We start from the raw sequence: 57,671 nt of genomic DNA, 5'->3' as shown, positions 1-57,671 counted from the left end.
ATTTTACTGAGCGGCCGCTTGAGGGATTTTTTTCATTTGAATCAAGACCAATAATAAACCCAATCCGGACAGCACTGCACCGGCAAAGGAAACTGCTACATAACTCCAGCCCAGACTTAATACGGCTGCTCCGGCTGCGGCACCAATGGCATTGCCAGATTAAATGCACCAATGTTGACGGAAGAGGCCAATCCTGGCGCTTCATGGGCAACCGACATCACTCGCATCTGTAATGGTGGTACCACTGCAAAGGCGGCTGCACCCCAAATCACCAATGCAATGCCTGCACCGATTGCTGTTTTGGCCAGCAATGGGAAAAGCACCATCATCAATATCAGTAAGACTAAAAAGCCGATCAGGGTTTTATCAATTGAGTGGTCGGCAAATTTACCACCTAAATGATTACCGATGGAAAAGCCAATACCAATTAAAATCAGCATGACCGTGACCAGTTGTGGCGTGGCATTGCTGAAATACTTCAAACTTGGTGCAATATAGGTATATAGGGTAAACATTGCACCGGCACTCATTACGGTAGTGAGTAATGCCAAAATAACAGGTCCACGTGTCAAAGCTTTAAGTTCTTGTTTAACATTGGGCGGATGTCCAGCCTGACCTTGTGGTAAAGCTTTCCATAGGGACAAAATGGTCAGCATACCCAGAATGGCAATGGTTGCAAATGCCTCGCGCCAGCCAATATTTTGTCCAAACCACGTTGCCAGTGGTACGCCGCCAATATTGGCAATGGTTAAACCCATAAACATGGCAGCAACGGCGCTGGCTTGTTTGTCTTTGGGAACAAGACTGGCAGCCACGACCGAACCAATACCAAAAAAAGCACCGTGATTTAAACTGGTGATCACTCGTGCAGCCATCAAACTCAGGTAATTGGGTGCAATAGCAGCCAATAAATTGCCAACCGTAAACAGTACCATCAATAACATTAAGGCTTTACGTTGTGGAAAACGACTAAACCATAAAGTCATGAGTGGCGCACCAATCATCACGCCTAACGCATAGGCGGTAATGAGCATACCGGCTTGTGGAATCGAAATCTGCATACCTTGTGTAATTTGTGGGAGGAAACCCATTGGTGAAAACTCTGTGGTGCCGATGGCAAATGCACCAATTGCCAGTGTAAGTAAGGGGAAATTAAGTTTCATCTTGGCTGATTCTGTTGTGGGAAGACGTGTATTTTGTGTCGATTTTTGTTGCAAAAAAACAGTATGTTTAGCAAAATATTATTGACTATAAATCAATAATAAAATGTGGTGATCAAATGAAATCCTCAATCGAAGAATTACTCGCCTTTGTCACGATTGTTGATGCAGGTTCTATTGTCTGTGCAGCACAACAATTAAATCAGACCACATCTGGATTAAGTCGGGCATTGCAGCGTCTTGAATCAAAACTCAATGTAACTCTGCTGGAACGCACTACACGTAAATTAAAATTGACGCAGGAAGGGCAGTTGTTTCTGGATAAGGCACGAAAAATTCTGAATGATCTTGGCGAGGCAGAAGATGCTTTATTGCGCTTTGATCATGAAATCTCTGGTTTGATCAAGATTGATTCGGCTACACCTTTTGTATTGCATGTTATTGCGCCGTTGATACAAGAGTTTATGCAGCGTTATCCCTGTATCGAAATTGAGCTGAATAGCAATGATCAGATCATTGATTTACTCGAACAAAAAACCGATGTGGCAATCCGTTTCGGACAGTTGAATGATTCAAGCCTGCATGCAAAATTATTGTGCCAAAGTCGATTATATATTGTGGCCAGTCCCGAATATTTGGCACGGGCTGGTTATCCGGAAACAGTGCAGGATTTATTACAACATCAATTGATTGGATTTAGTAAAGTTCCAAGTTTGAATAAGTGGCCGTTAAAAATCGATGATCAATTCCTCACGATTCAATCCAAATTAAAAGCATCCAATGGCGAAACAGTTCGGCAACTGGTCATGCTTGGCAATGGTATTGCCTGTTTATCAGAATTTTTGGTGGCAAATGATTTAAAACAGGGGAAATTGGTGGCTTTACTGGAAGAGCAAAATACATTGTATTATCAGAATATTCATGCAGTTTATTATCAGCAAGAACATTTACCCAAGCGGGTGAGCCTATTGATTAATTTTCTGGCGGAGAAATTGCAAAAATATCGGAGTAAGGACGCGATCAACTCGAAAATCAGCGTTTAATTGTAAAAATTTATCCCAAGTGTGTGTAATTTTAAAATCATATGCATTTATATTTTATATATAAAAAACCGCTGGGCCGTTTTGCTAATCATTAAATAATTAGCAACTTAAACTTGGGTTCGTCTTATTTAAATTATTGATTATACATGTCCCATATTTCCGCCTTGCTCCATGAAACTGTTGATGCTGTTTTGGGATAAAAAACAACCAGTATTTTTGTTGATGTGACGTCTGATCGGTGTGGGCATAGTCGTGAACCCTTATCTCGTCTGGATACAGATCCACGATTAGTTGTATTAGATAAAGATATACAGGCTTTAGTTGCTGCTGTCGGAAGATTTCCGTTTTTAGATTGTGTTGCCAGCTTTGCTGATCTGGCAACACAATTAAAACAGTTGGGTATTGCATCTGTGGATGGCATTATGGCGGATTTGGCTGTGTCATCTCCGCAATTGGATTAGGCAGATCGTGGTTTTAGCTTTATGCATGATGGGGCGTTGGATCTGCGCATGGACAATTCACCGGGATAAACTGCAGTACAGAGGTGCAAACGATGTGTGATGGTGGCTGATACGATTTGCGAAATGGGCAAAGAACATTAGCGAGAGGGGGGTAAGGCAATCGAGGTCAAATGATTTCAGGCAACCTAACGTCAGGCTGCCTGAAAAATGCGTAACGCAAACTTCTGCGCTTGTGTTGCGTGATTCTGGTTACTGGTCAAGCTCGGTTTCTTCAGTGTTATCTTCTGCGCCTTCAGCAATGCGTTCCAAGCTCACTAGCTGTTCACCTTCATCCAAATTGATGAGCTTCACGCCAGCCGCCGCACGGCCAGTTTCGCGCACCTGATCCACTTTGGTGCGAATTAACACGCCGCCACTGGTAATCAACATAATGTCATCGTTGGCGGCTACTAAAGTAGCGGCAACCACTTCGCCGTTGCGTTCGCCCGTGTCAATGGCTATTACTCCTTGAGTACCCCGTCCCGATTTTCGGTAATCATCGACTGGCGTGCGCTTGCCATAACCATTGGCCGTGGCAGTGAGGACTTGTTTGTCACCATCCTCGCCAGCATCATAAGCGAGCAGGCTGATGACCAAAGCCTGTTCAGACAAGGTCATACCGCGCACGCCGCGCGCAGTCCGGCCCATTGCTCGGACATTGTCTTCCGAGAAACGAACGGCCTTACCTGCATTGGAAAACAGCATGATTTCGTGTTGGCCACCAGTTTTGACGGCTCCGATTAAGCTGTCGCCTTCATCCAGTGCCAAGGCGATGATGCCCGCTGTGCGCGGACGGGAGAAATCAGCCAGTGGCGTTTTCTTTACCGTGCCTTGGGCTGTGCACATAAATACGTATTGCGTATCGCTGAATTCTCGAACCGGCAAAATGGTGCTGATTTTTTCGCCTTCTTCCAAATTAATGAGATTGTTAACCGGCCGGCCGCGGCTGTTTCTACCGCCTTCAGGCAGCTTGTAGACTTTGATCCAATGACATTTGCCAAAGCTGGTGAAGCACAGCAGGTAGTCATGGGTATTGGCCACAAACAAAGTATCAATAAAATCTTCGTCTTTGGTGGCGGCGGCTTGTTTGCCGCGTCCACCTCGGCGCTGAGCTTGGTAGTCATCCACCAATTGCGTTTTAATATAGCCGCCGTGGGTCAGGGTAACCACCATGTCGCGCTGAGGAATGAGGTCTTCGTCGGCAATATCGCCACCAAATGGGTTAATTTCACTGCGACGGCCATCGCCAAACTGCTCTTGGATGGCGCTCATTTCGTCATGGATGATTTGGTTGATGCGTTCTGGCTTAGCCAAAATATCCAACAAATCCAAAATCACATGCATGATGTCTTTGTATTCGGCTACGATTTTGTCTTGCTCTAACCCTGTGAGGCGTTGCAAGCGCATATCCAAAATCGCTTGGGCTTGTGCGTCTGATAGAAAGTAACCTGTTGCCGTTAACCCCACGTTTTCAGGCAGCCCTTCAGGCTTAACCATGCTCAAATCCACGTCGGTGCGGTTGAGCATTTCGGCGACCAAGCCAGAGTGCCAAGCGCGAGCCGTCAATGCGGCTTTGGCTTCAGGCGGCGTGGCTGAAGATTTAATCAAAGCGATGATTTCATCAACATTCGATAAAGCCACCGCCAAGCCTTCTAAAATATGGCCGCGGTCACGGGCTTTGCGCAATTCAAATAAGGTGCGTCGAGTCACCACTTCGCGGCGGTGGCGCAAGAATTCGCGTAAGATTTGTTTTAAATTCAGCAGTCGCGGCTGCCCGTCGACCAGCGCCACCATATTGATGCCAAAGCTGTCTTGCAGTGGTGTGAGCTTATAAAGTTGGTTGAGAATGACCTCGGCGTTTTCATTGCGCTTGAGTTCAATCACCACGCGCATACCGGATTTATCGGATTCATCGCGTAAATCGGAAATGCCTTCTAGGGTTTTGCTGTGTACCAGTTCACCAATTTTTTCTACCAATTTGGCTTTGTTAACCTGATACGGAATTTCATCAATGATGATGGCCTCACGGTCATCGTGTTTGCCAATGGTTTCAATGTGGGTTTTGCCGCGCATTACGACCCGGCCACGACCAGTTTTGTAGCCATCGCGCACGCCTGATAGGCCATAGATGGTAGCGCCAGTGGGAAAATCGGGTGCTGGTATGAGGTCGATCAGTTCATCCAAGGTGAGCTCGCTGTTGGCGAGCAGGGCTTTGGCGCCTGCAATCACTTCGTTTAGATTGTGTGGCGGGATGTTGGTGGCCATGCCCACGGCAATACCGGATGAACCATTAATCAGCAGCGCGGGGATTTTGGCTGGCAATACTGCAGGTTCATGCTCACTACCATCATAGTTGGGAATGAAATCAACGGTTTCTTTATCGATGTCTGCCAGTAGTTCGTGGGCAATGCGTGCCATACGGATTTCGGTGTAACGCATGGCGGCTGCATTATCGCCATCAATGGAGCCGAAGTTGCCTTGACCATCAACCAACATATAGCGCATCGAAAAATCTTGTGCCATGCGTACAATGGTGTCGTATACCGCTGTATCGCCATGAGGATGATACTTACCGATTACATCGCCCACAATACGCGCGGATTTTTTGTACGCGCGATTCCAGTCATTACTTAGTTCATGCATCGCGTACAATACGCGCCGATGTACAGGTTTAAGACCGTCACGCACATCAGGCAATGCCCGCCCTACAATCACGCTCATGGCGTAATCCAGATAGGATCGGCGCATTTCCTCTTCAAGGGATACAGGAATGGTTTCTTTGGCAAATAAAGCGTCAGACATAATGGTTTAGCGACGGTCAAAATAATTGTTTATTCTATCATATTGGCGTATTTCTTGCCGCGCTGCATTTCAGCGTTAAGGAATGATGATTTAAGTCATATTTTGATAAAAATATGACTTTGTATTTAAATTTTTTAAATATTGATGGCATGAACGGTGTCTTGCTTGGGCTGCATAACTGCCAAAACCTTGCGTTTATTGGCGTACACAAACTGTTCACACGTTCTGTGGATAAATCTGTGTGTAAGTTGTTGGTGGCAGCTTAAAGTGCCGATAAATCAAGCGATGCTGTGTCTCTGCCTAAAAAATAAGCCTTTTATTTTAATTTATTTAAATCAATATCTTGACTTATTTATTGTGCTGTCAATAGTTTATTTGTGCTTGCAGCGTTGTTTTTTTTGTGTATGTCATTTGGTGTGGATAATGTACTCGAAAAAAAGCCTTTTCTCGCTTGACAAGAAGCGCAGATGACATAAGTGTGAATGATGTAAGCACATTTTTACCAATCAAAAAGGAAGGAGTAGGTATGCGAGAGCGCAAGGTGAGCCTTTTACGGCGGACAAATGATCAGTCCTTGCTGCCTCAGGCTTGGGTATTTGTGCGCGTGATTGATAATTTTGGTGACGTAGGCGTGGCTTGGCGCTTGGCACAAAATTTAGCGGCTGCTTTTCAGGCAACCGTGCATCTGTGGGTTGATGAGGTGGAGGCCTTGAATCGCCTGGCGCCCCAAAATTTGAACGATATTGATTCGACTGTGGTCGTGCATACCTGGGCAGATGATGATGCGATCACGTCAGCCCTGGTTGATTTACCGCCGCCGCAATGGGTAATTGAAACATTTGGTTGTGATTTGCCAGCGCCAGTTGTGCAACGCATGCCGAGAGATCAGCCGCTGTGGCTCAACTGGGAGTATTTGAGTGCTGAAGATTGGGCGCGAGAAGTGCATGGATTGCCGTCATTACAAGGCAATGGGGTAGCCAAATATTTCTGGCTGATGGGCTTTGAGGAAGCCAGTGGCGGATTGCTGCGTGAGCAGGATTATCAGTTTCAACGGCAGCAATTTTTGCATGATAGCGCCGCTCAGAATGCATTTTGCCAGCAATATGGGCTGCCTGTGACGCACCAAGGCCAGTTATGGCTAGTATTTGCGTATGCATCGCCATTGTGGCTGTCTTGGCTGGCGATGTGGCAGTGCGCAAATGAACCCATCACACTGTGGCTGGCTGGCGGTCAAGTGGTTGATGGCCTGCGGCAAGCTGGACTGTTGCCTGAATCGGCGCTGCGGATTGATGGTGACTCATGGCAGATGGGGTGTGTGCGCTTGGTACGCATTCCGTTTGTGCCGCAATCGGCTTTTGATCGGTTGTTGTGGCTGATGGATGGGGCAGTGGTGCGTGGTGAAGATAGCTTTGTGCGTGCCCAGTTGGCTGGCCTGCCTTTTTTTTGGCACATTTACACGCAGGCGGAAAAAGCGCATCTGGTTAAGCTACGGGCATTTTGGCAACTGGCCATGCAGCGCTGGCCGGCCTCTCTTCAGACCGCGTTTTTGGCCTTGTCGGATGAGCTCAATGGCGCATCTACTTTAACTGCCCCGCAAAGGTTGGCTGCTTGGCAAGCGTTGCAGCAGGGATGGACGCAATGGCAAGCGCTTGCCCAGCAGTGGGCGGGCCATTTGCAGGCACAACCTTCTGCCATGGAAAAACTAGCCAGATTCCGCCAAGATACGCTAAAATAACGCGTTTATTTTTTGCATACTTTTTGGATATTATCAAACATGAAGACCGCACAAGAACTGCGCCCGGGTAACGTATTTATGGTAGGCAACGACCCGATGGTGGTGCAAAAGGCCGAATACAACAAATCTGGCCGTAACGCCGCTGTGGTGAAGATGAAGTTGAAAAACTTGCTCACCGGTGCCGCCAGCGAAACTGTGTACAAAGCCGACGAAAAATTTGATGTGGTGGTATTGGATCGCAAACAATGTACATACAGCTACTTTGCCGACCCCATGTATGTATTCATGGACGAAGAATACAACCAATATGAGATTGAAGCGGAAAACATTGGTGATGCCATCAAATTCATCGTTGATGGCATGGAAGAACAATGTGAAGTGACTTTCTATGATGGCCGTGCCATTTCGGTAGAGTTGCCCACCATTATTGTGCGCGAGGTGGAATACACTGAGCCGGCTGTAAAAGGTGATACTTCGGGCAAAGTAATGAAAAATGCTCGCTTGGTGGGCGGTGCTGAAATCCAAGTAGCCTCTTACATTGAAAATGGCGACAAGATTGAAATTGATAGCCGCACGTTTGAGTTCCGCAAACGCGCTTAAATTTAAGGCGATTGAACAGGCTGCCTGAAACGGTTCAGGCAGCCTGTTTTGATTTAGGCTAGGTGGTTTTGGTGTGTGGGCATAAGCCAATCAGTTAGGCAAATGGAGTCATCATGATGTTTGAATTGAATCGCTTTGGTGGCGGTGAATTTCGTGCCGAAGCGGGGCGTATTTTGCATTTGGCCTTACCCATCCTGATTGCACAGGTGGCTCAGGTGGGTGTGGGTGTCGTGGATACGGTGATGGCCGGGCACGTGAGCGCCGATGATTTGGCCGCAGTAGCCTTAGGCAGTAATGTGTTTATTACGGTTTATGTGACTTTTTTGGGTGTGATGTCGGCATTGCAGCCGATTTTGGCGCAACTGTATGGTGCTGGTAAAACCGATGCCATAGGCAGTACTGCGCGGCAAGGTGTGTGGTTTGGGCTGATGTTGGGCGTATTGGGTATGGTGTTGCTGTGGTTGCTGGCTTGGCCTTTGCAGCATTATTTGAATTTGGGCGATTATGTTGAGCGTACGTTTGGCGATTTCGTGTTTTGGATTGCGCTGGGGATGCCTGCGGCAATGTTGCATCGAGCGCTTTATGCATATGCGGCGTCTCTGAATCGACCCAAACCGATCATGGTGGTGAGTTTATTGGCGTTGTTGTTGAATATTCCGCTTAATTATGTCTTTGTTTATGGCAAATTGGGGTTGCCTGAAATGGGGGGGGCTGGCTGTGGTCTGGCATCGGCCTTGTGTTTTTGGTTTAATGCCACCGTGTTGGGCTTATATGTGATGCGCCATCGTTTTTTTGCCCAATTTGGTTTGTTTTCCCGCTTTGAGTGGCCGCAATGGGGTGCTCAAAAATCCATTGTGAAATTGGGCGTGCCAATGGGCTTGTCGTTTTTTTTGGAAGTGAGCTCATTTACGTTCATTGGTTTGCTGATTGCCCGCTTTGGGGTGACTCAGGTGGCTGCCCAACAGGTGGTTATTAATATCAGTTCTTTACTCTATATGCTGCCGCAAAGTGTGGGTACCGCTTTGGCAGTGTGTGTGGGCCAGCAGGTGGGCAAAGGCGATTGGCAACGTGCACGCTATGTGTCAGGTGTGGGGCTGAGTATTGGCATTGCAGGTGCCATGATTACTGGGCTGCTGTTGTTACTGTTTCGCCATTTTTGGGTGGGTCTGTACACGCAGGATGCCGCAGTGATTAGTATGGGCGCAGGACTTCTGTTGTTCGCGGCGGTATTTCAATTGTCCGATGCAGTGCAAACCACAGCATCATATTCCTTGCGGGGGTACAAATTGGCCAAAGTACCAATGTTGATTCATGCCTTCAGCTTTTGGGGTTTGGGTCTGGGCTTGGGTTCTTTGCTCGGGCTTTACTGGGGTATGGAAATTTATGGTTTTTGGCTATCGTTGGTGGTGTCTCTAACTGGTGCTGCCGTGGCATTGGTATGGTATTTAAACAGTCAGAGCCGCCGTTTTGCGGCGCAGCAGGGGAAATTTAATGAACGTCCAGCATGATGTGGATTTACGCGCCTATCACACTTTTGGTTTGCCGGTGCGTGCCGCTGCTTTTTGCGAGCTGACAGACGCGGCACAGTTGCCGCAGGTGCTTCAGTTACCTGAATACGATGCTGATACGGTGTTGTGGTTGGGCGGTGGCAGTAATGTGTTGTTTTGTGGAGATTATCCCGGATTGGTGGTGCGCATAGCCAATAAGGGGCGGCGTGTATTATTGCAAAACCAGTCCAGTGCGCTGGTAGAAGCGGAGGCGGGGGAAGTTTGGCAAGATTTCGTGCAGTACACCTTGAATCTTGGACTGAGTGGTTTGGAAAACCTCAGCTTGATTCCGGGTACGGTTGGCGCGGCACCGGTACAGAATATTGGTGCCTATGGTGTTGAGGTGGAGTCGTGTATCGAATCGGTATTGTGTTTCGATGTAACCACAGCACAATATCGTCAACTGGATGCGGCGGCTTGCCGTTTTGGCTATCGGGATAGCCTTTTTAAGCATGAAGGCAAGGGTCGCTATGTGATTGTGTCAGTGCGTTTTGCGCTGTCGCGCACATTTGTGCCGCAATTACATTATGGCGATGTGGCCCGCGTGGCCGCAGAATATGCTGCGGGTGCGCCGCTGACCGCTAACATGGTGTCTGCCGCCGTATGTCAAATTCGCCGCAGTAAACTACCGGATCCCGCCGTTTTGGGTAATGCAGGCAGTTTCTTTAAAAATCCATTGGTTTCTGCCCAGAGGGCACAGCACTTACTGACTCATTTCCCCGGCATACCACATTATCCGCAGCCAGATGGCCAAGTTAAATTAGCCGCAGGTTGGATGATTGATCAATGCGGGTTGAAAGGATATTTGCTTGGTGGTGCTGCTGTGCACGACAAGCAAGCTTTGGTCTTGGTCAATAAGCAATCGGCGACGGCGGCCGATGTGGTGGCTTTGGCCGCACACATTCAGCAGTCCGTGTATGCGCGTTTTGGTGTGATGTTGAACCCAGAACCCATTTGGCTGCCTGAAACAACTGCGGTATGATAGCTCGCATATTTACGCTAAATTCTAATGAATCATGATGCTATCGCAAGGCGGTAGTTATGTTTGCCGCTGTTGGCACACAGTTTGTTTAAGAGGCACTGTATGGCGAAAGAAAGTCGACCGAATACCTATAACCGGATTGTGGATGCCAGCCTGATGTTATTCAACACAGAAGGCGAACGTAATATCAGTACCAATCACATTGCTTCATACTTGAGCATCAGCCCCGGTAATCTGTATTACCATTTTCGCAATAAAGATGAAATAATCATGCAACTGTTCAAACGGTATAGCGTTGAATTGTTGGGCTATTTGCGCGAAGCCGAGTTACCTCGAGATACGTCAACCATGAAAACCTATATGGTGGGTGTGTATGATGTGATGTGGAAATATCGTTTTTTATTTAGTGATGTGAATACCTTGTTGGCGCGCAGTGCTGAACTTTTGGGGGAACACAATGATTTTACTCGTGCCAAAGTTTCCCCTTTGCTGAATAAACTTTTGGAAGAACTCACCGCCATCGGCTTGATTCAAACCGATGCAGTAGCGCGCCATGAGTTGGCATTGAATATGTGGCTGATTACCAAATATTGGTTTGATTTCGACAGTTCATTGCATGAACACCAGCTCACGGAGGCCTCTAAATACCGAGGTATTCATCAAACTTTGAGTTTATTGCGGCCATTTGTGTGTTCTCCACACCAAGCTGATTTTTCAGCCATCATGATGCAATTGGTTGCGGATAACCCTGAATAAAGAAATGAACCAAACCAGCGCTACGCGTTGGTTTTTTTATGCCTGCGTTCATTGGATTGTTGTGGCCTTGTGATAGTATTTGAGCCATTGCCGAGAGGCGGTTAGGCAGCTGGTTTGTTGACTTCGAAATGATAAGGAAATGGCATGATCACGTTTGATATCGCCCGCACTGCTGAGCAGGTGGAATTGGATTTGCTGGGCAAAATGGCCAATCGTCATGCTTTGATTGCAGGTGCTACCGGCACTGGTAAAACCGTGACCTTAAGACGCATGGCCGAAGCATTCAGCGCTCAAGGTGTGCCGGTATTTTTGGTGGATGTGAAAGGTGATTTATCGGGCTTGGTGAATGCTGGTGCAAACAGTGGGAAAGTGGGGGAGCGCATCCAGCAATTTGGGCTGCCTGAAAATTATTTACGCGGTTTTCCCGTTCGTTTTTGGGATGTATATGGAGAAACGGGTATTCCGTTGCGAGTGACCATTTCAGACATGGGTCCCATGCTGTTGGCGCGGCTAATGAACCTCAATGATATTCAAGAAGGGCTACTCAATGTGGTGTTCCGGGTGGCGGATGACCGGGGCTGGCATTTAATTGATTTGAAAGATTTACGCGGTATGTTGGCGTTTGTGGCCGATCATGCGGCCGAATTTCGTACTCAATATGGGAATGTCTCGGCTGCCAGCGTGGGGGCCATTCAGCGCCAATTGTTGAGTTTGGAAAATCAGGGTGCAGATCAATTGTTTGGCGAGCCCAATTTGAATTTGCAGGACTGGTTGCAAACCGAGGGCGACAATGGCGTCATTAATGTGTTGAATGCAGAGAAACTGATGCGCAGTCCGCAAATGTACAGCGCATTTTTATTGTGGATGTTGGCGCAATTGTTTCAGACCTTGCCTGAAGTAGGCGATCCGGAAAAACCCAAATTTGTGATGTTTTTTGATGAAGCACATTTGCTGTTTGACAATGCTTCGGGTGCGCTTTTGCAGCAAATTGAACAAGTTGTCCGCTTAATTCGTTCCAAAGGGGTGGGTGTGTATTTTGTGACCCAAAACCCCCTTGATCTACCGGATACCGTATTGGGCCAACTGGGGAACCGAGTGCAACATGCGTTGCGTGCCTTTACTCCGCGCGATCAAAAAGCGGTGAAAGCAGCTGCGGAAACCTTTCGCAGTAATCCCAAATTGAATGTGGCAGAAGTCATTGGCGAATTGGCGGTGGGCGAAGCGCTGGTGTCATTCTTGGATGAAAAAGGTATGCCCCAGCCGGTGGAGCGGGCGTTTATTTTGCCACCGCAATCAAGCCTCACGCCGTTAACCGGAGCAGAGCGCCAAGCGGTATTTCAAGGCGATGCCTCTACCCTCATTATCAAAACGTTATTGATAATTTCTCGGCATTTGAAGCATTGCAGCAATTACAGGCCGATGAGACCAAGCAGGCAGAGGAAGTTCAGGCAGCCAAGGCACAAGCCGAACAACAGCAACAGGCTGAAATCACCAATAATCAGAATGGCGGTTTTCTGGATAATTTTTTGGGTGGGTTGTTTGGCAATCGCAAAAAAACCAATCAAGGTGTCGTCGATGACATCGCGCATCAGGTGGGTAAGCGCATCAATACCCAAGTTACCAGCAGCATCACTCGTGCCATCACGCGCGGTATTTTGGGTGCCATTAGCGGTAAAAAATAGCAATTGACCCATCATTTGCGCCTGCGCAAAAACGCGATAAGGGCAATGTGCTAAGTTGGTTGGGTCGTCGATAAGCAATCAAAATGGAAAGGGTGGTCAGCCATGTCGCAGTTTTTGTTGATTCCTTTGGGGGTGAAAACTGGATTGACCAGCGTGGCGCTGGGGTTGGTACGCGCGCTGGAGCAAAGTGGGCGCAAGCCGTTGTATTTCAAGCCAGTATCCAATGAACGCGATGAAGTTGAGGGCGTTGATACGGGCACTCGATTTGCTGAGGCGCTGTTTCATCAACAGCCTCCGCAGCCACTGAGTTTGGCGCAAATGGATACCATGCTCAGTACGGGGCAAGACGATGATTTGATTGAATCTATGGTGGCGCAGTTTAATCAGCTGTCACGCGCCACGCATGATGCAGTGGTAATTGAAGGGTTGATACCGGATAGTGAGCGCAACTATCTGGCCAATAAAAATGCCAAAATCGCGGCTTCTTTGAATGCTCGCGTGGTGTTGGTGGCTGATGCAGAAAATGAAACGCCTGCACAAATGGCTGCCCAGTTGTATCTGGCGTGGCAGGAGTACGCAGCCGGCCAAGGGGAGCCTGGTGGATTTATCTTGAATCGCTATAACAGCACACAGGCAGTGGCTGAGTACGTGACCGAGCTTCAAGCAGCCTTATCAGCTTCGCACAGCCCACTACAATGCTTTGGTGTGGTACCGCTGGCGCCGGAAAAATCTGCAGTGCGTATGCTGGACGTAGCGCGCTACTTACAGGCCGAAGTGCTGCGTGGCTCAGAGCATTTGGCTAAACGGCGGGTACAAGAAATCGTGGTGGCGGGCCGTAGTGCCACTTACATGCATGACCGCTTCAAACCGGGTGCCTTGATTATTGCGCCGGGCGACCGCGAAGATGTGATGATGGCCACAGCGTTAAAAACCCTTAGCGGCGTGCCTTTGGCGGGTTTGATTCTCAGTTGTGGGTCGGTGCCTTCCGATAAATTGCAAGACATTGTTGCGCCTGCATTGAAAGACCAAGTGCCGGTTTTATTGACGGAATTAGACACTTACCAAACGGCTTATACCTTGTCGCATCAACCAACACAGGTACCGTTTGATGATTTGGAACGCATTGATGGCATGGTCAATCATGTGGCTGAACACATCGACATCGCTACTGTGTGCCAAGATTTGGGTAAGCCCGCCAAGCTTCGCATGTCGCCACCAGCATTTCGCTACCACATGATGGAGCGGGCTCGGCAAGCCGCTAAACGCATCGTCCTGCCGGAAGGCAATGAGCCGCGTACCATTGCGGCGGCGGCAATTTGCCAAAGCAAAGGCATCGCGCAATGTATTTTGTTGGCCAAGCCCGCTGAGGTATTTGAAGTAGCGCAAGCCAAAGGCATCGCCATTCCCGATACGTTGGAAATTGTTGATCCCGATACCATTCGTGAACGCTATGTTGAACCCATGGTGGCTTTGCGCAAACACAAAGGGTTGACTCCAGAGTTGGCGCACAAGCAGTTGGAAGACACTGTGGTTTTGGGGACCATGATGCTGGCCACGGGCGAAGTTGATGGTTTGGTATCTGGTGCGGTACACACCACTGCAAATACCATACGTCCTGCATTGCAATTGATTAAAACTGCGCCTGGTGCAGCGTTGGTATCAAGCGTGTTTTTTATGCTGATGCCAGAGCAGGTGCTGGTGTATGGTGATTGTGCGGTGAATCCTGAGCCCAGTGCAGAGGAATTGGCCGATATTGCCATTCAATCCGCAGATTCGGCCAAAGCTTTTGGCATTGAACCAAAAGTGGCGATGATTTCGTATTCAACCGGCAGTTCTGGCAGTGGCGCCGAGGTGGAAAAAGTGAAAGCTGCTACCGCGCTCGCCAAAGCCAAACGGCCGGATTTATTGATTGATGGACCATTGCAATATGATGCAGCGAGTGTGCCCAGCGTGGGTCAGCAAAAAGCACCTGATAGCCCCGTGGCTGGTCGTGCGACGGTATTTGTGTTTCCTGACTTGAATACCGGCAATACCACGTACAAAGCAGTTCAACGGAGCGCCAATGTATTGAGTGTGGGACCCATGCTGCAAGGGCTGAACAAACCGGTGAATGATTTGTCACGCGGTGCTTTGGTGGATGATATTGTGTACACCATTGCTATTACTGCCATTCAAGCAGTGCAAATGACTGAAGGCGTGTCTGTGTAACAAAATGTAATGTGTTCCATTAAAATGGGCAATATGGTTGATTATCCAATGATAATTATTCTATTGCCTATTTTTAATGCAGCGAATGGGCTTTAAGGCTGCCGTAACCGCCGTTTGAATCCATAAATATTGCGTCAAAACTCGGCATAAAACATCAATAAATTTGATTTAAGTGGCGTTTCATGGGTTTTTGCAGTCTTGCTTCACTGCCTGCTTGCGTAAGATGGGTAAATAAATTACAGTTTGCTACACGAGTTTGGGCTCGAAGAAGCCAAGCATACAAAGGCTCGGATAAGAGAGAGAAAGCACATAGCCAACAAACCGCCTGCGATGAATCGCTAGGCGGTTTGTTTCGTTATGGCGAGAAGATTGGCTTTAGATCAAACAATCAGGCTTGTCGTTATTTTGCTAAATGTGATTTAATGAACCTGCCGGAAACAGGGGTGCTGCAGGTAATGCGGCTGAGAGAGTCCCTTAACACCCGATGCGGATAATACCGACGAGGGGAGTTTCATTTCAGCATGGTTGTAGCTTGTGATGGAAATAATGAGCTGCGCAGTGCGCCTGTAACGGTCACCCAACCCGCTTACCAGGAGCATGATCATGTCAAAACAACCCGAAGCCCAAGCGCTTGAGCATTTAAGCCATGAATTGGGTATTCAATTCGCGTATCCCCATTCTGATAAAGCGTATCTTTCAGGCAGCCGCCTGATATGCGTGTGCCTTTGCGTTGGATACGTCAAGATGACACCCAAACGACACGTGGCACCGAAGCCAATCCCCCCATCCCTGTTTATGATACTTCGGGTGCTTATGGTGACGTACAGGCCAATATTGATTTAAAAGCGGGTTTGGCCGATGTACGCAGCGCCTGGATCCAAGAGCGCGAAGATACCGAACAGCTAGCCGAATTGAGTAGTGATTATGGCCGTGCTCGTGCAGGAGACGACAAAACTGCTCATTTGCGATTTAAACACATCAGCCAGCCACGCCGTGCCCAAGCGGGCAATAATGTCACTCAGATGCATTATGCACGACGAGGCATCATTACCCCGGAAATGGAATTTGTGGCTTTGCGCGAACGATTGAGTTTGGATGTGTTGGCTCAAGATGAACGCTATCAGCAATTGTTAAAACAACATACGGGCCAGAGCTTTGGCGCCCAATTACCGCTGCGCGCAGAAGACATCACGCCGGAGTTTGTGCGCCAAGAAGTAGCTGCTGGTCGCGCCATCATTCCTGCCAATATTAACCATCCTGAGCTGGAGCCAATGATCATTGGGCGCAATTTCAGCGTCAAAATTAACGGTAATTTGGGCAATTCGGCAGTCACCTCAAGTCTCACTGAAGAAGTAGAAAAAATGGTGTGGTCTTTGCGCTGGGGCGCTGACACCATTATGGATTTATCGACTGGTGCGCACATTCATGAAACGCGCGAATGGATTATCCGCAATGCACCCGTACCAATTGGCACGGTACCGATCTATCAGGCATTGGAAAAAGTAGGTGGCATTGCCGAAGACCTTACTTGGGCATTGTTTCGCGATACCTTGATTGAGCAAGCAGAGCAGGGCGTAGATTATTTCACCATTCATGCTGGAGTGCTGTTGCGGTATGTGCCGCTGACGGCTGAACGGTTAACCGGTATTGTGTCACGCGGCGGATCCATCATGGCCAAATGGTGTTTGGCCCATCATCAGGAAAATTTCCTCTATACCCATTTTGATGACATTTGCGACATCATGAAAGCGTATGACGTGTCATTTTCTTTGGGGGATGGTTTGCGTCCAGGATGTATTGCAGATGCCAATGACGCGGCGCAATTTGGCGAATTGCATACATTGGGCGAGTTGACGGCCAAAGCTTGGCAGCATGATGTGCAGGTGATGATTGAGGGGCCCGGCCACGTGCCGTTGCAACGGGTGCGCGCCAATGTGGATGAAGAACTGAAGCATTGTTTTGAAGCGCCGTTTTACACACTGGGGCCGTTGGTAACCGATATTGCACCTGGCTATGATCACATCACTTCTGCCATTGGTGCGGCCAATATTGGTTGGTATGGCACCGCCATGCTGTGTTATGTGACCCCAAAAGAGCATCTGGGTTTGCCTGACAAAGAAGATGTGCGCACGGGCATCATTACCTACAAAATTGCTGCCCATGCAGCTGATTTGGCCAAAGGCTGGCCTGGTGCCCAAATGCGCGACAATGCGTTGTCTAAAGCGCGGTTTGAATTTCGTTGGCGTGATCAATTTCGTTTGGGTTTGGATCCTGAGCGCGCGGAAAGTTTTCATGATGCTACCTTACCGGCAGAAGGCGCCAAGATTGCACATTTTTGTTCTATGTGTGGGCCGAAATTCTGTTCCATGAAAATTACTCAGGAAGTGCGCGATTACGCTGCGGCGCAAAAAGGTATGGCCGAAAAATCCGTGGAATTTGTGCAAAACGGCGCCAAAATCTATCGTTGACGATGCATCAGGCTGCCTGAATGACTCAGGTAGCCCGTTTAATGGTTAGGATTAAGATTGGCGAATGAGTTTGATGTGGGGCTTGCGCAAAGGAGCTGGTTTGGTTGGCAATGTGGCAGTTGATTTGCGGGTAATTTCCGTCCACTGTTGGGCATTGAGTAGGCCAGACCAGTCACCTTGTTCATACCAGTGCTCGCCAAAATCTTCACATGGATGAGCGATGCGAATGCTGCCATTACCGCATTGCAAATCATCGGCGCGACAATATTTGTCGCAGCCCCAGCAAATGCGCTCGGGGTGTTTGGGGTGCAGCGGGAATATTTTGGCCATGCGTGTTTGCCCTTAGTTAGAAGTATTTATACGCGTCTGTCCAAATGCATGCAAGCGTGCTCGGAGAATGAAAATGATGGATAAAAAAATGGCAGTAGCGGTGTTGGGTGGTGGTTTGTTGGGGCGATTGATGGCTTGGCAGCTGGCGCGGTTGGGTCATCATGTAGCGTTGTGCAGTGAGAGCCCGCGCAGTGGTGAGGGCGCTGCGGCTTATGTGGCGGCGGCGATGCTGGCGCCTTTGGCTGAGGCCATAGACGGGACCCCTTTGGCGGTGCAACTGGGTTATGACAGCTTGCCGTTGTGGCGACAGTGGTTGCCTGAATGGCCCATGCCTGTGTTTATGCAGGAACATGGCGCACTGGTGGTTTGGCACGCTCAAGATAAGCCGCTGGCTGACCAGTTTGTTCATCATTTACGGCGTGCTCATCACGGTGAAATGGTTTGGCAGTCATGGGCTGGTGGTGATGTTGCGGCTCAAGAGCCTCAATTGGCGGGGCGTTTCCAAGCAGGTTTGTTTTTACCTGCCGAAGGCCAGCTTGATAACCGACAAGTATTGCTGGCATTGGCTGCTGCTTTGGAAAGTGAGGGTGTGGTTTGTCAGTGGCAGCAGCGGGCTGAGGTCGCTGAGTTGGCTAAAACGGCCGATTGGGTAGTGGATTGTCGCGGAGTCGGTGCGAAAAGCGATTGGAATCAAGTACCATCGACGCTTTCAGGCAGCCATGATAAGCAAGGCCAGCCGCTAAGCCGTTTACGTGGCGTGCGTGGCGAGGTGTTGCGGGTATGGGCACCAGAAGTCACGCTTAATCGGCCTGTGCGGCTCTTGCATCCTCGTTATCCTTTGTACATAGCGCCCAAACAAAATCATTTATTTGTCATCGGCGCCACGCAATTGGAAAGTGAAGATGATGGGCCATTAACCGTACGCAGTGGCTTGGAATTGATGTCAGCGCTGTATGCCGTGCATCCTGCCTTTGGTGAAGCCCGAGTATTGGAAAGTGCCACATCATTGCGGCCCACCCTCAATCATGAAAATCCGGAAATTCGATGCGATAGTGGCCGAAAGATTATGGCGGTGAATGGTTTGTTTCGGCATGGATTTATGATTGCGCCTGCGGTGAGTTTGGCTGCAGTGCGTGTGTTACAGGCTTTGATGGTGCAGCAAGAAATGCCGTCAGCCGCTGCACGATATGGCGTGCCGGTGTGTCGGTTGTCGAAATAAATCGAGGAGAAAACAATGAGCATACAAATAGTGGTGAATGGCGCAGCTTGTGAGTTTGATGGTGCCACCGTGGCGGAATTGCTGGATAACGCCGAGGTGGCTGCACCTTTTGCAGTGGCCGTGAATACCGTTTTTGTGCCGAAAAGCGACTATGTTGACTGCCATTTGCATGCAGGTGATGCGGTCGAGATTGTGCAACCTGTGGTGGGCGGTTAGACTGGTTATTCAACCTATTACCTGAAAGCGAATGATGATGTATCACTTGCATATTGCCGATAAGCAGCTTTCTTCTTGGTCGTTACGCGCGTGGATTTTACTGCGCCAGGCGAATATTCCGTTCATTGAAACCGTACACAGTTACCATGCGGATTTGTTGGCACAGCGGCAACAATGGCGGTCATTTTCACCTACCTCCAAGGTGCCAGTGTTGTTGGATGGAGAGACCTTGGTATGGGAAAGTTTGGCGATTGCCGACTATGTGGCCGAAGATTATCCCCAGCTTTGGCCAGCCAATCGGGTAGCCCGGGCGTGGGCGCGCAGCGCCACAGCAGAAATGCACGCGGGTTTTGCCGCATTGCGTACCGCCTGTAATTTTCGTTTGGATGAAACCGATGCCCCAGTGATAGACGATGATTTGCGCGCCGATTTATTCCGCTTAAACGAATTGTGGCAAGAAGCATACGCCGTTTTGGTGGGCCATTCTTGGCGGGTACCGATTTTGGTGTGGTGGATGCGTTTTATGTGCCAATGGCGGTGCGTTTGCAATCATATCAATTGCTCGATGGCCTGGAGGGTGTGGCGCGCGATTATGCCCAATGCTTGTTGGCTTTGCCGGCATTGCAGCAGTGGAGGCAAGAAGCGATGGCACACCCTGTTACAGAGGGGCACCTTTAATGCTGCTGCACGGCGTATATTGGCGTGGCTAAGCTTCATACCCCTGCTCGATATGGAGATATTGATTTATTTGTTGGTGAAGTTGTTGCAAGTGGAAGATATCTTTGCGTCGCCGGCAGCCACACTTAAATCTGTATCTCAATGTTTGCTGGGTGCCAATAAAATAAAGAGTGATGAGTCTGGTTCAGGCCGCTTTGCTATTTATGCTCGCTGTGTGGTTTGTCGTTGTTAAGCGTGTATAAGACGAGTGTGCATTGAACTTGGTGGTGAGCATATTGTGGTGCTATGCGTGCGGATGCTTGGTTTGATAGGTTGGGCAGCATGAAAAATTCATTTGATCGAAGACGCGACCAGCTTGGCGCGATGAGTAGAACTTGCTGAAACAGGAATAAAACACCATGTCTGAATGGAAACTTTACAATCAAAATTTTACCAGCCGTTTGCTGTTGGGCACAGCCGCCTATCCTACCGTAGATGTGTTGCAATCGTCGATTCAGGCAGCCCAGCCAGCCATGATGACAGTATCTTTGCGTCGACAAGGTGCGGCTGGCGCCAATTATGGTGAAGGCTTGTGGTCTTTATTGCGCGATTTGGCCATTCCGGTTTTGCCCAATACGGCGGGCTGCTTGAGTGTGCAAGAGGCGGTCACCACCGCGCAAATGGCGCGTGAGGTGTTTGCCACCGATTGGATTAAATTGGAGTTGATTGGTGATGATGATACGCTGCAGCCAGATGTGTTTCAGTTGGTTAAAGCCGCACAAATTTTGATTCATGATGGGTTTAAGGTGTTGCCTTACTGCACGGAAGACTTGATTGCATGCCGTCGTTTATTGGAGGTGGGGTGCGAGGCTTTGATGCCGTGGGCGGCACCCATCGGTACTGGTTTGGGCGTGGTGCATGAATATGCACTGCGGGTGTTGCGTGAGCGCTTACCATCGGTGCCATTGATTGTTGATGCAGGTCTGGGGCTACCATCGCAAGCGGCGCAAGTCATGGAATGGGGTTTTGATGGCGTGCTTCTCAATACTGCGGTGTCGCGAAGCGGGCGGCCCGTTTTGATGGCCGAAGCGTTTGCTCAGGCCGTGGTGGCAGGTCGGCTGGCGTTTGAAGCAGAACCTGTGATCCCTCGTCAACATGCGCAAGCAAGCACACCTACGGTAGGCCAGCCATTTTGGCACCATCAGGAGTATGGCCAACAGGTTTAATGCCGTACCCAGTTATGGGCTGATTGTCAGTTTTGGGTGCCAAAAATGCCAAACAGGCTGCTTGAATGATTCAGGCAGCCTGTTTTGATGTCACGAATAATCAATTTTGGTGTTGGCGCAATTGTTTTTTATACAAAGGCAGGCACAACAACAATGCAATAAACCATAACGGTGTGGCCATCAAACCAATCAGGGTTTCCTCTTCTTGACTAAACAAATATAAGGCAAACACGAAAAAGGCCAAGCAGGCGTAACACATCGGGATGGCAAACGGCATTTTGTAGCTTGATTGCGCATGGGCTTCCGGGCGCACCTTGCGGTATTTCAAATAAGCAATCAGGATCACCGCCCACACAAAAATAAAGCAAATGCTGGAAACCGTGGTCACAATGGTAAACATCTTCATCACATTACCTTCGGCATAGAGTAGACCCACACCGATGAGCAACAAGGCGCAAGAATACAGCAAACCATTGCGTGGAACACCACTGGTTGACAGGCGTCCAAATGAAGCTGGTGCCACACCATTTCTAGATAAACCATACAACATACGGCCAGTGGAATACATGCCACTATTGGCAGAAGACAAGGCCGAAGTCAGCACCACGAAATTGATGATGGCGGCGGCGGCGCCAATGCCAATCAACATAAACATATTCACGAATGGGCTTCTATCAGGCGCCACCATGTCCCATGGTGTCACCGTCATGATGACCGTCAAGGCCAATACGTAAAACACAATCACCCGCATCGGAATTTTATTGATGGCTTTGGGTAATGTTTCTTGCGGGTTGGCCGTTTCTGCGGAAGCCGTACCCACCAACTCAATGCCCACAAACGCAAAAATCGCAATTTGGAAGGCAGCAAAAAAACCAGTGATACCATGAGGGAAAAGGCCGCCGTGTGTCCATAAATTGCTCATGCTGGCTTTTTCACCTGAAGGCCCAGTAAAGCCCGTGGCCACCAGATAAATACCACATGCAATCAAGGCCACAATGGCAATAATTTTGATTAAAGCAAACCAAAACTCCAATTCACCAAAGAGTTTGGCGGAAAGCAAGTTAAAGCCCAGCAAAAAGCCGATACACAGTAGACCTGGCAGCCATAAAGGGATATCGGGCCACCAGAATTGCGAGTAACCGGTAATGGCCACAATATCTGCCATGCCAATGACCACCCAGCAAAACCAATAACTCCAACCCACAAAGTAGCCCACGGTGGGCCCCAGCAGATCAGCAGAGAAATCAACAAAAGATTTGTAGTTCAGGTTGTGCAGCAGCAACTCGCCCATTGCGCGCATCACGAAGAACAAGAAAAACCCGATGACAACATAGGTGAGTAATACCGAAGGGCCAGCTAGGCTGATGGTGCGGCCTGAGCCCATAAAGAGGCCAGTACCGATGGCACCGCCAATGGCAATCAGTTGTAAGTGGCGGTTTTTGAGCGTACGTTTCAGCTCCGCGGATTGGGTCATGCAGTTATCTCCTCATTTTTATTAACAGATTCTATTGTTGCTGTGTTATTTATCTATGGCAACAAAGTCAGCGGTTTTACCAATAAATAATACATCTGGCAAATTTATTGGCAGATATGTAATGTATTCAACCTAATTTGATGAGAAGAGAGATTGGGAGCTTAATCAATTGTTTGGATGTAATTATTTATTGGAAAACGCTTTTCTTTGATGGTATTGGGCGTTGAGTGACACAAAAACGGTTTCAGGCAGCATTGAGGTTGCCTGAAATAGGGGGGCTGGCGGTGGGTTTGGGTGTGCCTAAATATATTTTTGCCTGGGGGCCGCGCTGTACTTATTTCTCACAATACAGCTCATATAAGGCAGTAATGAGGTGGGTGACCTCATGGGAGGTGAGCCGATACACCAAGCTGCGGTGGTGGCGAGTGAAATCCACAATGTGTTCACTGCGCAATTTGGCCAAATGATTGGACATGGCTGTTTGGCTGATGCCAACTTTTTCGGTCAGCTCAGTGACGTTTTTGTCACCTTCCAGCAGTAAACACAAAATCATCAAGCGATGAGGATGGGCAATGATCTTTAGCAATGAAGATGCCGCATCAGCGGCCTGATTCATATCTGCAGGCACTGCGTGCGTATGGAGAAGAGAGTTGTCCATGGTGGGGTTTGTGTGGAAATCGTATTTGATATTGTGTGCCCATTGTAGGCAAAAAAAAGCACCACCACAATCTTCAATATATTTACATTTCATAATATTATGATGTATATTGAGCGTGTCAATTTGGAAGGAGATGATTATGTTTTGTCGTAATGTGGGTACTCTTGATCGTTTGATTCGGGTGGCGCTGGGTTTGATACTGATTGCATTGGTGTTTGTGGGCCCACAAACCTTTGGGGCTGGATAGGCGTGGTGCCTTTATTGTCTGGATTAATCGGCTGGTGTGGGCTATATGCGTTTTTGGGGCGGAAAAGAGTGGACGGCGAGCGTTGTAAACGCTGATTTTGCACCCATTTAAAACCACCGTTGGGTTTAAGCTTAACGGTTTTTTTCATTTCAGGCTGCCTGAAAATCCGCTGCGCTTCGTAAAATACCCCTTTGCCACTGTTTTATTCAGGAAAGAGACACACGCAATGAGCACAGATAAAGTGGTGCATTATTTAAAAGACTACCGCGCCCCAGATTTTGCCGTGGCACAAATTGATTTGACCTTTGATATTGAGGCCACGCACACCTTGGTGAAATCACGTATGTTGGTTAACCCAGTCACCAAAGGACAGCCTTGCGTCCTTGATGGCAGTGCTGAATTGGTGGCATTGGAGATTGATGGTGAAACATTGACGGCAGAACAATATAAATTGACTGATGAAAAGCTCACCATTGCTCATGTTCCAGATGAGACGTTTGTGTTAGAAATCACTACTCAATTGTATCCAGCGCACAATAAATCGCTGATGGGTCTGTATGAAAGCAATGGCAATTTATATACGCAAAACGAGCCTGAAGGTTTTCGAAAAATCACCTATTACTTTGACCGCCCCGATGTGATGAGCAAATTCACCACCACCATTATCGGCGATAAAAAACGTTACCCAGTGATGCTTTCCAATGGCAATTTGATTGCATCTGGGAGCGCGGAAGGGGGCCGGCATTGGGTGAAATGGCGCGATCCGTTTGCCAAACCCAGCTATTTGTTTGCGCTGGTGGCTGGGCAGTTGGCGGTGCTCGAAGATACCTATACGACGGTGTCTGGCAAAGCAGTGGCCTTGAAGTTCTACACTCGCCCAGAAGACCGCAGTAAAGCGCATTTTGCATTGGCGTCATTGAAACACGCGATGCGCTGGGACGAGACCCGCTTTGGCTTGGAATACGATTTGGATATTTACATGGTGGTGGCTGTGGGCGACTTCAACATGGGGGCCATGGAAAACAAAGGCCTGAATGTGTTTAACACCAAATACGTACTGGCAAGCCCTGAAACCGCCACTGATGCAGATTTTGAAGCTATTGAAGGTGTCATTGGGCATGAGTATTTCCACAACTGGACTGGCAACCGCGTGACTTGTCGCGATTGGTTCCAACTCTCGCTCAAAGAAGGGTTGACCGTATTTCGAGATCAGGAGTTTTCTGCTGATCGAGCCAGCCGCGCCGTACGCCGTATTCACAATGTGCGCAATTTACGTACTTTCCAATTTCCGGAAGATGCGGGCCCCATGGCGCACCCGGTTCGGCCTGCTTCTTATGAGGAAATGAATAATTTTTACACCATGACGGTGTATGAAAAAGGCGCCGAAGTGGTGCGTATGTACCACACCTTGTTGGGTGAGGAGGGCTTTCAAAAAGGCATGCAGCTGTATTTTCAGCGCCATGACGGCCAAGCCGTGACTGTAGATGACTTCCGTTTGGCCATGGCCGATGCCAATAGTCGCGATTTTAAGCAGTTTGCGTTGTGGTATAGCCAAGCCGGTACGCCGGTATTAACAGTGCGCAAGCACTATGATGCTGCGGCACGCACCTTAACGCTGAGCTTGAGTCAGTGCATTCCCGATACACCAGACATGCAAAATAAGCAGCCGATGATGATTCCGGTGAAAATGGGTTTGGTGGGCGCGCAAGGGCAACCTCTTTCTTTCAGGTTGCCTGAAAGCCATGATGAGGTTGAAGAAGCAATATTGTTGCTCACACAGGACAAGCAGGATTTTGTGTTGTCGGATGTGGCTGAAGCGGCGGTGCCTTCATTGCTGCGTGGGTTTAGTGCGCCAGTTAAATTGGATTATCCCTATAGTGATGCCGATTTGGCCTTATTGTTGGCACATGATAGTGATGCTTTTGGGCGCTGGGAAGCAGCGCAAACTTTATACCGCCGAGCCGTGGCTGCCAATGTAGCGGCGCTGAAAGCCAACCAAGCCATGCCTGAGCATGACATGTTGGCAGAAGCGATTGCTCAGGCTTTGGATGCCGATTTGGAACCGGCCTACAAAGCCGTTTTGCTGCAAGTACCCAGTGAGGCGGAATTGTGGGAGGGTGAGCCGGAAATTGACCCAGCGTTGTATGTCGCGGCACGGGATGACTTGATGGGGGCGGTGGGTACGGCTATTTTGCCCACACTCAATCATTGGCGTAGTTGGGCTTATGAGCAAGAACAAAACAGCCAACATACTCAGCCTCATGAATACCACCCTGATTTGGCTGGCATTCGCAGTTTTCTGAATGCTTTGCGTGTGTGGGTGGTGCGTGCCAATCCAGCGATGATCGCGTTTGTGCGTCAGCAATATGATCGTTTGGCCACCAATATGACCCATGAGTGGGGCATGCTCTCGGCCATCAACCATTTGCCCGATGTCGATCGTGACCGATTGCTGCAACAATTTGCACAACGCCATGGCAACGATGCTTTGGTCATGGATAAATACTTTATTTTGTTGGCGTGCAGTCAGCGGGGAGATACGTTGCAGCAGGTTCAGGCAGCCTTAAATCATCCAGCATTCAGTTTAGAAAACCCCAATAAAGTACGCTCGTTATTGGGTACGTTTAGTCGCAATGTGCGCCATTTCCATGCTGCGGATGGCAGTGGTTATCGGTTTGTGGCCGACAAAATTCTGGACATCGATGGCTTTAATCCGCAAGTGGCATCCCGTTTGATTCAGGCGTTCAATTTATATGGTAAATTGGAGCCAAAACGGAAAACTTTGATGTACAAGGAATTGCAGCGGATTCAACACAAAACAGGACTATCGAAAGACAGCCGCGAAATTGTGGATAAGATTTTGGCGTCATAAAGTCCATTGTTCAGGTGGTTTTGAGGCTGCCTGAACCAAGCTTGGCGCATGGCCGAAATGAACAAAGCCCAAACACACCAGTTTGGGCTTTGTAATACCGCAGTGTCGATTGCTGTGAGATGCCTCAGGCTGCTGTGGGTTTACGGCAGGCAATCATGTAATTCACATCTAAGTTTGTGCATAAATGATATTGGCGGCTCAGGGGGTTGTAAGTGAGCCCACTGCTGGCAGCCCAGTCCAAACCTGCTTGACGGCACATCCGCCCAAGCTCCGCAGGCGTAATGAATTTTTGGTAATCATGGGTGCCCCGAGGCATCAATTGCAATAGGTATTCCGCGGCTACTACTGCTTGCAGATAAGACTTCGGGTTGCGGTTAATGGTGGAGAAAAATAGCCAGCCGCCGGGTTTGGCCAAGTGCGCGCAAGCGCGCACGATACTGGCCGGATCGGGAACATGCTCGAGCATTTCCATGCAGGTCACCACATCATATTGTGCTGGCGTTTCGGCAGCCAAATCTTCAACACTCACCAAACGATAGTGCACATTACCTACTTTTTCTTCCAAAGCATGCAGTTGGGCAATTTTCAGTGATTTTTTTGCCATGTCTATGCCGGTAGCAGAGGCCGAACGGCCTGCCAGTGCTTCAGTTAGAATGCCGCCACCGCAGCCGACATCCAATACTTTTTTACCCGCTAGAGAGGCATGGTCATCAATGAACTGTAGGCGCAAAGGGTTGATGTCGTGTAGTGGTTTGAACTCACTTTCCTTGTCCCACCATTTATGGGCCAATTGGCTGAATTTATCGATTTCTGCGGCGTCAACATTTTGTTGACGTGTTTGCGTTGAAGATTCGCTTGTCATGGGTAAGAAAACTCCGTGTTGGCGGTGGAAATGTCACCGCTGGCCTGCCATAAGGCCATGATATCGCGTTTTTCGCGTGGTCGGGCGCCTGACCATATTTCGTGCCAGCCTGCTGGGGCTGTTTGACTCGGTTTTCGCACCACCAATTGATAGCGGCAGTGGGGGTTGTCGGCTTCCAATTTTAGCCAGCCGTATTGCTGCCAAGCAATACGCGCGGTGTGATTATCGGCTGCGACACCCACACAAATTTGGCTGTTTTGCAATGCGGCCACTTGTTCGCCGGTGAAGGTTTGTTGCATGCTTTGCACCACGGGACGCATACTTTTGGCGGCATCCAACCACGGTAAAAACAGCGTCAGCAGCAATGACCACACCAATACCACACCGGCACACCAATTGGTGACGGCTTGGCGCCCCCGCACGTGTTTTCGGGTCACGGCCCACAGCCACAACGGTGTAAGTATGCACGCCACAATGATGGGGAAATAGTCAATGTCGGTATGGTAGTACGGGCTGAAATACTCGGCACGCTCGGCCAATTTGCGGGGCCAGCCATAATTCATAGCCACAAAGCCCAACCATAAAAATAAAGCAGCAAACCCAAAAGTCATGATACCAAACCAATTCAGGAACGCCACAGCACCGCGCCGCAAGGCTCTAGCTGATGGCTGCCGATGATGGCCAATGGCGGCAATATGATGAGCAACCAATCTTGATATTGATCGGGTGACGCCGATAGCAGCAGTAACATCAGTACCAGCCAAGCTATTGCCAAGACCCCCCAATCGTATTGAAATAAACGCACTTTGTATGCGCTCCACACGGCCAATGGCCAAGCCGGAAACGCAAACCACAACACATTTTTTAGATAATAATCCAAAGAGAAAGCCATCGACCATTGAGCAAAACCGCCAAACGGTGCCAATGCATGCGCTTGCCACCAGTCCACAAACACATTCGGGTGAGAAAGGTAGAGTGCCAGCGGCCACACGGCCATCAGTGGCCATGCCCACAGCAAAGATGTGAGCACCACCAAGCGATAGCGCCGTTGCTGCCACAATGGGTGGTACAGCAAGCCCAAAGCCAAAACCATCATGGCTAAGGGCAATAGCAGGCTGCCTGAAAGCGACAGCACAACCCAGCCGCCGCCAAGCATCAAGCTGGCCATCATGACTCGGGATTTGCTTAGAGAAAAGCCATACCAACACAGGGAACACCCGCACAGCAACAGAGGAAAGCTGCTCATCATGTGACCCGGTACCAGCATGCCCGGGCAGCCGAGTAAAACCAATACACCAATGCGGCCAAAGCGACGGCCCAGAAATTGGCGAGCGGCTCCACCAACACAGGCAAATGCAATGATCATCAGCAAAGCATTGACGAAGCGCACGGCTTCATAAGGGTCAAGTAGCCAAGGGCTGAGCCAGTGTACGCTCAATATGCCCAGCCAGTAATAAAGCGGTGCCACTTGCCAAGCCACTTGGTCAAATAGACGAGGGATGGTCCAGGCGTAGGGTTGCCATTGCTCGATGGTGGTGAGTATTTCAGGTTCGGTGGGTGACCACAAATCGCGCGCAAATACCCCAGGCCACAACCACACAAAAGCCAACAACAGCAGCAGCCAAGGACGAGCATTGCCGCTGGGCTGGGGTGACGGGTTTTTGGGGGTGTAGGTGAGCATAAATGGGGTTTTAACCGATGTGGCATGATGCCAAACATGTTAGCGCAAATGGTTTCAGGCAGCCAATGCGACTGGGTGGATCAATCCACATGCGGGCTTAAATCAACTTGGCTAAGTGGGACTTTATGGGTGCGATAGCGCAGTTTGTGGTAAAGATAAAAACCAACAAAAACGGGAATCCCCATATAGGTAATGGCGAAGCGCTGCCAGTTAAAGTCACCGTGTAGCAGCCAATCGGTGTCTTGGCCCAAAATCACCAAAATACACAAAACTAAGGCCAAAATAGGGCCGAATGGAAACCATTTGGCCCGATAAACCAATTGGCTGAGGTCTTTGCCTTGCGCCCGAAAGGCACGGCGGAAACGATAGTGGCTAATGGCAATGCCAAGCCAAGCGATGAAACCAGTGAGACCTGAGGCTGCGACGATGTATTCATAGGCACCGGGATTGGCACTTTCCAGTAGAAAAATGGCCAAAATCACCACGCTGGTTGCCAATAAAGCCCACACTGGCACGCCGCGCACGTTAACATCACCAAAGCGCGCATACGCCATGCTGGATTTGCCCATGGCATAGAGCATGCGCGTGGACGCATACATACCAGAATTGCCGGCGGAGAGAATGGAAGTAAGGATAACGGTATTCATCACCGCTGCGGCAAAGGCCAGACCTGCGCGTTCAAACACCAAAGTAAACGGTGATTTGGCCACCTCACTGACATCTGCACCCAAAAGTTGTGGGCTGGTATATGGAATCAGCAGGCCAATCACCAAAATGGCCAGAATATAGAAAATCAGGATGCGCCAAAATACTTGCTTGATGGCTTTGGGAATGCTTTCTTGGGGATTTTCAGATTCGCCCGCAGTGATGCCAATCAATTCGGTGCCTTGAAATGAAAAGCCCGCAATCAGGAAGACGCCCAAAACGGTGAAAAAGCTGCCTGAAAAGCCATGGCCCAAAATGGGCGCGTCGCCCATGGTGAAGAGATCAAAGCCGACGTATTGGCCACCCAAGATGCCGAAAATGGTGAGTACGCCCACGCCCAAAAATACGATAACGGTCACTACTTTAATCAGCGCAAACCAATATTCCGATTCACCGTATGCGCGTACGGAGAGGATGTTGAGTAAAAAAATACAAGCAAAAAATACCATGCTCCAACACCAAGTGGGCATGAAGCGCAAAGGTTCCCAATAGGTAATGACTAGGGCTGCGATGGAAATATCGGCAGCCACGGTAATCACCCAATTAAACCAATAATTCCAACCCAAGGCAAAGCCCAGCGAAGGGTCAACGAAGCGGGCAGCATATACAGAAAATGAGCCTGAGGTAGGCAAATAAGTGGCCATTTCACCCAGAGAGGTCATCAAAAAATAAACCATCAATCCAATGGCCGCATAAGCCATTAACGCACCACCCGGACCGGCGTCATGAATGGCGCTGCCGCTGGCCATAAATAGGCCGGTGCCAATGCTGCCGCCGATGGCAATCATGGATAAATGCCGAGTTTTTAAATGACGCTTAATGGTGTTGGGAGAAGTGGTTGCTGAATTCATTGTGAGTGGCATAGGTTTGCCATTGGGGCAAACCTGATGGAACAAAACGAGCATTATACCCGATTCGTTTGTAGATCACTGGGCTGCCTGAAAAAGGTTGTTTATCGGCTGCGGATGCTGTTAGCAGTGAGCCCGGTATCGAGCACAATAGTGGCTTCAGGCCAGCGCAAGGCCGCTAAGTGAAAGCGTGTTTGATTGAGGGGTGTGCCTTGTTGACGCTCGCGCCAACGAGCGCCTACTGAAAAATCGATACAAAATACATTTTGCTGCGGCCCCAACCAGTGTGTGGGCGGTTCATGAAACAAGCCTTGGCGGTGGGTGGGAACGGGGTTGTCATACCAGTGACGCCAGTAGTGCCCTACGACCACTGGCACTTGGTCTTGATACTGTTGCCACCAAGGCATGCGCACCGTAAAACGCCACCGACCATTGGCGTAAAAAGGGGCTGGCGCCAAGGCCTCTACGCCGCTGGTGAGTGCTCGAATGGGGTTGGCAGTGCTGCGCAGCAAATCATAATGCGCTACGCCCAGCTGAAAGGCCATGGTGCTTTGTTCATCTTCCAATTCGCGATGCAAGCGATGTTGCTCATCTTGGTAAGTTGCTTTCCAGCCGCTGTTGTCAAAGGCGTGTTGGAAGCCATCTTCCCAGAAATGGTATTGCTGGATAATCGGTGTATTACCGGCATCGGCAATTTGGCGCAGACTTTCTGGTAGCCATGCTGCGTGCACGACCCGTAAATCATCGCGTTGCCAAACCAGCGGCCATTGAGCAAGTTGCTCGTGTAATTGACTGCGTTGCGCGATTGGGAAATGTTGCCATGGTGCGTAACGTTCATCGTCTTGAGGTCGGTTGTCGAAATACCAGCCTGAACCATCTTTGGGGTCATGCATCAATAAGTTCAATTCATGATTACCCAATACGGCAAAAGCGCGCTCGGCTGCCACTGCTTGCAGCACCCACGAGAGGACTGCTGGACTATCAGGCCGCGGTCGCATAAATCGCCTACAAACACCAGCTTTCGCCCTTGGGGGTGTCGGCCCAAGTCGTCGTAGCCCAAATGGTGCAGTAAATGCGTCAGAGCAGACCACTCGCCATGCACATCGCCCACAATGTCGAGCGCATCGTGTTGTGGCAATGTGCGAAATAATGGGCTATTGACAGCATTCATGATTTAGCAATCAAAGTAATCAAGCAATTAATTAATCGTTGGGTTGCCTGAAAAGACAATCAAGCAAGTCTGTGAGCATAACATAAAGCCGCCCTATTTTTTACTGGTGGACAACGCTGATGGCCGCTGCGGGCGTGGTTGCTGGACTTAAGAAACGATGTCTAATGCGGTGAATGCACTGCTATTGGCCATGACCATTGCTGTTGGCTTCGGCAGAAGCCAATGCCGCGCCAGTTTGATCTTGAGATAAGGTATGGGCAGCGCTGGCGGCTTGCTGTAGGGCTTGCTGTTCTGTGGTGGTTGCCGATGCACTGGTGTCTGGCGTGGATGACGTCAATAATTTCGGCAGCACCACGGCTAAAATCAACAACAAAATCATCGCAGAAAGCAATAAAGATAAAGCAGATCCGCTTTCGCGGCATGGTTGCGAGGCTGTCATGGCAATCTTCCTAGGCTTTGATGCCTAAGATGTGGGCATCAATTCAAGCAGTGTTGGACATGAATGTATACAAACGCTGGTCATTATATACGCTGATGAAAGCGATTGGCATGCGTCATGTTTTGCGCTGATGCAGGATTTCAGCTAAAATGCCGCACTCAATTGATTTGCGCACCCATAGCTCAGTTGGAAGAGTGTCGGTTTCCGAAGCCGGAGGTCACAGGTTCGATCCCTGTTGGGTGCACCATCATTCTTAAATGCATCATAATATTGCAGCCACCTTGCAACACGACAAGAACATAATATTCCTATTTAAATTTAAATAATCCTGCGCCTGCGTGGCTTAATCGTGTTATTGGCCTTGGGTTTTATAATTTTTTTTCGAAATACGTTAAAAAATAAAGGATTGACCCAAGATAAATGACATCAATCGATGTGGCGTTTCCAGTACATCTCCTGTTTTTCCATAAATAGCCAGCGTCAATACAGGAAAATGTGGCTAAGATGACCCTGTCTTAAGGCAGGGTTAGAATACATCCTGATGATGGCAGGCTGCTGCAAATTTATAATTGCCCAGTTGTCAAAATCACTCAAGGTGGTTGATTAGCCAGAGCATCATGCCAATTTCAATATTGTGGTAATGTCGGATCGATTTGTGTCGACCAAGCATCAATGCCGCCGGTTAAATTATACAAGTCATCAAACCCTGCTTGTGCCAAATACATGGCCACCTGCATGCTGCGGACGCATGATGGCAATACACCACAATGGGCTGGTCATCTGGCAGTTCGTTGTGGCGCAAAGGGATTAAATTCATGGCAATGTGGGTATGGTCAGGCAAGGCTGCAAACTGAACTTCATTGTCCTCGCGGACGTCCAGCAAAACAAAGTTGCGTTTTTCAAGCTGCCATTGTTGCAATTGTTGTGGGCTGAGTGTGTGAATATCCATGTCGTTTCTGGTGTGTTGAAATGATAAAAAGCGTTGTTGCCGCATTCAAATACAAATACGCCATCAGTGCAACTGTTTGTTCGTGTTCAGTCGATGGCGTTGTAGTCGTGTGTGCAGCCAAGGCATGATGAATACCGCGGCAGATTCTTAGTGTATCGCAACCCAGCCACGCTATCGATATATAGACCGGTCGGTATGTTGGCTGGCCACACCCCCAAACAGAACACCCATTGGCGCAATCGGGCGCCGACAATAACAGAGCCGGGTTGGGGTTGCCTGAAAAAAACCCGCCAAATTTGGCGGGTATATGCGGTATTTCGGTGGTTACATCAGCCGAATTTGCCGGTGATGTAGTCCTCGGTTTCTTTGCGTTTGGGCTTGGTGAAAATCTGATTGGTTTCGCCCACTTCCATGAGTTCACCAAGATACATGTAGGCTGTGTAATCGGAAACACGGGCTGCCTGCTGCATGTTGTGGGTCACGATGGCGATGGTGTAATCCTCTTTCAATTCGGTCACCAATTCTTCAATATGTGCCGTGGAAATTGGGTCCAAAGCTGAAGTGGGTTCATCCAGCAAAACCACTTCAGGTTTGGCTGCCACCGCGCGGGCAATACACAAACGTTGTTGCTGGCCACCAGACAATGAGTTGCCTGATTGTTTGAGTTTGTCTTTTACTTCGTTCCACAAGGCCGCTTTGCGCAAAGCCCACTCTACGCGGTCATCCAGTTCGCTGCGGCTGAGTTTTTCATACAGTTTCACGCCAAAAGTCACGTTGTCGTAAATTGACATGGGGAATGGTGTGGGCTTCTGAAATACCATGCCCACTTTGGCGCGCAATAAATTGACGTCTACGCCCTTATCGAGCAGGTTGTTACCATCCAGCAGCAGCTGGCCTTCTGCATGCATGCCCGGATACAGGTCATACATGCGATTGAAGGTGCGCAAAAGAGTAGATTTACCACAGCCAGATGGGCCGATAAAAGCAGTGACTTTATTGGTGGGTATGTCCAAATGGATGTTTTTCAAAGCATGGAAATTGCCGTAATAAAAGTTGAAATCGCGTACGGCAATTTTTACGTGGTCGGGAATGGCGTTCATGTGGCTTAAGTCCTTAAATAATACGCAATCAAGAATGGGATTTGCTGCCCAAATAACGAGCCAGAATATTAATCAACAGCACTGCTAAGGTAATCAGCAACGCCGCAGCCCAAGCCAGTGAAATCAAGGCAGGTGACGGATTCATGGCAAAGGTATAGATGACATTGGGCAAGTTGGCTATGGGGCGGTTCATGTCCAAGCTATAAAACTGGTTGTTTAGCGCGGTAAACAGCAAAGGCGCGGTTTCCCCTGAAATGCGCGCGAACGCCAACAATACGCCTGTTAATACACCGGCTTTGGCAGCGCGCAAGGTCACCATCAGTACCAGTTTCCATTTGGGTGTGCCGAGAGCGAAGGCCGCTTCGCGCAAACTATTGGGCACCAGTCGCAGCATATTTTCTGTGGTGCGCACCACCACTGGTACCACCAGCAGCGAGAGCGCAAGCGAACCGGCCCAGCCTGAGAAATGGCCCACTGGTTTGACGCAGAGTGCATAAATAAACAGGCCGATAACGATAGAGGGTGCCGAGAGCAAAATATCATTCATAAAGCGCGTTGCCGATGCCAGCTTGCTGTTGTTGCCAAATTCAGCCAAGTAAATCCCGCATAAAATGCCCATGGGGGTACCAATAAGCAGGCCAAAAAAGGTAATCAATATGCTGCCGATGATGGCGTTGCGCAACCCACCGTCACTCAATGCAGTGGGCGTATCCATGGTGAATACAGCAGCAGAAAGGCTGCTAAATCCTTGCTGGAATAGGGTAAAGAAAATCCAGCCTAGCCAAAATAGGCCAAATGCCATGGTGATCCAGGCCATCATTAAGTTGAAATGGTTAACAAGGCGGCGTTTGCGATAAATGGCTTGATTCATGATGAATTCCTTAGTGTTTCTGACCTTCATTGCGCTGTAGGCGCAACAGCATGATTTTGGAGATCACCAATACCACAAAGGTAATCACAAACAGCAATAAGCCCAGATACAGCAGTGACGATTGATGCAGCCCGTCTGATTCAGCAAATTCATTCGCCAATGCAGAGGTGATGGTGACCCCTGATTTGAACAAACTGGCATCAATGTTGAAGGTATTACCGATGACGAAGGTCACAGCCATGGTTTCACCCAGTGCACGACCCAAGCCCAAAATAATGCCACCTATGACGCCGGCTTTGGTGTAAGGCAGTACCACATAACGCATCACTTCCCAAGTGGTGGAACCCAAACCGTAGGCAGATTCTTTGAGCATGCTCGGTACCACCTCAAATACATCGCGCATGACGGATGCGATGAATGGAATAATCATAATGGCCAGGATCAGCGAAGCGGTAAACATGCCAATGCCCATGGGTGCACCGCTGAATAGGCGACCTAACAGAGGAATGCCGCCTAAATACTGGGTCAGAAAAGGTTGGATATGTTCTGAGAATACGGGTGCAAACTCAAACAAACCCCACATACCATAAATAATCGATGGAATACCTGCCAATAATTCCACACAAATACCCAATGGCCGGCGCAAGCGAGCAGGACACAGCTCAGTGAGGAAAACGGCAATGCCGAAGCTCACGGGAACGGCAATCACCAAGGCGATGAACGAGGTCATCAATGTGCCGTAGATGGCGGGTAGTGCGCCATATTGGTTGGCTACCACATCCCAGTCGGTGCCAGTGAGAAAGCCTAGGCCATATTTTTGTATGCTGGGCCAGGCGCCCACAATCAGCGACAACAAAATGCCGCCTAAGCTGGCCAGAACCAAAAAGGCAAAGAGGCGCGTGGTATTGACAAATACCGTGTCCACGCGACGCTGAAATGCCAGCTTTTGTTGAAGAGTGCTCATGATGCTGTTTTCCCTAGCAATGGATGAGTCAAGACAGTTTCAGGCAGCTTGAAAAATGCTCAAGGCTGCCTGAAAAGGTTATGCAGAGTGCGTCATCAGTAAACGGCTTTGCCACTGGCGTCGGTAATTTGCTTCCACTCTTGGCGAATCAAATCTTTAACATTGGCGGGTAGGGCAACGTAGTCCAGTTTACCAGCCGCGCCATCACCCTGTTTGAAGGCCCAGTCAAAGAAAGACAACACGGCTTTGGTTTTGGCTGCATCATCTGCCTGCTTGTGTACCAAGATAAAGGTGGCTGATGCAATCGGCCATGCTTGTGCACCCGCTTGGTTGGTCAACACCAAGTTAAAGCCTGGTGCTTTAGACCAGTCTGTATCGGCCGCAGCAGCAAAAGTTTCTGGCGTGGGGGAAACATAGTTACCCGCTTGATTTTGCATTTGCGTGTATGCCATGTTGTTCTGTTTGGCATAGGCATATTCCACATAACCGATGGAGTTTTTCACGCGGTCTACATAAGTGGCAACGCCCGCATTGCCTTTGCCCGCAGCACCTGTTTTGGAAGTAGGCCATTGTACAGTGGTGCTGGCGCCTACTTTGTCTTTCCAAGCTGCTGAAGCTTGGCTTAAGTAGGTGGTGAATACGAAGCTGGTGCCAGAACCATCAGAACGGAATACGGTGGTGATGTTGGCGTCAGGCAATTTCAAATCCGGGTTGAGTTTAACCAGCTGTGGATCGTTCCATTTGCTGATTTCACCCAAGTAAATTTTGGCCAAAACGTCGCCATTCAATTTCAATTTTCCCGGTTCGATGCCATCAATATTGACTACCGGTACCACGCCGCCGATCACGGTTGGGAACTGAACCAAGCCATTTTTATCCAAGTCTTCTTTAGACATGGGGGCATCAGACGCACCAAAATCAACGGTTTTGGCTTGAATTTGTTTGATGCCGCCTGAAGAGCCAATGCCTTGGTAGTTGACTTTTTCACCTGCGGCTTGAGCGTAGTCTTGTGCCCATTGGGTGTAAATGGGTTGCGGGAAGGTGCCACCAGCACCAGTAATACCACTGGCACTGCCGCTGCCGCTGGCAGCCGGGGTGGCTGAGGCGCCAGAAGAAGCCGGTTCGTTGTTACCACCCGAGCAAGCAGCCAGACCCAAAGCCGCCAAAACCAATACAGAAGCAAGTTGCATACGCATGAGGATTTCTCCGTTGTTCAATTCACGTTTCAATAAAATTTAAAGGCCATCAAAGCCATCGACACGCAGTTTATGAAACTCATGTTGCAGCAGTATGACAGTGTGTAAATAAGACGAAAAAAACGAATTCGGTTACAATGCGCCCGTTCAAAGATGGTGTTGGGCAGGCTCTTGGGTTGCCTGAACGCAACAATTATCAGATTGTTGGCCTGCTTGGAACAGAAATCCATTGCTGGGTGGTATTCGGGTATTTTGACCTTAAATTAAAGAGATCGTAATGACAGAAGGTGACGTTATGTGGCAGCGTAAATGGGTGTTGGGCAATTGGAAAATGAATGGCCGGTTAGCGACTATTCGCACCTTGTTGACTGAGTTGTTGCCACAAATACATGACGCGCAGCAAGTCCAATTGGGCGTAGCAGTGCCGACGGTATATTTACAAGAAGTTACCGAGTGCCTTTCAGGCAGCCGAATTTGGTCGGGTGCTGAAGACGTTAGCCAGTTTGCCAACGATGGTGCGTATACAGGAGAAACCAGTGCGGCCATGTTGGCTGATGTTGGAGCGCGCTTTGCGCTGGTGGGCCATTCCGAGCGACGCCAGTATTTTAATGAAGGCAATGCCGTATTGCGCCAAAAATACCAGCATTGTTTGAGCGAGCGTGTCCTGCCGATATTGTGTATTGGTGAAACCTTGGCCGAAAGAGAAGCGGACCAAGACGAGGCAGTGGTGGCGCAACAATTGGCCATACTGGCCGATTTGTCCTTGGATAGCGTAGTGGTGGCATATGAACCAGTTTGGGCTATTGGTACGGGCCAAGTGGCGACAGTGGCCCAGATTGCCGCTATGCATGCTTTTATTTATAGTCAAATCTTGTCTTTATGTGGCGCAGGTGTTAAAATCCGCGTCCTTTACGGTGGCAGTGTCAATGCCCAAAACGCAGCCGATATTTTGGCCGTTGCCCATGTTGATGGGGCTTTGGTAGGCGGCGCTTCTTTGCAACCCGACAGCTTTGCCGCCATTATCCAAGCTGCTCAAACCGCTGAATAAAGAATCATGGAAGCCTTTAAAACCCTAATTTTGATCGTGAATATTTTCTCGGCACTGGCCGTGATCGTGCTGGTATTGATGCAGCAAGGCAAAGGTGCGGATGCCGGCGCTGCTTTCGGTACGGGTAGCGCGCAAGGCGTATTTGGTGCAGCAGGCAACGCCAACTTTTTGAGCCGCAGCACGGCCATGGCGGCCACGGTGTTTTTCATCACTTGCTTGGCTCTGGGCTATATTGCAACACACGGTAAATCCGGTTTGGATTTCAGTGATGTGCAGCAAAAAGCACCCATAAGCACCCCTGCAGCTGCAAGTACTCCTGCACCTGCAGCACCAGCAAAAAAACCGGTGATTCCGGAGTAAACAAGTTTTAACGTGCCGACATGGTGAAATTGGTAGACACGCCACTTTGAGGGGGTGGTGACCATATAACGGTCGTGCGAGTTCAAGTCTCGCTGTCGGCACCAATCACAACAATGGCTTGCCTTTTTGGCAGGCCATTTTTTTATTCAGGCAGCCTTTTATGTGCGATGTAGATCCGTTTGCGAATTTGGAAGATTTGACTGCTCAGTCCACCCAGGATTTTGCGGTGGCGGCCGATGGCGAAACGCGGGCACGTTTTGAAGATGCGGTCTTTGTGGCGATGCGTGACGACATTGCGGCGCAATTGCAAGATGAGCAGCAAATCGCGTTTTGTCAGGAACACCGCGCTCGGATGTATCATTTTTACCAATCGGCGGAATGGCCTAAAGGGGTATATCGCGTTTGCTCCGCAGCCAGCTATCGCGCAGGGCTGCCTGAGTGGACTATTTTGTTTTCAGTGGCCGATTTTGATGCGATTTTGGATGATGATGTGTATTTACAAGGTGTGGCGCATTATGTGGATGCACCAGAGCATGTACTCATCAGTCTGAGCGCGGGCGGAGGTGATGCTGCGTATACGGTGGAATTCGATTTGGTACAGAAAAAAATTGTGCCTGATGGTTTTCATTTCCCGCTAAGTAAAAGCAACATCAGTTGGCGTGATGCGGATTCGGTGTGGGTGTGCCCAGCTTGGGATGAACGCCAATGCACCGCATCGGGTTATTCGCGCCAAGTGTGGTTGTTGCACCGTGGGCAGTCCTTTGCTGATGCTGTGCCTGTGTTTGAAATGCCGGTTGATGGCATGATGGTCAATGCGTGGCGCTATTTGGATGGTCAAGGTGGTGTCATTGATTTGATAGAGGCGGCCTCTGGTTTTTATACCAAAACCTATTATCAGATAATGGCGGATGAAACGGTGCATCGGTTGACCTTGCCGGATGACTGTGAGCTGATGGGGTATTTGTCGGGACAGTTGTTGGTGCAATTAAGAAGCGATTGGCTGCGTGCCAATCAAGCTTATATCGCCGGCAGCTTGGTGGCGGTGAAGTTGCATAAGGGCGTGCTCGGTGAGGCTCAGGCATTGTTTGTGCCCTCAGCTACGCAAGCCATTGATACTGTCGAAACCACCCGCCGGTTTGTGGTAGTGGGTATTTTGGATCAGGTGCACAGCCGTTTGTGTGCGTGGCGATTCCATGATGGTTGCTGGCAAACGGTAGTGCTGCCGAAGTTGCCTGAGGGGGTATTGGAAATCACCGACCAACCTTGGGGGGGTGATATTTTGTATTTGGCCATCAGCCATTTCACCCAACCGCTGACTTTGTATACGCTGGATTTGCAACTGATGGAATTGTGTGTGATGCGGCGCCAAAAAAACCAGTTTGATACGACTGGTATGCAGATCCAGCAATTTCAGGCAACCAGTGCGGATGGTACAGCGATACCGTATTTTCATGTGGGCCGAACGGCGACACCGCAAACACCCACCGTGGTTTATGTCTATGGCGGTTTTGGTATGCCTCAGCTGCCTTACTATTTAGGCATGGTTGGCAGGCACTGGTTGGCCCAAGGTGGTGCGTTTGTACTGGCGAATGTTCGCGGTGGTGGCGAATTTGGCCCTGCTTGGCATCGTGCGGCACAAGGGGTAAACAAACACCGTAGCGTGGATGATTTGTTGGCGGTATTACACGATTTGTATCGGCACCAGCGAGCCAGCGCGGCACACACGGCCATACAGGGCGGTAGTAATGGCGGTTTGGTGGTGGCCAGTGCCTTTTGCCGTGAGCCACTCAGCATGGGTGCATTGGTGTGTGAGGTGCCGCTAACAGACATGCTGCATTATGATCAGTGGTCTGCCGGTTCATCTTGGCAGGATGAATATGGACGTTTGGCTGAGGTAGCCGAAGCAGCAGCGTTGAAAGCGCTGTCGCCATATCATCAGCTGCGGTCCGGCCGAGTTTATCCACCTGCTTTGGTGACCACCAATTGGCGTGATGACCGAGTTCATCCGGCGCATGCGCTGAAATTCTATGCGCGTTTGCGTTCACTTGGTCAATCTGCATGGTTATCTGCACCGATGGCTGGCGGGCATGGCGGCGGCACCACACAAAATGAAACGGCTGCTGAGTTGGCTTTGATTGTTCGCTTTCTGCAACACAGTATCGGCGAGGAGCAGCACAACGATACGGTTGAGAATGGCTTGTGGGCAAAAAACAGGCTGTGCTAAGATGGCAGCAATGGGAATAACGGGCTTGTATTGGAGCGAAATAACCGCGAATTGCCGTGAAGTTCGCTCAGTAGCGGCGGCATTGGTGTGTTTATAGATGGAAAACTCTAGTTTTATTCGGTACAATACTGCCGCATAAAAGCCACTCTTTGATTCAACTAACCCTGTCTGACGCTGTCGGGCAAAGAAGGAAAGACTGTAAATGGACAACAACATCGAACAACGCGTGAAAAAAATTGTTGCAGAACAATTGGGCGTGAGCGAAGCTGAAGTGAAAAACGAATCTTCATTCCAAGAAGATTTGGGCGCTGACTCATTGGACACCGTTGAATTGGTTATGGCCTTGGAAGAAGCGTTTGGTTGTGAGATTCCAGATGAAGAAGCTGAAAAAATCACCACCGTACAACAAGCCATCGATTTTGTAAGCGCACACCTAAACTAATTCTGTCTGCGTAAACCAAACATCTGAACTGCCTCTGACGAAGAGGGTGTGCCGTTGCCGCCTGAATCGGCCAGAGGTTTTTTCTTGCGAGCACATTATGAGCAAAAGCAAAAAAAGAGTGGTCATCACCGGCTTGGGGCAAGTGTCGCCGGTGGGTAATGATGTCCATACCGCGTGGCAAAATTTACTGGCTGGTGTGAGTGGTATTGGTACCATTACCCGGTTTGATGCTGCTGCACTGCCTTGCCAGATTGCCGGCGAAGTCAAGAATTTTGACATTGGCGAATACATCAGTGCCAAAGAAGCGCGGCGTATGGATTATTTCATTCACTATGGCATTGCAGCTGCGTTCCAAGCGATTGCAGATGCTGGTTTGGATGATGTGCCCAATTTAGACAAGACTCGGGTAGGCGTTAATATTGGCTCTGGTATTGGCGGGCTACCGGCAATTGAAGCTACGGGCCGCACGGTGTTTGAGCACGGTGCACGCAAAATTAATCCTTTTTTCATCCCCAGTTCGCTGATTAATCTAATTGCAGGCCACGTGACCATACTGAAAGGCTACCAAGGCCCGAGCTATGGCATGGTATCAGCATGCACTACGGGTGCGCACAGCATTGGCGATTCGGCGCGCATGATTGTGTATGGCGATGCCGATGTGATGGTCGCGGGTGGGGCTGAGGGAGCTATTTGTGAATTGGGTATCGGCGGCTTTGCTGCGATGAAAGCCTTGTCTACTCGCAATGATGATCCACAAACCGCCTCACGCCCATGGGATAAAGGGCGAGATGGCTTTGTGATGGGCGAAGGCGCCGGTGTTATGGTATTGGAAGAATACGAGCATGCCAAAAAACGCGGTGCCAAAATTTATGCCGAGCTAGTGGGCTTTGGTATGAGTTCTGATGCGCATCACATTACTGCGCCGAGTACCGATGGTCCGGCTTTGGGTGTGACCCGTGCATTGAAGGATGCTGGTCTGAATCCGGAAGACATCGACTATGTGAATGCGCATGGTACGTCTACCCCTTTGGGTGATGTCAATGAAACCAATGCGTTGAAATTGGCCTTCGGTGAACATGCCAAGAAAGTCGTGGTTAATTCCACCAAATCGATGACTGGCCACTTATTGGGTGGTGCGGGCGGGGTTGAGGCAGTTTATACCACGTTGGCCATCTACACGCAGAAATCGCCCCCTACCATCAATTTATTGGATCAGGACGTGGAAGCAGGCTGTGATTTGGATTACTGTGCCAATGAAGCGCGGGACATGAATATCCGTGCAGCCATTTCCAATTCGTTTGGTTTTGGCGGTACCAATGGTACTTTGGTGATTCAACGTTTCGAAGGGTAACATCCGGTTGCCTGCACAGGCTGCCTGAATGATTGTTCAGGCAGCCTGCGTTATTTTGGTGATACGAGGTCATGCAAAAGTTATTGTTATTCAGCGGTTGGGGGGTGCGACCAACGGTATTCCAACCCTTGCAAGCAGCTTTGGCGGAGCATGGGTTCGACACTACATTGGCTCCTATTTTTGATATACACAACAAAACCTTGCGCAGGCATTATCAACAACAGGCGTGCGAAGCCGCCATTGTGGGTGGTTGGTCTTTGGGTGGGCAACTGGCCGCGTGTATGGTCGATGATTTGTGCAGACTGGGGCAAGGCACTAGACGCTTGATTACATTGGCCAGCAATCCGTGTTTCACGGCGCAACACGACTGGCCCCATGCTATGGGCCAAGCGGTTTTTCGATCTTTTACTGATGCATTCATGACACAACCCCACATCACCTTACGCCGCTTTGCAGCTTTGATGTCCCGTGGTGATGCCCATGTTAAATCCACTACTACCATCATGCAGCAGCATCTGGATCAGCCTTCGGCCGTGCTGGATTGTGGCCTGAGGATGCTGGAACAGTGGGATGGTCGTGCTTTGCTGCGCCGGCTACAGGTGCCGCAATACCACATTTTGGCGCAGTGCGATGCGTTGGTGCCTGCAACCGCTCATATGGCGTTGGCACAGCTAAACCCTGCTATGGACGTGTGTTGTGTGGACGGTGCTGCACATGCACTGGTTTACACCCATGCTGAAGTTCTGGCTGCGCTTTTGGCCGATTGGATAAATGGTGGAAACAACAAACGAATTTGACCACAACCATTTGTGGCATCCTTATACGTCGATGACTCAGCCTTTGCCCACGTTTACGGTACAAAAAGCAGAAGGTGTTTATTTGTATTTGGATGATGGCCGGCGCTTGATTGATGGCATGTCTTCTTGGTGGTGCGTGATCCATGGCTATAACCATCCAGCTTTAAATGCTGCGATTGAACATCAACTGAAAAATATGGCGCATGTGATGTTTGGTGGGTTGACTCATGAGCCAGCAGTGGAATTGGGTCGCGCCTTGTTGTCGATAGCGCCGCCCAATATGGACAAGATTTTTTATGCTGACTCTGGCTCAGTGGCGGTTGAAGTAGCGTTGAAAATGGCGGTGCAATATTGGGCGGCCAAAGGTTATCCCGATAAAACCAATTTTGTCACACCCCGTTCGGGTTATCACGGTGACACTTGGAATGCGATGTCGGTGTGTGACCCAGTTACCGGTATGCACCACTTGTTTGGCAGCAGCTTGCCTTCACGCTGCTTCGTGGATGCGCCTCAGTCAAGATTTGATGGGCTATGGCTGCCTGAAGACATGGATAGCCTAAAGGCGCTTCTGGCCACCCAACACGCAACCTTGGCCGCATTGATTCTGGAGCCGATTGTTCAAGGTGCGGGCGGCATGCGGTTTTATCACCCTGAGTATTTGCGTCAAGCCAAAGCTTTATGTGCTGAGTATGGTGTGTTGTTGATTTTTGATGAAATTGCCACTGGTTTTGGTCGTACAGGTAAATTATTTGCTTGGGAGCACGCTGGGGTGGCACCAGATGTGATGTGTGTGGGCAAGGGTCTTACAGGTGGTTATCTGACATTATCGGCTGTGTTGACCAGTGCCGATGTGGCGCAAAGAATTAGCCAGGGCGAAGCGGGTGTATTCATGCATGGGCCCACGTTTATGGCCAACCCGTTGGCCTGTGCTGTGGCTTTGGCCAGTATCCGATTGCTATTGCAACAAGATTGGTCGCAACGTATTCAAGCTATTGAAACACAACTTCAGGCAGCCTTGTTGCCTTTGCGCTCGTCCAGCTTGGTGGCCGATGTGCGTGTTTTGGGTGCCATTGGTGTGGTGGAGTTGACTCGCACGGTTGACATGGCTTGGTTTCAACAAGCCTGTGTTCAGCGTGGCATTTGGGTGCGTCCCTTTGGCCGTTTGGTATATATTATGCCACCGTATGTCATCAGCCAGGCTCAATTGGCAGAGCTGTTGCTACAGATGATTGCCATCATCGAAGAAATGGCGCAGGGGCCAGCATGAGTGCAATGGATGATTTTGCCGAGCAAATGGCACAATGGCGCACGCAGGGACAGTATCGACAATTGAGCATGATGCAGCATGATGGCATTTATGTATGGACCGATCAGCGGCGGCTGTTGAATTTGTCGGGTAATGATTACCTGGGCTTGGCGGGTGATACGGCACTGCGTGAGCGCTTTTGGGCAGAAACCGGTGGGCGTTATGCATTGGGCAGCGCCTCATCCCGCTTGCTGACGGGTAATGACGACACCATGACAGCACTTGAGCACAAATTGGCTCAGGCGTATGGTGGACGAGCAGCTTTGCTGTTTAACAGTGGATATCATGCCAATAGCGGCATTTTGCCAGCCATTTGTGATCGGAATACGGTTATTCTGGCAGATAAATTGGTTCATGCCAGCTTAATTGATGGCATGCGCTTGTCTGCGGCGCGATTTGTGCGCTATCGCCATCAAGACAATTTGCATTTGCGGCAGCTACTGGCACGTTTTGCGGATGAGTCTCATGTGAAGCGCATTATCGTGGTTACGGAAAGCATTTTCAGCATGGATGGCGATGTGACTGATTTACGCCAGTTGGTGTCGTTGAAGCGGGATTATCCCCAAGTCATGCTGTATGTTGACGAAGCTCATGCTGTGGGTGTGCGCGGAAATCAAGGGTTGGGGTGTGCAGAAGAACAAGGCGTGCTGAACCAGATTGATATACTTGTGGGTACCTTTGGTAAGGCATTGGCTTCCATGGGTGCGTATGTAATCTGTCACCCAATATTGCGCGAATACCTCATCAATACTGCTCGACCGTTGATTTTTAGTACGGCGCTGCCACCCGTAAATTGGGCTTGGTCTGGTTTTGTGTGGACACACGTCGTCACCATGCAATCGCAGCGGCAACATCTGAAAACTGTGGGACAGCAATTGCGCGCAGCTGTGGCTCTTTTGGCACCTCATGCTTCAGGCAGCCATATTGTGCCGATTATGGTGGGTGATAGTGCGGCCGCTGTTGCCAAGGCTAAGCGCTTGGCTGCCGCTGGTTTTTCAGTGATGGCTGTGCGGCCGCCTACGGTGCCCGCGCGCAGCGCGCGCCTACGTATTTCTCTCAATAGCCAAATACAATGGGCGCATTTAACGCCTTTGTTGGCTTTACTTGCGGACAACGCAGGTGGTCGATAAAAACCGAGTGGCACAGCGGTTTGCCAAAGCACAGAGTCGATACCGGCAGGCTGCAGTGGTGCAGTCGAACATGGCACGCCAATTGATTTGGTGGGCTGCGGCGTTGGGCATGCAACCGTGCGATCGGCTGTTAGAAATAGGGTGTGGTGATGGTTTACTCACGCGATTGCTACCTGGGCAGCAGCATCATTGGCTGAATGATTTATACCAGCATTCAAGTTTGGCCGATTATCGAGCCCAATGGCTACTGGGCGATATCGAGCACATCCGATTGCCTGAACACCTTTCGGTTATCGTATCCAATGCCGTGTGGCAATGGGTACATGACGTGCCCACTTTGCTGAGCCGCTGCGTTGCCGCATTACAATCTGGGGGCTGGTTGTGTTTGACTACGTTTGCACCGGCGAATATGCGTGAAATCAAAGCGCTGACTGGATGTGGCTTGTCTTATCCTTCCTTGGCTCAATGGCACGGTTGGTTGGAAAATGCGGGCTTAGACGTATTGTTGCTACGGGAAGAACGGCAAACTTTGCTGTTTGACGACGCATTGGCGGTGCTTCGACACCTACAACATACCGGTGTCACCGCAACAAGTGCTGATTTTCAGTGGAGCAAAAGGCGTCTGGCGCAATTTGTGCGTGATTACGCCGTGTTGGCGCGGCAGCATGGTTGGCAAAACGCTTACCCGCTCAGTTATCAACCTCTTTATTTGGTGGCCCGAAAACCATGAACATGGCTTCTGTTTATTTTGTCAGTGGTATTGATACTGGAATAGGGAAAACCTATGTAACCGGTTATTTGGCCAAATTGTGGCGTACACAAGGCCAACGTGTGATCACGCAAAAATTCATCCAAACCGGCAATGAAGTGGTGTCTGAGGATATTGAGGCGCATCGCAAAATTATGGGCTGTGGTTGGCTGCCTGAAGATAAAGAAAAATTAACCATGCCGGTGATTTTTCCTTATCCAGCATCTCCGCATTTAGCCGCCCAGCTAGCCGAGCGCAGCATCAATATTGATGCCATTGAGGTGGCCACAAAAAAACTAATCACGCGTTATGATACGGTGCTTTTGGAAGGTGCTGGTGGGCTCATGGTGCCGATTAATAGCGAATGCCTGACATTAGATTATGTGGCACAACATGATTATCCTGTGATTTTGGTAACATCGGGGCGCCTGGGCAGCATTAACCATACGTTGCTCAGCCTAACTGCATTGCGCGCAAGAGGCGTTAAGCTATTTGCTCTGGCTTATAATTGGTTTGGTGCCAGTGCCGACCAAGTGATTGCCAACGATACGGCGCAATTTTTACACCAGTATCTACAACGTCATCACCCTGAGGCGCAGTGGCTGGATATTCCGGTATTGACTGGTTCATTTCCGGATGATGTGGCCAATAGGGTTGAAAGAAACTGAGGATGCGTATGAAAATTTGTGTGATGGGTGCAGGTGCTTGGGGTTCAGCCTTGGCGATTCATTTCAGTTTGCATGGTCATGTAGTGTCTTTGTGGACGCACAATGCAGAGCATGCACAGGCATTGAGCCAAGATGGCGAAAATCAGCGCTATTTGCCCGGATTTTCCTTTCCTCCAACACTGCGTATTGATACCCAACTGAATGATGCGGAGTTGGTGATCATCGCAACACCAGTGGCTGCTCTACGCCAAAGTGCTGAAAGGCTTCAGGCAGCCGGTTTGGGCGAAGTGCCTGTATTGGCTGCTTGCAAGGGCTTTGAACAGAAAAGCGGTTTGCTACCCCATCAAGTTTTGACTGAGGTGCTTCGTCAAAACGTCAGTGTCGGCGTTTTATCAGGGCCCAGCTTCGCGCAAGAATTGGCTCAACAGCTGCCTTGTGCTGTGACGCTGGCGTCTGACCATTTGGCTTGGATAAAAACGATGGCGCAGACACTGAATACTTCGGTAATGCGGTTGTATGCCAATCACGATGTGGTGGGTGCAGCGGTGGGCGGTGCCGTGAAGAATGTGTTGGCCATTGCGACCGGCATTGCTGATGGGTTGCACTGCGGCTTGAATGCCCGAGCTGCGTTGATGACACGTGGCTTGGCTGAAATCACCCGATTAGCCACTGCGTTGGGTGGAGATGTGACTACGATGATGGGCTTGGCCGGCATGGGCGACTTGATTTTAACTTGTACAGGTGCTCTTTCTCGCAATCGTCAGGTAGGTTTGATGTTGGCAGAGGGTAAAAATTTGCAACAAATTTTGAATGAGCTTGGTCATGTTGCCGAAGGCGTGTATACCGTCAACGAGGCACATCAACTGGCACAGCATTTGGGTGTAGAAATGCCGATTACAGAAATCTTATTCCAATTGATTCATGATAATATCGCCGTGGCCGAGGTCGCCGATGCCTTGATGGAGCGCGCACCTAAAGTTGAGTGGTAATGATTCTGCAATCCAAAATGGGAAGGTGGATAGGGTGTTGGTGAAAAAAATTCTGTTGTGTTTGTGTGTGTTGAGTGTGCTGGCAGCCTGCGGCGGTCATGAGCGCAAGAATAGTCACAGCGCATCAATGGCAGAAAATGGGTCGAATAAATCAATTGTATTTGCCTTTTTACCTGGTACCGATAACGACGATGCTTATCGGCAAGGCATCGAACTGGCGTTGGCAGAAGCCAATGACAAGAAGATCAATATTGGTGGGAGAAGTGCGCATTTCACCTTAGATACCGCGACGAAACAACAATCTTTGCATATGGATCGTGCTATCGGAAAACAGCATTGGTCAGTTTTGATGGGCTATGCTGGGTTGCCTGAAGAAAAGTCCACACACATTGCCTTGCCTGTCATGGCTTTGGGTGACGATGCCGCCTATGTTGCATCTGATTCACCAAACTCAGAATCGACTCCAGTATTTCATCTTCAGCCAACAGTGGTGCAACAAGGTCAATTGTTGGCCCGCTATTTATTGCAGCAAAATGATGTGCGCCGCGTTGCCATCATCAGTAATGGACAGCATCCTTTGTTAGTGAGTGCATTGCATGATCAATTGCAGCAGGGCGGTAAAAATACCACGGTATATGTTTTGGATAAGGTACACAATACCCAGCTACAGCAACTGATGGCACAATTGCAGACCAATGTGCCGGATTTGGTTTTCTACAGCGGAGATGGTAAATCAGCGGTTCGTTTGCTGCGCCGGATGCAGCAAGCGCGGTTATTGGTGCCTGTGATGCTCACTGCAGAGGCCAAAACAAATCGATTTATTCAGCAAGCAGGTGATTATGCGCAAGCCAGTATGGCGATGGTGCCAGGTTTGGCGCTAACACAAATCAAAAATAATGATGTTTTTGCTCAAGCCTATCGACAGCGGTTTGAGCAAGACCCGAATATAGCCGCCGTATATGGCTATGATGCCGCATGGGTGGTTATAACGGCTATGAAATTGGCCAATAGTGCGGAGCCAGCTTCTTTTTTACCCAAACTGCAAAGCCTGAATATGGCTACTGGCCTACTCAGTGGGCCGCTGACGTTTGACAATCGTGGGTGGCGGAATGAAGCTGCTATGACCATTTATCAAGTGGAAGATGGTGAATGGAAATTGGCGGATAGCCTGACTGGGACGCCCAATCAAAAGGCCGGTACACCATAATGAGCAGCATTGACAGCATGAGCAAATTAAGCAAACATGCCGACTTGAGCGTGGAGTGAAGCGGTATTATGAATACACAAATCCAACAATTGGAATCGCGCGTGGCGCAATTGGTGGCGCGCTTTAATGCGCTCTTGGTAGAAAAGCAGCAATTGAGCGCTGAAGTGAAACGTTTGCGTGACCAACAGCAAAAATTAGTGGCTGATTTTCAAGAAGAGCGAACACAGTTGTGCAAGCAGTATGAATTAAGTGAGTTTCAGTTGGAGCAAAATTTGCAGCAAACCATAGATATCTTGCAAGCCGATAAGCGTCAATATGAAGCCACCTTGCAAGCCGGTGCTGCTGATTTGCAAGCGTTGTTGCAGCGGTTCCCACAAGCCAGTGAGGAGGCATGATGAGCGACGAGGCGATTCAACAAGTCCAAGTAGAAATTTTGGGCCGCCAGTTTAATATCGGTACGCCAGCCGCAGAACACAGCACATTGGTTCAGGCGGTGCAGATGCTCAATGACAAGATTAATGCGATTCAGGGAACCGGACGCATCGTTGAAACCGATAAAATTGTCATCATGGCGGCTTTGAATTTGACCCATGATTTGTTGAAATTAACGGTGAAAGATGGTTTGGCAGTGGGCGATTTTGAGCGTAAGATAATGAGCATGGTTGAGGCTTGCGATAAAGCATTGGCGGCTGAACCCCCTAATTGAGTTTGTTTTTCCCCTGCGGTGTTCGAGAGGACAAATATTCCTTTGAACCAATAATTCGCTTTTGATAGTGACTGAGTTGATGGTGGGCGTGATTGTCCTTTGGGATGAACCCGAAGCTATCCGAAGTTGCTAGCCTTGTCTTCAAGGTTCAAGCGGATGGCGTCCAGACCGGCACAGGCGGGGGACCCCCATACCATCAGGCTGCATTAAGCAGCCTGATTTATTTTTATAGCGGTGGTGTAAATATGGATGTGGCCTTAGGGCTGCCTGTTACAATGATGACTTGGGTGTTTTTGTCGGTGTAATGGAGGTAAACCATGGATGACAATAATCCTTTTGCGGCATGGCAGGATATCTGGCTACAAACCAATAGGCCTCAAATACCTTTTTTACCGCCCACAACGTTAGAAGAAGTTGAAAAACGATTGCTGGAATTGCATAGTGTGGAAATCTGGTTGCAAGCACAGCAACAGGCTATTCAGTTACAAAAAACGTTGCTAAACCAACAAAAACTGGTACTGCAATCCATGCAGCCGCCGCCAAAATAAAATTCATAATTAATTTGTTGGCTTTGTTTTAATCGCCGCCCATCTTGCCTTTGTGGTGGCCTATCTTGATCTGCGAATCCCATGTCTGAACATTTACCTTATATTCCCCTACGATTACACACTGAGTTTTCGATCGAAGATGGCATTGTGCGCATCAAAGATGCGGTGAAGCGTGCGGCTGCCTTGGGTGTACCTGCTTTGGGTATCAGCGATTTGATGAATGTGTTTGGCATGGTCAAGTTTTATAAGGCTTGCCGCCATGCTGGTGTCAAACCCATTATGGGTGCTGACGTATGGTTGGAAAATCCCCGCCAGCCAGAAAAACCCTTCCGTTTATTACTGCTGATTAAAAACCACGCTGGTTATTTGCGGCTAAATGATCTGCTTACCGATGCTTATGTGAGCGATAACAAAGACCCGAACCGCGCACTCATTAAGCAGGCTTGGTTGGCTGAAGGTGATAACCGTGGGTTGATCTGTTTGTCGGGCGCCCAATATGGTGAAATTGGGCAGGCCATACTCAACCACAAGCAGGCTGAAGCGGCGGTGGCGCTGCATAAATATCGGCAGTGGTTTGGAGATGGTTTTTATTTGGAGTTGCAAAGGCTGCCTGAAAAACCTGAGTGGGAAAACGTGGTTACCGCCAGCGTGGCTTTGGCGGCAGAGTATCAGGTGCCAGTGGTGGCCACCCATCCTACCCAGTTTATGGATGTGGATGATTTCCAAGCCCACGAAGCTCGTGTGTGCATTGCCAGTGGCTATGTTTTGGCGGATAAACGTCGTCCTCGAGAATTCACACCCAGTCAATTTTTTGCCACCCCAGCCATCATGGCTGAGCGCTTTGCTGATATCCCGGAGGCTTTGCACAACAGCGTGGCCATTGCCCAAAGCTGTAACCTGACGTTGACTCTAGGCCAGCATTTTTTACCAGTATTCCCTACGCCAGAAGGCATGAATCTGGATGATTATCTGGTGCATTTGGCCAATGAAGGTTTGGTTGAACGCATGAAGGTATTGTATCCCGATGAGGTAGAACGAACGGCTAAATTGCCCGAATACCAAGAGCGCATGGATTATGAGCTGGGTGTGATTATTCAGATGCAGTTCCCAGGCTACTTTCTCATCGTGCAGGATTTCATCAACTGGGCCAAGCAAAATGGTTGTCCGGTAGGTCCTGGGCGGGGTTCAGGAGCTGGTTCTGTGGTGGCGTTTGCGTTGCGCATTACGGATTTAGACCCATTGCGCTATAACCTGCTGTTTGAACGGTTTTTGAATCCGGAACGTGTATCCATGCCTGACTTCGACGTGGATTTCTGTCAGGAAAACCGGGGTCGAGTGATTCAGTATGTACGACACAAGTACGGTATGGCCGCAGTGAGCCAAATTGTCACCTTTGGCACCATGTCGTCCAAATCGGTGGTGCGTGATGTTGGCCGCGTGTTGGATTTGCCCTTTGGTTTGTGTGATCGCCTGTCAAAACTGGTACCGGTAGAAGCCAATAAGCCGCTCAGTCTCACTAAGGCGATGGAAGCTGAGCCCCAAATCATGCAGTTATTGCATGATGAAGAAGCCGAAGAATTAATGACGTTGGCGCTCAAATTAGAGGATTTGACCCGTGGCTTGGGTATGCATGCTGGCGGTGTGATTATGGCACCAGGAAAGATTGCTGATTTCTGTCCTGTCTACCAAGCACACGGTGATGATACTTCTCCGGTATCGATGTTTGATAAAGATGATGTCGAGCAAATCGGGTTGGTGAAATTCGATTTTTTGGGGCTGCGCAACTTAACCATTATTGAGTTGGCTCAAAATTATATTGAAACCACTACCCAACAAAAAATCGACGTGGCCTATATCCCGTTGGACGATGCTGCTACTTATGGTGATATTTTTGCCAAAGGCAACACCACTGCAGTTTTTCAGTTTGAATCAGTGGGCATGAAAAAAATGCTCATCGCTGCAGAACCCAGTAAATTTGAAGAAATTATTGCTTTCGTTGCCTTATATCGGCCAGGGCCCATGGATTTGATTCCCGATTTTACCCGACGATTGCGTGGCGAAAAATTCGAATACCTGCATCCGTTATTGGAGCCTGTGCTGTCCTCTACCTATGGGGTTATGGTGTATCAAGAACAGGTGATGCAGGCAGCGCAGGTGTGTGGCGGATATACGTTGGGCGGCGCCGATTTACTGCGTCGCGCCATGGGTAAGAAAAAAGTTGAAGAAATGGTGAAGCACCGTGCCATCTTTGTGGCTGGTGCGGCTAAAAAAGGCATTGATGAAGCCAAAGCCAATGAAATTTTTGACTACATGGAAAAATTTGCGGGCTATGGGTTTAATAAATCTCATGCCGCAGCTTATGCTTTGGTGGCGTATCAGACAGCGTGGCTGAAGCGTCATTATTTAGCAGAATTCATGGCAGCCACCATGTCCAGTGAGTTGGATAATACCGATCAGCTTAAGGTGTTTGTGGATGATTGTGTGGCCAATGGCATCACCTTTTTGCCACCGAGCGTAAACCATTCGTTTTATCGGTTTACCCCCAATAATCAAATGCAAATTCGCTATGCATTGGGCGCCATTAAAGGCACAGGCGAAGCGGCGGTAGATGCCATTGTGGCCGCTCGGGAAGCGGGCGGCCCATTTTTGGATTTATTTGATTTCTGCCAACGGGTTGATAAACACCACATCAATCGGCGTACGATCGAGGCTTTGGTGCGTGCAGGTGCTTTTGATGAGATGGAACCCAATCGGGCTATGTTGTTGGCCAATATTGGCTTGGCCGTTGATAATGCGGAACAAATATCGGCCAATGCCAATCAGGGTGGGTTATTTGATTTTGCTGTCGATGCCATTGCACCCGTTGAAATGATTTATGTCAGACCCTGGTCGCCGTCGGTGAAACTGGCTGAGGAGAAGCAGGCATTGGGCTTCTACTTTTCCGGCCATCCATTTGCACCTTATGCAGATGAAGTGCGCGCTTTTGCCAGCACCACCCTGGCTAATTTAAAAGCCGCCGAACGACGGCAATGGGTGGCCGGTTTTGTGACCAGTGTGCGCTACATCATGGGTAAGCGGGGCAAATTTGCGGTGGTGGTATTGGAAGATGGCAGTGCCCGCCAGGAAGTAGTCGTGGCTGGGCAAGTATTGGAAGAACATGCTGCTTTTATTAAAGCCGATGAGGTATTGCTGTTGGAATGCAAAGTCGCTGTGGACGAATACAATGGTGGCGATGGATTGCGCATTACAGCCGATGTGGTTTATACCTTGGATCAGGCCCGTGAGCGGTTTGCCCGTAGCTTAAAATTGACTCTGTGGCCGGAAAATGAAGTAGGCCCACTTTTGGCTTTACTGCAACAACACCGTGAAGGTGCTGGCAAAGTGCCATTGAAGCTGGCTTATGAAAATCACTATGCGCAGGGTGTATTGGATCCGGGGCGAGAGTGGCAAGTCTGTGTGAGCCAGGCGTTAATGGTTTCTTTAAGTCAATTATTGGGTGAAGAAGCGGTGCATGTGGGTTGGTGAATCTAGGTTGCCTGAAGCTATTCAGGCAGCCTTACCGTGTTTGCCACAGCCTCAGGGTGAATGGGTGGTGTATTTATTGTTGTGTGCCAACGGGTCTTTGTATTGCGGTATTAGTAACCACCCTCAACAACGCTGGCAAGCCCACGTACAAGGGCTCGGTGCTCGCTTTACCCGCATGCATCAGCCACTCCAGATGCGCATTGTACTCGCGCATCTGGCTAAATCAGTGGCAGCCCGCTGTGAATATCGTCTCAAGCAGTTAAAGGCCGAAGACAAACGCAGGTTATGGCAAACGCTGGAGTGAGACAATATAGGCCGCGCTTCGGCATAAATAAATGGCCGATTGCTAAAAAGCAGTCGGCCATTGCGCTTGATTCAATGGTGTTACATCAAGCGATCAAACGTAGCATCTTCTTCACTTTTGGTGGGCAGCGGATTTACCGTTGTTTCTCCTGGTACTGCTGTCCGATTTGAAGGTTTAGCCGCTTTGTTGGATGGAATGGGTTTTACTGGCTCTGCATCCACTTCAATGCTGCTGCCTTCTGGCAGCTCATCCGGCTCGTTGCCGCCATCTGGCGCATTGCTCTGGGTTGCTTTGGGCTGAATCAATTCACCTTTGCCGCTGGTCCAAGCCAATGGCCGCAAAATGCCGTCGACCTTGGTTTTGCTTGCCTGGCAAGTAACACAAATCAAGGTGTTAGCTTTTTTATCCAATGTGGTATTGATGCGTTTGCTGTCTACATGCTTACCGTTTTTGGCGGCCCAAGCAGCGATACTTTTGGTCAATGCGGTTTTGTTGAGGTTATTGCGCGCATAAGGGTCGCGGTAGGCTACCAGCCAAACATCCGCGTTGTTGTCTACGTTCACGGAAGCAAGCTGATAAATGACAGCTGCATCAGCACCGTGATTGACGATTTTGGCAAAGTCTAAAGCATTGGGGCTTTGCATGCGCACACAACCATGACTGCGTACCCCAGGGACGCTGGTGGGCGCATTGGTGCCGTGTATGCCCAAGCCCAGCCGAGGATCGCCCAAACGCACGAATACCGGCCCCAATGGGTTTTGTGGTCCTGGCGCTACCGATTTCAACACTGGCTTGCCAGTTTTGGCCATTTCTTTTTGGATGCTTTTGGGTACTGACCAAGTGGGGTTATAGCTTTGGGGCCAATTTTGTATTCACCCAATGGTGTCTGGGTACTTTTTTTGCCCACAGCCACTTGATAGCTTTTGACCAATTTGCCATCTTGGTACAAAAACAAGCGCAACTGAGGAATGTTTAAAACCACCTGTTGGCCTTGAGCGGGCGGTGCAAAATCAGGCTCAGGAATGGCGGCCAGTGCAGCACCTGTACACAATAAGGTAGTGAGTGTGAGGGTTAATTTTTTCATCATTGTTGTAATATCCGGTTAACAACGCAGGCGTTCATCATACCGTAATGGCAAAAAAATGTGAGAAAATATGAAGCTTGGTTGCCATCATCGCGCAACGATTTGTTTATGAAGGAAAGGCAGTGCCCAATCAATTTGTAATGTCTGAGCAGTCGGTGTTGAAAGGCCCTTTATGGATCACCGATATTGATCACGATGGTCGGGGTATCGGGCGGACAGACGGCAAAGTCGTGTTTGTGGCCGATGCCTTACCAGGGGAAACGGTGTGGTGGCAGAGTATACGTGAGAAGAAAAATTTGATAGAAGGGCGCGCAAGGCAGTGGCGGGATTACAGCGATGTTCGCCGTAGTCCACCTTGCGCTTATGCCGTGCGCTGCGGTGGTTGTCAGTGGCAGCACATTGATGATGCAGCCCAAGTGGCTTTTAAACAGCGGGTGTTTGAAGCACAACTGCGCCGTATTGGTCAGGTTTGGCCGACACAAATATTGGCACCTATTTATGGTTTGCTTGGCATTATCGTGAACGTGTGCGCTTTTCCATACGCCATGTTGCTTCTTCAGTAGTGCTGGGTTTTCAGGCAGCCTATTCTCATGAGGTGGTGGATATTGATGCTTGTCCTGTGTTGGCTCATGGATTGTCAGCTGCCATTGGGCCCATTAAATCGATGTTGCGTGCTTGTGCGCAGTATTTGGGTATTCGCCAAGTGCAGTTGTGTGAAGGAGATGAGGTTTCCGCGCTTCTGATTGAAGCAGACCGGCCTTTTGCACAGGCACAACAACCGCAATGGCAGGCGTGCATGCATGGGCTGAGTAGGCAAAGTGGTCGCCTTGGCAATTGTGGTGGGTCGATAAAAAAAACATGCCGCGCACTAGCCAGCCTGTATATGCGACCGGTGTAGGTAGTCTGCATTATCGGTTACCGGAATATCAGGTGAATATTGCTTTTACCCCGCAAGACTTTACTCAGGTTAATGGGCGAACCAATGCTCTGATGGTGCATCGAGCCATGGCTTTATTACAGCCTCAGGCGGATGAGTTGATTGTGGATTGGTTTTGCGGGCTGGGCAATTTCAGCTTACCCATGGCGAGATTGGGTGCCAATGTCATCGGCATAGAAGGCGTTGCGGCCATGGTTTCCAAAGCCCAAGCCAATGCCAAAGCAAATGGTTTATCGGCACAGGCTCAGTTTGGCCAAGCTGATTTATTTGCTGTGACCGATATAGATGCGGTGCGCTGGGGCGTGGCGGATAAATGGCTGTTAGACCCGCCACGAGCTGGTGCTCAGGCTCTGGTGCAGGCATTGCATGGGTTGCCTGAAAACAAATTGCCTAAGCGCGTTGTGTATGTGTCGTGTAACCCTGGTACCTTAGCTCGGGATGCGGGTATTTTGGTTGCACGAGGATATCGGTTCAGCGCCGCCGGAATCATGAATTTATTTGCGCAAACCGCCCATGTGGAATCCATTGCGGTGTTTGACTGGCCATGATGAACATCTTAATATGCACCCGGTTATGTGGTGGTCATATATAAAATATAGATAAGGAATTAGAATGTTGGCTAGAATCACGCAGAAAATATTGGTGTTAATGGGCGTGGCTGTGGTGTCAGTGGCGCAGGCACAAGTTTTCGTGGCTCAGTCCATTCCTTATCGGGATGCGTCGACCATTAATGACAAAATTGTCAGTGAGTGCACAAACCTAGGTAAAACCTTTGCCGACAGTATGATTGAAAATGGCAAAAGCAAAGGTTTGGATTTGGTGGGCACAGGGGATGACTTGAGTCAAAAAACCGATTATGTGGATGTACGCATGGAGAGTGCTTTGAGCGCGGGAAATGCATTTATTGGCCATGCCAAAGGGGTGACCGCCAGTGCCGCGCTGTTTCAGAATGGTAAAGAAGTGGCCAAGAAAACCTTTACGCGTGGTTCTATGGGCGGAGCATTTGGTGGGTTTAAGAGCTCTTGCTCTGTTTTGGATCGCACAGTGGCTGCTTTAGGCAAGGATGTGGCCAGCTGGGTTGGTAGCCAAGGTGCTCATTGAAACTTGGTCATGATGCAAAAAGCATCCC

At 49.4% G+C, this 57,671-nt stretch carries 50 protein-coding genes, 2 tRNA genes, 1 other RNA gene, 5 pseudogenes and 1 riboswitch; of the genes and pseudogenes, 40 read left to right on the top strand and 18 right to left on the bottom strand.

The features are described 5' to 3' along the window. Positions 1 to 116 precede the first annotated feature (116 nt). On the bottom strand, positions 117 to 1,163 hold the full coding sequence (locus A2F46_RS05870; protein ID WP_231867723.1) for an MFS transporter: 1,047 nt from the start codon (positions 1,161 to 1,163) through the stop codon (positions 117 to 119). 116 nt (positions 1,164 to 1,279) lie between these two features. Between A2F46_RS05870 and A2F46_RS05865 the strand changes: the two genes are divergently transcribed. Together A2F46_RS05865 and mraW are read left to right on the top strand one after the other, a co-directional pair. Then, positions 1,280 to 2,203, top strand: coding sequence for a LysR family transcriptional regulator (locus A2F46_RS05865; RefSeq protein WP_066567907.1), 924 nt, complete (start codon positions 1,280 to 1,282; stop codon positions 2,201 to 2,203). A 212-nt stretch (positions 2,204 to 2,415) separates the two neighbouring features. Further along, the gene (mraW, locus tag A2F46_RS13415) at positions 2,416 to 2,664 is read left to right on the top strand and encodes a 16S rRNA (cytosine(1402)-N(4))-methyltransferase (protein WP_082783595.1); all 249 of its coding nucleotides are present in this window, start codon (positions 2,416 to 2,418) and stop codon (positions 2,662 to 2,664) included. 249 nt (positions 2,665 to 2,913) lie between these two features. On the opposite strand, the gene gyrA is transcribed toward mraW, so the two are convergent. Beyond that, positions 2,914 to 5,505, bottom strand: a complete 2,592-nt coding sequence (gene gyrA, locus A2F46_RS05855) for a DNA gyrase subunit A (RefSeq protein WP_066567902.1) — start codon at positions 5,503 to 5,505, stop codon at positions 2,914 to 2,916. Between the two features lie 526 nt (positions 5,506 to 6,031). Between gyrA and earP the strand changes: the two genes are divergently transcribed. The 8 genes and pseudogenes from earP to thiC all read left to right on the top strand — a co-directional run bounded on the left by earP (position 6,032) and on the right by thiC (position 17,483). Then, positions 6,032 to 7,240, top strand: coding sequence for an elongation factor P maturation arginine rhamnosyltransferase EarP (gene earP, locus A2F46_RS05850; RefSeq protein ID WP_082783594.1), 1,209 nt, complete (start codon positions 6,032 to 6,034; stop codon positions 7,238 to 7,240). 39 nt (positions 7,241 to 7,279) lie between these two features. After that, entirely contained in the window at positions 7,280 to 7,840 is a 561-nt protein-coding gene (gene efp / locus A2F46_RS05845; RefSeq protein ID WP_066567899.1) for an elongation factor P, read from the top strand. A gap of 113 nt (positions 7,841 to 7,953) precedes the next feature. After that, positions 7,954 to 9,348 (top strand): MATE family efflux transporter, encoded by a 1,395-nt coding sequence (locus A2F46_RS05840; protein ID WP_066567897.1) that lies wholly within the window; start codon positions 7,954 to 7,956, stop codon positions 9,346 to 9,348. Beyond that, positions 9,332 to 10,369: a UDP-N-acetylmuramate dehydrogenase gene (gene murB, locus A2F46_RS05835; RefSeq protein WP_066567895.1), complete on the top strand. Its 1,038-nt coding sequence runs from the start codon at positions 9,332 to 9,334 to the stop codon at positions 10,367 to 10,369. The genes A2F46_RS05840 and murB overlap by 17 nt, the downstream gene beginning before the upstream one ends. A gap of 102 nt (positions 10,370 to 10,471) precedes the next feature. Then, the gene (locus A2F46_RS05830) at positions 10,472 to 11,125 is read left to right on the top strand and encodes a TetR/AcrR family transcriptional regulator (protein WP_066567893.1); all 654 of its coding nucleotides are present in this window, start codon (positions 10,472 to 10,474) and stop codon (positions 11,123 to 11,125) included. A gap of 144 nt (positions 11,126 to 11,269) precedes the next feature. After that, positions 11,270 to 12,807: pseudogene (locus A2F46_RS05825) on the top strand (helicase HerA-like domain-containing protein). Positions 12,808 to 12,909: 102 nt separating this feature from the next. Further along, entirely contained in the window at positions 12,910 to 15,015 is a 2,106-nt protein-coding gene (gene pta, locus A2F46_RS05820; protein ID WP_066567892.1) for a phosphate acetyltransferase, read from the top strand. 429 nt (positions 15,016 to 15,444) lie between these two features. Further along, positions 15,445 to 15,540: riboswitch (TPP riboswitch) on the top strand. A gap of 72 nt (positions 15,541 to 15,612) precedes the next feature. Next, positions 15,613 to 17,483: pseudogene (thiC, locus tag A2F46_RS05815) on the top strand (phosphomethylpyrimidine synthase ThiC). 51 nt (positions 17,484 to 17,534) lie between these two features. Here thiC and A2F46_RS05810 read toward each other — a convergent pair. Further along, positions 17,535 to 17,813 (bottom strand): DUF3079 domain-containing protein, encoded by a 279-nt coding sequence (locus tag A2F46_RS05810; RefSeq protein ID WP_066567890.1) that lies wholly within the window; start codon positions 17,811 to 17,813, stop codon positions 17,535 to 17,537. A gap of 73 nt (positions 17,814 to 17,886) precedes the next feature. Between A2F46_RS05810 and A2F46_RS05805 the strand changes: the two genes are divergently transcribed. The 4 genes from A2F46_RS05805 to A2F46_RS05785 all read left to right on the top strand — a co-directional run bounded on the left by A2F46_RS05805 (position 17,887) and on the right by A2F46_RS05785 (position 21,131). Beyond that, the gene (locus A2F46_RS05805; protein ID WP_369796311.1) at positions 17,887 to 19,032 is read left to right on the top strand and encodes an FAD-dependent oxidoreductase; all 1,146 of its coding nucleotides are present in this window, start codon (positions 17,887 to 17,889) and stop codon (positions 19,030 to 19,032) included. Between the two features lie 21 nt (positions 19,033 to 19,053). Beyond that, positions 19,054 to 19,248, top strand: coding sequence for a sulfur carrier protein ThiS (gene thiS / locus A2F46_RS05800; protein WP_066568011.1), 195 nt, complete (start codon positions 19,054 to 19,056; stop codon positions 19,246 to 19,248). A gap of 31 nt (positions 19,249 to 19,279) precedes the next feature. Then, a complete protein-coding gene (locus tag A2F46_RS05795) occupies positions 19,280 to 20,158 on the top strand; it encodes a glutathione S-transferase (RefSeq protein ID WP_231867722.1) in 879 nt (292 codons plus the stop codon). 166 nt (positions 20,159 to 20,324) lie between these two features. After that, positions 20,325 to 21,131, top strand: a complete 807-nt coding sequence (locus A2F46_RS05785; RefSeq protein ID WP_066567885.1) for a thiazole synthase — start codon at positions 20,325 to 20,327, stop codon at positions 21,129 to 21,131. 100 nt (positions 21,132 to 21,231) lie between these two features. On the opposite strand, the gene A2F46_RS05780 is transcribed toward A2F46_RS05785, so the two are convergent. Together A2F46_RS05780 and A2F46_RS05775 are read right to left on the bottom strand one after the other, a co-directional pair. Beyond that, positions 21,232 to 22,605, bottom strand: coding sequence for an amino acid permease (locus A2F46_RS05780; RefSeq protein WP_066567882.1), 1,374 nt, complete (start codon positions 22,603 to 22,605; stop codon positions 21,232 to 21,234). Positions 22,606 to 22,939: 334 nt separating this feature from the next. Beyond that, a complete protein-coding gene (locus A2F46_RS05775; RefSeq protein ID WP_369796310.1) occupies positions 22,940 to 23,356 on the bottom strand; it encodes an ArsR/SmtB family transcription factor in 417 nt (138 codons plus the stop codon). 40 nt (positions 23,357 to 23,396) lie between these two features. On the opposite strand from A2F46_RS05775, the pseudogene A2F46_RS13410 reads away from it, so the two are divergent. Both A2F46_RS13410 and pepN read left to right on the top strand, forming a co-directional pair. Continuing rightward, positions 23,397 to 23,605, top strand: a pseudogene (locus A2F46_RS13410) (DUF2892 domain-containing protein). A gap of 131 nt (positions 23,606 to 23,736) precedes the next feature. Continuing rightward, a complete protein-coding gene (pepN, locus tag A2F46_RS05765; protein WP_066567881.1) occupies positions 23,737 to 26,382 on the top strand; it encodes an aminopeptidase N in 2,646 nt (881 codons plus the stop codon). A 124-nt stretch (positions 26,383 to 26,506) separates the two neighbouring features. Here pepN and ubiG read toward each other — a convergent pair whose 3' ends face one another. The 7 genes from ubiG to A2F46_RS05740 form a co-directional block, all read right to left on the bottom strand. Continuing rightward, on the bottom strand, positions 26,507 to 27,244 hold the full coding sequence (gene ubiG, locus A2F46_RS05760; protein ID WP_066567876.1) for a bifunctional 2-polyprenyl-6-hydroxyphenol methylase/3-demethylubiquinol 3-O-methyltransferase UbiG: 738 nt from the start codon (positions 27,242 to 27,244) through the stop codon (positions 26,507 to 26,509). Beyond that, a complete protein-coding gene (locus tag A2F46_RS12945; protein WP_231867719.1) occupies positions 27,241 to 27,855 on the bottom strand; it encodes a hypothetical protein in 615 nt (204 codons plus the stop codon). The genes ubiG and A2F46_RS12945 overlap by 4 nt, the downstream gene beginning before the upstream one ends. 14 nt (positions 27,856 to 27,869) lie before the next feature. Next, on the bottom strand, positions 27,870 to 28,925 hold the full coding sequence (locus A2F46_RS12940; protein ID WP_231867718.1) for a glycosyltransferase family 39 protein: 1,056 nt from the start codon (positions 28,923 to 28,925) through the stop codon (positions 27,870 to 27,872). An 80-nt stretch (positions 28,926 to 29,005) separates the two neighbouring features. Beyond that, on the bottom strand, positions 29,006 to 30,418 hold the full coding sequence (locus tag A2F46_RS05750) for an amino acid permease (RefSeq protein ID WP_066568002.1): 1,413 nt from the start codon (positions 30,416 to 30,418) through the stop codon (positions 29,006 to 29,008). Between the two features lie 164 nt (positions 30,419 to 30,582). After that, the gene (locus A2F46_RS05745; protein ID WP_231867717.1) at positions 30,583 to 31,425 is read right to left on the bottom strand and encodes a serine/threonine protein phosphatase; all 843 of its coding nucleotides are present in this window, start codon (positions 31,423 to 31,425) and stop codon (positions 30,583 to 30,585) included. Further along, a complete protein-coding gene (locus tag A2F46_RS12935; RefSeq protein ID WP_231867716.1) occupies positions 31,380 to 31,649 on the bottom strand; it encodes a metallophosphoesterase in 270 nt (89 codons plus the stop codon). The genes A2F46_RS05745 and A2F46_RS12935 overlap by 46 nt, the downstream gene beginning before the upstream one ends. 181 nt (positions 31,650 to 31,830) lie before the next feature. Next, complete coding sequence (locus A2F46_RS05740) at positions 31,831 to 32,088, bottom strand: hypothetical protein (protein WP_066567869.1); 258 nt, start codon at positions 32,086 to 32,088, stop codon at positions 31,831 to 31,833. A 171-nt stretch (positions 32,089 to 32,259) separates the two neighbouring features. On the opposite strand from A2F46_RS05740, the gene A2F46_RS05735 reads away from it, so the two are divergent. Then, a tRNA-Arg gene (locus tag A2F46_RS05735) sits at positions 32,260 to 32,335 on the top strand. Between the two features lie 379 nt (positions 32,336 to 32,714). Here A2F46_RS05735 and A2F46_RS05730 read toward each other — a convergent pair. The 5 genes and pseudogenes from A2F46_RS05730 to pstS form a co-directional block, all read right to left on the bottom strand. After that, positions 32,715 to 33,037, bottom strand: a pseudogene (locus A2F46_RS05730) (rhodanese-like domain-containing protein). Positions 33,038 to 33,366: 329 nt separating this feature from the next. Next, positions 33,367 to 34,137 carry a phosphate ABC transporter ATP-binding protein PstB gene (gene pstB, locus A2F46_RS05725; protein WP_066567867.1) on the bottom strand — a complete coding sequence of 257 codons (771 nt, stop codon included), beginning with the start codon at positions 34,135 to 34,137 and terminating at the stop codon, positions 33,367 to 33,369. Between the two features lie 28 nt (positions 34,138 to 34,165). Beyond that, a complete protein-coding gene (gene pstA / locus A2F46_RS05720; protein WP_082783593.1) occupies positions 34,166 to 35,008 on the bottom strand; it encodes a phosphate ABC transporter permease PstA in 843 nt (280 codons plus the stop codon). 10 nt (positions 35,009 to 35,018) lie between these two features. Beyond that, a complete protein-coding gene (gene pstC, locus A2F46_RS05715) occupies positions 35,019 to 35,972 on the bottom strand; it encodes a phosphate ABC transporter permease subunit PstC (protein WP_066567861.1) in 954 nt (317 codons plus the stop codon). A gap of 95 nt (positions 35,973 to 36,067) precedes the next feature. After that, a complete protein-coding gene (gene pstS / locus A2F46_RS05710) occupies positions 36,068 to 37,168 on the bottom strand; it encodes a phosphate ABC transporter substrate-binding protein PstS (protein ID WP_066567858.1) in 1,101 nt (366 codons plus the stop codon). Positions 37,169 to 37,445: 277 nt separating this feature from the next. On the opposite strand from pstS, the gene tpiA reads away from it, so the two are divergent. The 19 genes from tpiA (at position 37,446) to A2F46_RS05615 (ending at position 54,521) form a co-directional block, all read left to right on the top strand. Further along, complete coding sequence (tpiA, locus tag A2F46_RS05705; RefSeq protein WP_066567857.1) at positions 37,446 to 38,216, top strand: triose-phosphate isomerase; 771 nt, start codon at positions 37,446 to 37,448, stop codon at positions 38,214 to 38,216. A gap of 6 nt (positions 38,217 to 38,222) precedes the next feature. After that, a complete protein-coding gene (gene secG / locus A2F46_RS05700) occupies positions 38,223 to 38,576 on the top strand; it encodes a preprotein translocase subunit SecG (protein WP_066567855.1) in 354 nt (117 codons plus the stop codon). A gap of 14 nt (positions 38,577 to 38,590) precedes the next feature. Then, positions 38,591 to 38,680, top strand: a tRNA-Leu gene (locus A2F46_RS05695). Between the two features lie 56 nt (positions 38,681 to 38,736). Then, positions 38,737 to 40,800, top strand: coding sequence for a prolyl oligopeptidase family serine peptidase (locus tag A2F46_RS05690; protein WP_066568000.1), 2,064 nt, complete (start codon positions 38,737 to 38,739; stop codon positions 40,798 to 40,800). Between the two features lie 202 nt (positions 40,801 to 41,002). Continuing rightward, positions 41,003 to 41,242 carry an acyl carrier protein gene (gene acpP / locus A2F46_RS05685; RefSeq protein WP_066567851.1) on the top strand — a complete coding sequence of 80 codons (240 nt, stop codon included), beginning with the start codon at positions 41,003 to 41,005 and terminating at the stop codon, positions 41,240 to 41,242. A 97-nt stretch (positions 41,243 to 41,339) separates the two neighbouring features. After that, positions 41,340 to 42,593: a beta-ketoacyl-ACP synthase II gene (gene fabF / locus A2F46_RS05680; protein WP_066567848.1), complete on the top strand. Its 1,254-nt coding sequence runs from the start codon at positions 41,340 to 41,342 to the stop codon at positions 42,591 to 42,593. 71 nt (positions 42,594 to 42,664) lie between these two features. After that, positions 42,665 to 43,390, top strand: coding sequence for a hypothetical protein (locus A2F46_RS05675; RefSeq protein WP_066567841.1), 726 nt, complete (start codon positions 42,665 to 42,667; stop codon positions 43,388 to 43,390). Then, positions 43,365 to 44,657 (top strand): adenosylmethionine--8-amino-7-oxononanoate transaminase, encoded by a 1,293-nt coding sequence (gene bioA / locus A2F46_RS05670; protein ID WP_066567839.1) that lies wholly within the window; start codon positions 43,365 to 43,367, stop codon positions 44,655 to 44,657. The genes A2F46_RS05675 and bioA overlap by 26 nt, the downstream gene beginning before the upstream one ends. After that, entirely contained in the window at positions 44,654 to 45,826 is a 1,173-nt protein-coding gene (locus A2F46_RS05665; protein ID WP_066567833.1) for an 8-amino-7-oxononanoate synthase, read from the top strand. The genes bioA and A2F46_RS05665 overlap by 4 nt, the downstream gene beginning before the upstream one ends. Next, positions 45,801 to 46,556 (top strand): methyltransferase domain-containing protein, encoded by a 756-nt coding sequence (locus tag A2F46_RS05660; RefSeq protein ID WP_156471572.1) that lies wholly within the window; start codon positions 45,801 to 45,803, stop codon positions 46,554 to 46,556. The genes A2F46_RS05665 and A2F46_RS05660 overlap by 26 nt, the downstream gene beginning before the upstream one ends. 2 nt (positions 46,557 to 46,558) lie before the next feature. Beyond that, positions 46,559 to 47,242: a dethiobiotin synthase gene (gene bioD / locus A2F46_RS05655; protein WP_066567998.1), complete on the top strand. Its 684-nt coding sequence runs from the start codon at positions 46,559 to 46,561 to the stop codon at positions 47,240 to 47,242. A gap of 8 nt (positions 47,243 to 47,250) precedes the next feature. After that, positions 47,251 to 48,231 (top strand): NAD(P)H-dependent glycerol-3-phosphate dehydrogenase, encoded by a 981-nt coding sequence (locus A2F46_RS05650; protein WP_066567830.1) that lies wholly within the window; start codon positions 47,251 to 47,253, stop codon positions 48,229 to 48,231. Between the two features lie 34 nt (positions 48,232 to 48,265). Further along, entirely contained in the window at positions 48,266 to 49,438 is a 1,173-nt protein-coding gene (locus A2F46_RS05645; protein WP_066567827.1) for an ABC transporter substrate-binding protein, read from the top strand. Positions 49,439 to 49,506: 68 nt separating this feature from the next. Beyond that, on the top strand, positions 49,507 to 49,833 hold the full coding sequence (locus tag A2F46_RS05640) for a hypothetical protein (protein WP_066567822.1): 327 nt from the start codon (positions 49,507 to 49,509) through the stop codon (positions 49,831 to 49,833). After that, complete coding sequence (locus A2F46_RS05635) at positions 49,830 to 50,144, top strand: cell division protein ZapA (RefSeq protein ID WP_369796309.1); 315 nt, start codon at positions 49,830 to 49,832, stop codon at positions 50,142 to 50,144. Before A2F46_RS05640 ends, A2F46_RS05635 begins: the two co-directional genes overlap by 4 nt. 7 nt (positions 50,145 to 50,151) lie before the next feature. After that, positions 50,152 to 50,332: non-coding RNA, 6S RNA (ssrS, locus tag A2F46_RS05630), on the top strand. A 129-nt stretch (positions 50,333 to 50,461) separates the two neighbouring features. Next, on the top strand, positions 50,462 to 50,692 hold the full coding sequence (locus A2F46_RS05625; protein ID WP_066567820.1) for a PhaM family polyhydroxyalkanoate granule multifunctional regulatory protein: 231 nt from the start codon (positions 50,462 to 50,464) through the stop codon (positions 50,690 to 50,692). 81 nt (positions 50,693 to 50,773) lie between these two features. Continuing rightward, the gene (dnaE, locus tag A2F46_RS05620) at positions 50,774 to 54,217 is read left to right on the top strand and encodes a DNA polymerase III subunit alpha (RefSeq protein WP_066567819.1); all 3,444 of its coding nucleotides are present in this window, start codon (positions 50,774 to 50,776) and stop codon (positions 54,215 to 54,217) included. Continuing rightward, positions 54,204 to 54,521: a GIY-YIG nuclease family protein gene (locus tag A2F46_RS05615; protein ID WP_082783592.1), complete on the top strand. Its 318-nt coding sequence runs from the start codon at positions 54,204 to 54,206 to the stop codon at positions 54,519 to 54,521. The genes dnaE and A2F46_RS05615 overlap by 14 nt, the downstream gene beginning before the upstream one ends. Before the next feature lie 80 nt (positions 54,522 to 54,601). On the opposite strand, the pseudogene A2F46_RS05610 reads toward A2F46_RS05615, so the two are convergent. Next, positions 54,602 to 55,605 (bottom strand): annotated as a pseudogene (locus tag A2F46_RS05610) (L,D-transpeptidase). A gap of 122 nt (positions 55,606 to 55,727) precedes the next feature. Here A2F46_RS05610 and A2F46_RS05600 point away from each other — a divergent pair. From A2F46_RS05600 to A2F46_RS05585, 4 genes are all read left to right on the top strand, one after another. After that, positions 55,728 to 56,168 carry a TRAM domain-containing protein gene (locus tag A2F46_RS05600; protein ID WP_156471570.1) on the top strand — a complete coding sequence of 147 codons (441 nt, stop codon included), beginning with the start codon at positions 55,728 to 55,730 and terminating at the stop codon, positions 56,166 to 56,168. Next, entirely contained in the window at positions 56,132 to 56,503 is a 372-nt protein-coding gene (locus A2F46_RS05595) for a hypothetical protein (RefSeq protein WP_197457574.1), read from the top strand. Before A2F46_RS05600 ends, A2F46_RS05595 begins: the two co-directional genes overlap by 37 nt. Then, the gene (locus A2F46_RS05590) at positions 56,464 to 57,090 is read left to right on the top strand and encodes a methyltransferase domain-containing protein (protein ID WP_082783591.1); all 627 of its coding nucleotides are present in this window, start codon (positions 56,464 to 56,466) and stop codon (positions 57,088 to 57,090) included. The genes A2F46_RS05595 and A2F46_RS05590 overlap by 40 nt, the downstream gene beginning before the upstream one ends. A gap of 64 nt (positions 57,091 to 57,154) precedes the next feature. Then, positions 57,155 to 57,643, top strand: coding sequence for a hypothetical protein (locus tag A2F46_RS05585; RefSeq protein WP_066567800.1), 489 nt, complete (start codon positions 57,155 to 57,157; stop codon positions 57,641 to 57,643). Positions 57,644 to 57,671: the final 28 nt, after the last annotated feature.

This window comes from Snodgrassella sp. CFCC 13594, from assembly GCF_001590725.1.
Classification (GTDB): Bacteria; Pseudomonadota; Gammaproteobacteria; order Burkholderiales; family Neisseriaceae; genus Snodgrassella.
Note: the sequence above shows the minus strand (reverse complement) of the source record. Positions and strands in the feature narration are given on the sequence as shown.

What these genes read in the sequence shown, in the direction of transcription:
- A2F46_RS05870 (WP_231867723.1), bottom strand. Translation starts at nt 1,163, where the DNA reads ATGAAACTTAATTTCCCCTTACTTACACTGGCAATTGGTGCATTTGCC.
- A2F46_RS05865 (WP_066567907.1), top strand. Translation starts at nt 1,280, where the DNA reads ATGAAATCCTCAATCGAAGAATTACTCGCCTTTGTCACGATTGTTGAT.
- gyrA (WP_066567902.1), bottom strand. Translation starts at nt 5,505, where the DNA reads ATGTCTGACGCTTTATTTGCCAAAGAAACCATTCCTGTATCCCTTGAA.
- earP (WP_082783594.1), top strand. Translation starts at nt 6,032, where the DNA reads ATGCGAGAGCGCAAGGTGAGCCTTTTACGGCGGACAAATGATCAGTCC.
- efp (WP_066567899.1), top strand. Translation starts at nt 7,280, where the DNA reads ATGAAGACCGCACAAGAACTGCGCCCGGGTAACGTATTTATGGTAGGC.
- A2F46_RS05840 (WP_066567897.1), top strand. Translation starts at nt 7,954, where the DNA reads ATGATGTTTGAATTGAATCGCTTTGGTGGCGGTGAATTTCGTGCCGAA.
- murB (WP_066567895.1), top strand. Translation starts at nt 9,332, where the DNA reads ATGAACGTCCAGCATGATGTGGATTTACGCGCCTATCACACTTTTGGT.
- A2F46_RS05830 (WP_066567893.1), top strand. Translation starts at nt 10,472, where the DNA reads ATGGCGAAAGAAAGTCGACCGAATACCTATAACCGGATTGTGGATGCC.
- pta (WP_066567892.1), top strand. Translation starts at nt 12,910, where the DNA reads ATGTCGCAGTTTTTGTTGATTCCTTTGGGGGTGAAAACTGGATTGACC.
- A2F46_RS05810 (WP_066567890.1), bottom strand. Translation starts at nt 17,813, where the DNA reads ATGGCCAAAATATTCCCGCTGCACCCCAAACACCCCGAGCGCATTTGC.
- A2F46_RS05805 (WP_369796311.1), top strand. Translation starts at nt 17,887, where the DNA reads ATGATGGATAAAAAAATGGCAGTAGCGGTGTTGGGTGGTGGTTTGTTG.
- A2F46_RS05795 (WP_231867722.1), top strand. Translation starts at nt 19,280, where the DNA reads ATGATGATGTATCACTTGCATATTGCCGATAAGCAGCTTTCTTCTTGG.
- A2F46_RS05785 (WP_066567885.1), top strand. Translation starts at nt 20,325, where the DNA reads ATGTCTGAATGGAAACTTTACAATCAAAATTTTACCAGCCGTTTGCTG.
- A2F46_RS05780 (WP_066567882.1), bottom strand. Translation starts at nt 22,605, where the DNA reads ATGACCCAATCCGCGGAGCTGAAACGTACGCTCAAAAACCGCCACTTA.
- A2F46_RS05775 (WP_369796310.1), bottom strand. Translation starts at nt 23,356, where the DNA reads ATGAAATGTAAATATATTGAAGATTGTGGTGGTGCTTTTTTTTGCCTA.
- pepN (WP_066567881.1), top strand. Translation starts at nt 23,737, where the DNA reads ATGAGCACAGATAAAGTGGTGCATTATTTAAAAGACTACCGCGCCCCA.
- ubiG (WP_066567876.1), bottom strand. Translation starts at nt 27,244, where the DNA reads ATGACAAGCGAATCTTCAACGCAAACACGTCAACAAAATGTTGACGCC.
- A2F46_RS12945 (WP_231867719.1), bottom strand. Translation starts at nt 27,855, where the DNA reads ATGACTTTTGGGTTTGCTGCTTTATTTTTATGGTTGGGCTTTGTGGCT.
- A2F46_RS12940 (WP_231867718.1), bottom strand. Translation starts at nt 28,925, where the DNA reads ATGCTCACCTACACCCCCAAAAACCCGTCACCCCAGCCCAGCGGCAAT.
- A2F46_RS05750 (WP_066568002.1), bottom strand. Translation starts at nt 30,418, where the DNA reads ATGATTGCCATCGGCGGCAGCATTGGCACCGGCCTATTTATGGCCAGC.
- A2F46_RS12935 (WP_231867716.1), bottom strand. Translation starts at nt 31,649, where the DNA reads ATGAATGCTGTCAATAGCCCATTATTTCGCACATTGCCACAACACGAT.
- A2F46_RS05740 (WP_066567869.1), bottom strand. Translation starts at nt 32,088, where the DNA reads ATGACAGCCTCGCAACCATGCCGCGAAAGCGGATCTGCTTTATCTTTA.
- pstB (WP_066567867.1), bottom strand. Translation starts at nt 34,137, where the DNA reads ATGAACGCCATTCCCGACCACGTAAAAATTGCCGTACGCGATTTCAAC.
- pstA (WP_082783593.1), bottom strand. Translation starts at nt 35,008, where the DNA reads ATGAATCAAGCCATTTATCGCAAACGCCGCCTTGTTAACCATTTCAAC.
- pstC (WP_066567861.1), bottom strand. Translation starts at nt 35,972, where the DNA reads ATGAGCACTCTTCAACAAAAGCTGGCATTTCAGCGTCGCGTGGACACG.
- pstS (WP_066567858.1), bottom strand. Translation starts at nt 37,168, where the DNA reads ATGCGTATGCAACTTGCTTCTGTATTGGTTTTGGCGGCTTTGGGTCTG.
- tpiA (WP_066567857.1), top strand. Translation starts at nt 37,446, where the DNA reads ATGACAGAAGGTGACGTTATGTGGCAGCGTAAATGGGTGTTGGGCAAT.
- secG (WP_066567855.1), top strand. Translation starts at nt 38,223, where the DNA reads ATGGAAGCCTTTAAAACCCTAATTTTGATCGTGAATATTTTCTCGGCA.
- A2F46_RS05690 (WP_066568000.1), top strand. Translation starts at nt 38,737, where the DNA reads ATGTGCGATGTAGATCCGTTTGCGAATTTGGAAGATTTGACTGCTCAG.
- acpP (WP_066567851.1), top strand. Translation starts at nt 41,003, where the DNA reads ATGGACAACAACATCGAACAACGCGTGAAAAAAATTGTTGCAGAACAA.
- fabF (WP_066567848.1), top strand. Translation starts at nt 41,340, where the DNA reads ATGAGCAAAAGCAAAAAAAGAGTGGTCATCACCGGCTTGGGGCAAGTG.
- A2F46_RS05675 (WP_066567841.1), top strand. Translation starts at nt 42,665, where the DNA reads ATGCAAAAGTTATTGTTATTCAGCGGTTGGGGGGTGCGACCAACGGTA.
- bioA (WP_066567839.1), top strand. Translation starts at nt 43,365, where the DNA reads ATGGTGGAAACAACAAACGAATTTGACCACAACCATTTGTGGCATCCT.
- A2F46_RS05665 (WP_066567833.1), top strand. Translation starts at nt 44,654, where the DNA reads ATGAGTGCAATGGATGATTTTGCCGAGCAAATGGCACAATGGCGCACG.
- bioD (WP_066567998.1), top strand. Translation starts at nt 46,559, where the DNA reads ATGGCTTCTGTTTATTTTGTCAGTGGTATTGATACTGGAATAGGGAAA.
- A2F46_RS05650 (WP_066567830.1), top strand. Translation starts at nt 47,251, where the DNA reads ATGAAAATTTGTGTGATGGGTGCAGGTGCTTGGGGTTCAGCCTTGGCG.
- A2F46_RS05640 (WP_066567822.1), top strand. Translation starts at nt 49,507, where the DNA reads ATGAATACACAAATCCAACAATTGGAATCGCGCGTGGCGCAATTGGTG.
- A2F46_RS05635 (WP_369796309.1), top strand. Translation starts at nt 49,830, where the DNA reads ATGATGAGCGACGAGGCGATTCAACAAGTCCAAGTAGAAATTTTGGGC.
- A2F46_RS05625 (WP_066567820.1), top strand. Translation starts at nt 50,462, where the DNA reads ATGGATGACAATAATCCTTTTGCGGCATGGCAGGATATCTGGCTACAA.
- dnaE (WP_066567819.1), top strand. Translation starts at nt 50,774, where the DNA reads ATGTCTGAACATTTACCTTATATTCCCCTACGATTACACACTGAGTTT.
- A2F46_RS05615 (WP_082783592.1), top strand. Translation starts at nt 54,204, where the DNA reads ATGTGGGTTGGTGAATCTAGGTTGCCTGAAGCTATTCAGGCAGCCTTA.
- A2F46_RS05590 (WP_082783591.1), top strand. Translation starts at nt 56,464, where the DNA reads ATGCCGCGCACTAGCCAGCCTGTATATGCGACCGGTGTAGGTAGTCTG.
- A2F46_RS05585 (WP_066567800.1), top strand. Translation starts at nt 57,155, where the DNA reads ATGTTGGCTAGAATCACGCAGAAAATATTGGTGTTAATGGGCGTGGCT.